This window comes from Clostridia bacterium (genome assembly GCA_026414765.1).
Classification (GTDB): Bacteria; Bacillota; Clostridia; order Acetivibrionales; family DSM-27016; genus SKW86.
In genome coordinates this window covers 1-57,671 of the sequence record JAOAIJ010000022.1, presented here as the reverse complement: position 1 = coordinate 57,671, position 57,671 = coordinate 1, and the positions used below count along the sequence as shown (strand labels likewise).

The 57,671-nt window shown below is 35.9% G+C and carries 52 protein-coding genes, 2 tRNA genes and 1 riboswitch (1 of these 55 running past the window's edge); of the genes, 44 read left to right on the top strand and 10 right to left on the bottom strand.

The genetic code is table 11. The annotated features are described in order from the left end of the window. The 9 genes from yqfD to recO all read left to right on the top strand — a co-directional run. Positions 1 to 508, top strand: partial view of a sporulation protein YqfD gene (gene yqfD / locus N3I35_09240; GenBank protein ID MCX8130268.1) — the 3' portion only. It extends 689 nt beyond the left edge of the window; 508 of the gene's 1,197 nt are visible here — the last part of the coding sequence; its start codon lies off the left edge, out of view; the stop codon is at positions 506 to 508. A gap of 69 nt (positions 509 to 577) precedes the next feature. Further along, positions 578 to 1,501, top strand: coding sequence for a PhoH family protein (locus N3I35_09235; protein MCX8130267.1), 924 nt, complete (start codon positions 578 to 580; stop codon positions 1,499 to 1,501). A 21-nt stretch (positions 1,502 to 1,522) separates the two neighbouring features. Beyond that, complete coding sequence (locus N3I35_09230; GenBank protein ID MCX8130266.1) at positions 1,523 to 3,817, top strand: HDIG domain-containing protein; 2,295 nt, start codon at positions 1,523 to 1,525, stop codon at positions 3,815 to 3,817. Further along, entirely contained in the window at positions 3,780 to 4,265 is a 486-nt protein-coding gene (ybeY, locus tag N3I35_09225; protein MCX8130265.1) for an rRNA maturation RNase YbeY, read from the top strand. The genes N3I35_09230 and ybeY overlap by 38 nt, the downstream gene beginning before the upstream one ends. 15 nt (positions 4,266 to 4,280) lie before the next feature. Next, the gene (locus tag N3I35_09220) at positions 4,281 to 4,982 is read left to right on the top strand and encodes a diacylglycerol kinase (GenBank protein MCX8130264.1); all 702 of its coding nucleotides are present in this window, start codon (positions 4,281 to 4,283) and stop codon (positions 4,980 to 4,982) included. A gap of 60 nt (positions 4,983 to 5,042) precedes the next feature. Next, a complete protein-coding gene (cdd, locus tag N3I35_09215; protein MCX8130263.1) occupies positions 5,043 to 5,444 on the top strand; it encodes a cytidine deaminase in 402 nt (133 codons plus the stop codon). A gap of 101 nt (positions 5,445 to 5,545) precedes the next feature. Further along, positions 5,546 to 6,439, top strand: a complete 894-nt coding sequence (gene era, locus N3I35_09210) for a GTPase Era (protein ID MCX8130262.1) — start codon at positions 5,546 to 5,548, stop codon at positions 6,437 to 6,439. Between the two features lie 149 nt (positions 6,440 to 6,588). After that, on the top strand, positions 6,589 to 6,732 hold the full coding sequence (locus tag N3I35_09205) for a YqzL family protein (GenBank protein ID MCX8130261.1): 144 nt from the start codon (positions 6,589 to 6,591) through the stop codon (positions 6,730 to 6,732). 65 nt (positions 6,733 to 6,797) lie between these two features. Beyond that, positions 6,798 to 7,553 (top strand): DNA repair protein RecO, encoded by a 756-nt coding sequence (gene recO / locus N3I35_09200; protein MCX8130260.1) that lies wholly within the window; start codon positions 6,798 to 6,800, stop codon positions 7,551 to 7,553. Positions 7,554 to 7,678: 125 nt separating this feature from the next. Here recO and N3I35_09195 read toward each other — a convergent pair whose 3' ends face one another. Continuing rightward, on the bottom strand, positions 7,679 to 7,834 hold the full coding sequence (locus N3I35_09195; GenBank protein MCX8130259.1) for a hypothetical protein: 156 nt from the start codon (positions 7,832 to 7,834) through the stop codon (positions 7,679 to 7,681). Between the two features lie 183 nt (positions 7,835 to 8,017). Then, complete coding sequence (locus N3I35_09190) at positions 8,018 to 11,068, bottom strand: insulinase family protein (protein ID MCX8130258.1); 3,051 nt, start codon at positions 11,066 to 11,068, stop codon at positions 8,018 to 8,020. 686 nt (positions 11,069 to 11,754) lie between these two features. Between N3I35_09190 and N3I35_09185 the strand changes: the two genes are divergently transcribed. The 11 genes from N3I35_09185 (at position 11,755) to N3I35_09135 (ending at position 24,414) form a co-directional block, all read left to right on the top strand. Then, positions 11,755 to 12,318 carry a helix-turn-helix domain-containing protein gene (locus N3I35_09185; protein ID MCX8130257.1) on the top strand — a complete coding sequence of 188 codons (564 nt, stop codon included), beginning with the start codon at positions 11,755 to 11,757 and terminating at the stop codon, positions 12,316 to 12,318. 99 nt (positions 12,319 to 12,417) lie between these two features. Then, on the top strand, positions 12,418 to 13,455 hold the full coding sequence (locus N3I35_09180; protein ID MCX8130256.1) for an alcohol dehydrogenase catalytic domain-containing protein: 1,038 nt from the start codon (positions 12,418 to 12,420) through the stop codon (positions 13,453 to 13,455). Positions 13,456 to 13,781: 326 nt separating this feature from the next. Continuing rightward, complete coding sequence (locus N3I35_09175; protein MCX8130255.1) at positions 13,782 to 15,665, top strand: alpha-amylase; 1,884 nt, start codon at positions 13,782 to 13,784, stop codon at positions 15,663 to 15,665. 24 nt (positions 15,666 to 15,689) lie between these two features. Further along, positions 15,690 to 16,838: an extracellular solute-binding protein gene (locus N3I35_09170; protein MCX8130254.1), complete on the top strand. Its 1,149-nt coding sequence runs from the start codon at positions 15,690 to 15,692 to the stop codon at positions 16,836 to 16,838. 20 nt (positions 16,839 to 16,858) lie between these two features. After that, positions 16,859 to 17,545 carry a dihydrofolate reductase family protein gene (locus N3I35_09165; GenBank protein ID MCX8130253.1) on the top strand — a complete coding sequence of 229 codons (687 nt, stop codon included), beginning with the start codon at positions 16,859 to 16,861 and terminating at the stop codon, positions 17,543 to 17,545. A gap of 50 nt (positions 17,546 to 17,595) precedes the next feature. Continuing rightward, positions 17,596 to 18,285: an HAD family hydrolase gene (locus N3I35_09160; protein ID MCX8130252.1), complete on the top strand. Its 690-nt coding sequence runs from the start codon at positions 17,596 to 17,598 to the stop codon at positions 18,283 to 18,285. 25 nt (positions 18,286 to 18,310) lie between these two features. Continuing rightward, the gene (locus N3I35_09155; GenBank protein MCX8130251.1) at positions 18,311 to 19,327 is read left to right on the top strand and encodes a GHMP kinase; all 1,017 of its coding nucleotides are present in this window, start codon (positions 18,311 to 18,313) and stop codon (positions 19,325 to 19,327) included. Between the two features lie 122 nt (positions 19,328 to 19,449). Further along, positions 19,450 to 20,904: a glycogen synthase gene (locus N3I35_09150; GenBank protein ID MCX8130250.1), complete on the top strand. Its 1,455-nt coding sequence runs from the start codon at positions 19,450 to 19,452 to the stop codon at positions 20,902 to 20,904. A gap of 37 nt (positions 20,905 to 20,941) precedes the next feature. Then, complete coding sequence (locus tag N3I35_09145) at positions 20,942 to 22,372, top strand: glycogen synthase (GenBank protein MCX8130249.1); 1,431 nt, start codon at positions 20,942 to 20,944, stop codon at positions 22,370 to 22,372. Between the two features lie 56 nt (positions 22,373 to 22,428). Continuing rightward, positions 22,429 to 23,718, top strand: a complete 1,290-nt coding sequence (locus tag N3I35_09140) for an HAD-IIIA family hydrolase (GenBank protein ID MCX8130248.1) — start codon at positions 22,429 to 22,431, stop codon at positions 23,716 to 23,718. A 51-nt stretch (positions 23,719 to 23,769) separates the two neighbouring features. After that, positions 23,770 to 24,414, top strand: coding sequence for an SIS domain-containing protein (locus N3I35_09135; GenBank protein MCX8130247.1), 645 nt, complete (start codon positions 23,770 to 23,772; stop codon positions 24,412 to 24,414). 48 nt (positions 24,415 to 24,462) lie between these two features. On the opposite strand, the gene N3I35_09130 is transcribed toward N3I35_09135, so the two are convergent. The 3 genes from N3I35_09130 to N3I35_09120 form a co-directional block, all read right to left on the bottom strand. Continuing rightward, the gene (locus tag N3I35_09130) at positions 24,463 to 26,304 is read right to left on the bottom strand and encodes an ABC transporter ATP-binding protein/permease (GenBank protein MCX8130246.1); all 1,842 of its coding nucleotides are present in this window, start codon (positions 26,302 to 26,304) and stop codon (positions 24,463 to 24,465) included. Between the two features lie 46 nt (positions 26,305 to 26,350). Beyond that, positions 26,351 to 28,150 (bottom strand): ABC transporter ATP-binding protein/permease, encoded by a 1,800-nt coding sequence (locus tag N3I35_09125; protein ID MCX8130245.1) that lies wholly within the window; start codon positions 28,148 to 28,150, stop codon positions 26,351 to 26,353. A 480-nt stretch (positions 28,151 to 28,630) separates the two neighbouring features. Continuing rightward, on the bottom strand, positions 28,631 to 29,563 hold the full coding sequence (locus N3I35_09120) for a phosphodiester glycosidase family protein (protein ID MCX8130244.1): 933 nt from the start codon (positions 29,561 to 29,563) through the stop codon (positions 28,631 to 28,633). 290 nt (positions 29,564 to 29,853) lie between these two features. Between N3I35_09120 and N3I35_09115 the strand changes: the two genes are divergently transcribed. The 3 genes from N3I35_09115 to N3I35_09105 all read left to right on the top strand — a co-directional run bounded on the left by N3I35_09115 (position 29,854) and on the right by N3I35_09105 (position 32,682). Next, complete coding sequence (locus N3I35_09115; protein ID MCX8130243.1) at positions 29,854 to 30,639, top strand: HTH domain-containing protein; 786 nt, start codon at positions 29,854 to 29,856, stop codon at positions 30,637 to 30,639. Between the two features lie 22 nt (positions 30,640 to 30,661). Beyond that, positions 30,662 to 32,053, top strand: coding sequence for an MATE family efflux transporter (locus N3I35_09110; protein ID MCX8130242.1), 1,392 nt, complete (start codon positions 30,662 to 30,664; stop codon positions 32,051 to 32,053). 356 nt (positions 32,054 to 32,409) lie between these two features. Continuing rightward, on the top strand, positions 32,410 to 32,682 hold the full coding sequence (locus N3I35_09105) for a DUF3795 domain-containing protein (GenBank protein MCX8130241.1): 273 nt from the start codon (positions 32,410 to 32,412) through the stop codon (positions 32,680 to 32,682). 188 nt (positions 32,683 to 32,870) lie between these two features. On the opposite strand, the gene N3I35_09100 is transcribed toward N3I35_09105, so the two are convergent. Next, positions 32,871 to 32,953 (bottom strand) — tRNA-Leu (locus tag N3I35_09100). 257 nt (positions 32,954 to 33,210) lie between these two features. On the opposite strand from N3I35_09100, the gene N3I35_09095 reads away from it, so the two are divergent. Then, positions 33,211 to 34,062 carry a DUF624 domain-containing protein gene (locus tag N3I35_09095; GenBank protein ID MCX8130240.1) on the top strand — a complete coding sequence of 284 codons (852 nt, stop codon included), beginning with the start codon at positions 33,211 to 33,213 and terminating at the stop codon, positions 34,060 to 34,062. Positions 34,063 to 34,124: 62 nt separating this feature from the next. On the opposite strand, the gene N3I35_09090 is transcribed toward N3I35_09095, so the two are convergent. The 3 genes from N3I35_09090 to dapA all read right to left on the bottom strand — a co-directional run bounded on the left by N3I35_09090 (position 34,125) and on the right by dapA (position 36,435). Further along, the gene (locus N3I35_09090; protein MCX8130239.1) at positions 34,125 to 34,598 is read right to left on the bottom strand and encodes an ACT domain-containing protein; all 474 of its coding nucleotides are present in this window, start codon (positions 34,596 to 34,598) and stop codon (positions 34,125 to 34,127) included. A gap of 92 nt (positions 34,599 to 34,690) precedes the next feature. Beyond that, a complete protein-coding gene (gene dapB / locus N3I35_09085; GenBank protein ID MCX8130238.1) occupies positions 34,691 to 35,449 on the bottom strand; it encodes a 4-hydroxy-tetrahydrodipicolinate reductase in 759 nt (252 codons plus the stop codon). A 107-nt stretch (positions 35,450 to 35,556) separates the two neighbouring features. Beyond that, a complete protein-coding gene (gene dapA / locus N3I35_09080) occupies positions 35,557 to 36,435 on the bottom strand; it encodes a 4-hydroxy-tetrahydrodipicolinate synthase (protein ID MCX8130237.1) in 879 nt (292 codons plus the stop codon). A gap of 120 nt (positions 36,436 to 36,555) precedes the next feature. After that, positions 36,556 to 36,733, bottom strand: a riboswitch (Lysine riboswitch). A 354-nt stretch (positions 36,734 to 37,087) separates the two neighbouring features. On the opposite strand from dapA, the gene N3I35_09075 reads away from it, so the two are divergent. The 14 genes from N3I35_09075 (at position 37,088) to N3I35_09010 (ending at position 50,626) form a co-directional block, all read left to right on the top strand. Further along, positions 37,088 to 38,755, top strand: coding sequence for a SpoIID/LytB domain-containing protein (locus N3I35_09075; GenBank protein MCX8130236.1), 1,668 nt, complete (start codon positions 37,088 to 37,090; stop codon positions 38,753 to 38,755). Between the two features lie 476 nt (positions 38,756 to 39,231). Then, positions 39,232 to 40,257, top strand: a complete 1,026-nt coding sequence (gene queA, locus N3I35_09070) for a tRNA preQ1(34) S-adenosylmethionine ribosyltransferase-isomerase QueA (protein MCX8130235.1) — start codon at positions 39,232 to 39,234, stop codon at positions 40,255 to 40,257. A 42-nt stretch (positions 40,258 to 40,299) separates the two neighbouring features. After that, positions 40,300 to 41,418, top strand: a complete 1,119-nt coding sequence (tgt, locus tag N3I35_09065; protein MCX8130234.1) for a tRNA guanosine(34) transglycosylase Tgt — start codon at positions 40,300 to 40,302, stop codon at positions 41,416 to 41,418. Positions 41,419 to 41,698: 280 nt separating this feature from the next. Beyond that, a complete protein-coding gene (gene yajC, locus N3I35_09060) occupies positions 41,699 to 41,971 on the top strand; it encodes a preprotein translocase subunit YajC (protein MCX8130233.1) in 273 nt (90 codons plus the stop codon). A gap of 254 nt (positions 41,972 to 42,225) precedes the next feature. Next, positions 42,226 to 42,669, top strand: coding sequence for a TIGR04086 family membrane protein (locus N3I35_09055; GenBank protein ID MCX8130232.1), 444 nt, complete (start codon positions 42,226 to 42,228; stop codon positions 42,667 to 42,669). Between the two features lie 121 nt (positions 42,670 to 42,790). Then, the gene (scfA, locus tag N3I35_09050) at positions 42,791 to 42,931 is read left to right on the top strand and encodes a six-cysteine ranthipeptide SCIFF (protein ID MCX8130231.1); all 141 of its coding nucleotides are present in this window, start codon (positions 42,791 to 42,793) and stop codon (positions 42,929 to 42,931) included. 132 nt (positions 42,932 to 43,063) lie between these two features. Further along, complete coding sequence (gene scfB, locus N3I35_09045; protein ID MCX8130230.1) at positions 43,064 to 44,410, top strand: thioether cross-link-forming SCIFF peptide maturase; 1,347 nt, start codon at positions 43,064 to 43,066, stop codon at positions 44,408 to 44,410. Positions 44,411 to 44,452: 42 nt separating this feature from the next. Then, positions 44,453 to 44,959: a gamma carbonic anhydrase family protein gene (locus tag N3I35_09040; GenBank protein ID MCX8130229.1), complete on the top strand. Its 507-nt coding sequence runs from the start codon at positions 44,453 to 44,455 to the stop codon at positions 44,957 to 44,959. A 127-nt stretch (positions 44,960 to 45,086) separates the two neighbouring features. Next, positions 45,087 to 45,698 carry an HD domain-containing protein gene (locus N3I35_09035; protein MCX8130228.1) on the top strand — a complete coding sequence of 204 codons (612 nt, stop codon included), beginning with the start codon at positions 45,087 to 45,089 and terminating at the stop codon, positions 45,696 to 45,698. Between the two features lie 96 nt (positions 45,699 to 45,794). Then, positions 45,795 to 47,096 (top strand): protein translocase subunit SecD, encoded by a 1,302-nt coding sequence (gene secD / locus N3I35_09030; protein ID MCX8130227.1) that lies wholly within the window; start codon positions 45,795 to 45,797, stop codon positions 47,094 to 47,096. Further along, positions 47,093 to 48,040, top strand: a complete 948-nt coding sequence (secF, locus tag N3I35_09025) for a protein translocase subunit SecF (GenBank protein MCX8130226.1) — start codon at positions 47,093 to 47,095, stop codon at positions 48,038 to 48,040. The genes secD and secF overlap by 4 nt, the downstream gene beginning before the upstream one ends. Positions 48,041 to 48,522: 482 nt before the next feature. After that, positions 48,523 to 49,362, top strand: a complete 840-nt coding sequence (gene panB / locus N3I35_09020) for a 3-methyl-2-oxobutanoate hydroxymethyltransferase (GenBank protein MCX8130225.1) — start codon at positions 48,523 to 48,525, stop codon at positions 49,360 to 49,362. 17 nt (positions 49,363 to 49,379) lie between these two features. Continuing rightward, positions 49,380 to 50,225, top strand: coding sequence for a pantoate--beta-alanine ligase (panC, locus tag N3I35_09015; GenBank protein MCX8130224.1), 846 nt, complete (start codon positions 49,380 to 49,382; stop codon positions 50,223 to 50,225). Between the two features lie 2 nt (positions 50,226 to 50,227). Further along, complete coding sequence (locus tag N3I35_09010) at positions 50,228 to 50,626, top strand: aspartate 1-decarboxylase (GenBank protein ID MCX8130223.1); 399 nt, start codon at positions 50,228 to 50,230, stop codon at positions 50,624 to 50,626. 35 nt (positions 50,627 to 50,661) lie between these two features. Here N3I35_09010 and N3I35_09005 read toward each other — a convergent pair whose 3' ends face one another. After that, a complete protein-coding gene (locus N3I35_09005) occupies positions 50,662 to 50,922 on the bottom strand; it encodes a hypothetical protein (GenBank protein MCX8130222.1) in 261 nt (86 codons plus the stop codon). A 390-nt stretch (positions 50,923 to 51,312) separates the two neighbouring features. Between N3I35_09005 and N3I35_09000 the strand changes: the two genes are divergently transcribed. The 6 genes from N3I35_09000 to N3I35_08975 all read left to right on the top strand — a co-directional run bounded on the left by N3I35_09000 (position 51,313) and on the right by N3I35_08975 (position 57,611). After that, the gene (locus N3I35_09000; GenBank protein ID MCX8130221.1) at positions 51,313 to 52,350 is read left to right on the top strand and encodes an HD-GYP domain-containing protein; all 1,038 of its coding nucleotides are present in this window, start codon (positions 51,313 to 51,315) and stop codon (positions 52,348 to 52,350) included. A 219-nt stretch (positions 52,351 to 52,569) separates the two neighbouring features. Continuing rightward, the gene (locus tag N3I35_08995; protein ID MCX8130220.1) at positions 52,570 to 52,881 is read left to right on the top strand and encodes a DUF6514 family protein; all 312 of its coding nucleotides are present in this window, start codon (positions 52,570 to 52,572) and stop codon (positions 52,879 to 52,881) included. A 655-nt stretch (positions 52,882 to 53,536) separates the two neighbouring features. Continuing rightward, a complete protein-coding gene (dnaG, locus tag N3I35_08990) occupies positions 53,537 to 55,327 on the top strand; it encodes a DNA primase (GenBank protein MCX8130219.1) in 1,791 nt (596 codons plus the stop codon). A 76-nt stretch (positions 55,328 to 55,403) separates the two neighbouring features. Continuing rightward, positions 55,404 to 56,483 (top strand): RNA polymerase sigma factor RpoD, encoded by a 1,080-nt coding sequence (rpoD, locus tag N3I35_08985; GenBank protein ID MCX8130218.1) that lies wholly within the window; start codon positions 55,404 to 55,406, stop codon positions 56,481 to 56,483. A 561-nt stretch (positions 56,484 to 57,044) separates the two neighbouring features. Next, the gene (locus N3I35_08980) at positions 57,045 to 57,260 is read left to right on the top strand and encodes a rubrerythrin (GenBank protein MCX8130217.1); all 216 of its coding nucleotides are present in this window, start codon (positions 57,045 to 57,047) and stop codon (positions 57,258 to 57,260) included. Positions 57,261 to 57,535: 275 nt separating this feature from the next. Beyond that, a tRNA-Asn gene (locus tag N3I35_08975) sits at positions 57,536 to 57,611 on the top strand. Positions 57,612 to 57,671 lie beyond the last annotated feature (60 nt).

Here is a 57,671-nt window from a genome sequence, read left to right as displayed (position 1 = left end):
TCTTATCAGTGAAAATAAAGAAGTTGCGCCCAAATATGTGCACTCAACAGGTGAGGTTCTCGCGAGGACCTGGTATGAAAGCAGAGTGCCGGTAAATATGAAGATTCAGGAGAAAGTCAGAACCGGTAAAAAAAAGGATAACTATACACTGGTTTTATTTTCAAAACCAATTAAGTTGTTCCATAAATCAAAACTTTATGAAAACTATGATAGAATAGAAATTAAGAAAAAGCTTTCTATTGGAGAAGATTTGATTTTACCATTTGGTGTGGTAGTCGACAGGTACTATGAAAATCAGCTAGTTGAGAGAGAAATAGACTTGGAAGAAGCAAAAAGAATAGCAGCAGACAAAGCCTATAAAGAAGCTGCCGATCAGATTTCCGAAGAGGCAAAGGTAGTTAAGCGTGAGCTTGATTTTATTGAAAAGGATGATGGCGGTCTGATAGCCAGTGTTGTAGTTGAATGTCTGGAAAACATAGGGATAAAAGAAAAGATAGGGGGAAACTAATTGATTAACAATTCAAATAAAGATAACCATGTGGAAAAAACGGTTGCTTTCGACCGTATAGAACATGCAATGAACCTTTTTGGAAATTTTGATGAAAATATTCACATTATTGAAAATGCTTTCGATGTAAAAGTGATTTCAAGAGATGATTCGATTAGAATAAGCGGTATAAGCGATGGCGCGGAAAAAGCAAAGATGATAATACAACGGCTTATAGAAATAGCTTCCAGGGGAGACATAATTACCAAACAAAATGTTAGTTACCTGGTTCAGCTTGCAGGTGAAGACCAACTTGAAAAAGCGGATGGTTACTTAACCGATTACATTTGCCTCACTGCAAGAGGCAGACAGATAAAATACAAAACACATGGACAAAAACTTTATGTAGATGCAATAAAAGGAAATGACATTGTATTCGGAATAGGTCCTGCAGGAACAGGAAAGACTTTTCTTGCAGTCGCTATGGCGGTAACAGCTTTTAGAAACAAAGAGATCAACAGAATAATCTTAACACGTCCTGCTGTAGAAGCAGGGGAAAAATTGGGGTTTTTACCGGGAGATCTTCAGAATAAAGTTGACCCTTATCTGAAACCGTTATATGACGCCCTTTACGAAATAATGGGAGCAGAGACCTATCAGAAATATCTGGAACGTGGTATGATAGAAGTTGCACCTCTTGCATACATGAGTGGAAGAACACTGGATGATTCATTTATAATACTTGATGAAGCGCAGAACACCACTCCTGAGCAGATGAAGATGTTTCTGACGCGTATAGGCTTTGGTTCAAAAGTGGTTGTTACAGGAGATGTAACACAGATAGACCTGCCCGGAGAAAAAAAATCAGGTTTAAAAGAAGTTAGTAAGATATTGAAAAACATTAATGGTATAGAATTTATACACTTAACAGAAAAAGATGTTGTGAGGCATGAACTGGTTCAACAGATAATAAAAGCTTATGAGGCATTTGATAAGCAAAAATTGAACAAGTAGAGAAATTTAGGGGGGCAGCTGATGTTTACTTCTAAAGATAAAAAGAATTCGGTCGCAGCATTGACTAAATCATATTTTAAAAATAAAAGTTTTCAAAGGGTAATAGCAGGAGTAATTACTATTGTCATTGCTTTTTTTATAATACAAAGTGGAGCTACCCCGGAAAGATACAATTTAAAAGTAGGCGAAATTTCTAAATATAATATTACTGCCGGCCGTGATATAGAAGACAGGATAAAAACCGTAAAAAACGCTGAATTGGCTTCAGAGGCAGTTCCTTCCGTTATGAGAGAAATAAAGGGAGCTTCAATAGAAATAAGAAACCGTGCCGGAGAATTTATAAAAATTGTTGAAAATGCTCGGGGCAGCGTAGAAGAGAGCTTGCAAGATCAGGGAATTACAAGGAGGACAAGAAACTACGAAGAATTCCTTGAAAGAGAAAGAAATGTAGCGGCAGCAGATTTGAACAAAAAAGTCAAAGAATTTGGCTTGAAGCTTTCTTTTGAACAGGTAAGTAATCTGATCCGTGTAAACAAAAGCGATATTAATAAATTCAAGGAGGCTGTTGAAGCCGTTGTAACCGATATTGTTACACAAGATATTACCAACGATAATCTTGCAGAGAAAATCCTTGAAGCACAAAACGAGCTTGAAAGTATAGAGCTAAGTCAAAATCTGAAAAACATAGGGGAAATACTTCTAAAGGAAATACTAGAACCAAACAAAACTATTGATTATGAATTGACAAAAGCTCAAAAACAAGATGCATACAATGATGTATTAGAAAACAAAAAAGTTATTATAAAGAAGAATGAAAGATTAATCAGTGTAAATGAGGTTATTACTACTGAAAAGTATGATATTCTAAAAGAGCTAAACCTTCTTGAAGAAAGTAATTTTGATTTCGCTCTTGCTGCAGGTGTACTAATAATACTCTTGCTATTAGCATTTTTACTGGTTTTATATATGAACCATTTCTGCAAAAAAATATTGTATAATAGAAGCGAACTTATACTGCTGTTTGTCATAATTATCCTTACTCTGGCTATTGCCAGAGGTGTTTATAGTTTTACTAACGGTGTATATGAACATTCTGCTCTGGCTATACCAAGCCTTATTGCTGTAATTCTGATATCTATTTTACTGGATTTGAAGCTTGCCATAATCGTTAATGTCATTTTGACTGTAGCTATTGCGCTTATGACAAAAGGTCAGTTGGATTTTCTGTACATGGCACTGATTAGTGGGACATTAGCGGCTTTTATTATCGCTAAGGCAAATCAAAGAAACAGGTTGTTCATGTCTGGAATATTTATAGCTTTATTTAATGTACTAATAATCACAGCTATAGGGATAATAAATAAATATAGCTACTCTACTGTATTAACCGATATAGCGATTGTATCAATAAACGGTGTATTGACCATTGTGCTGGCATTAGGAACTCTGCCTTTCTGGGAAAGTGTGTTTAATGTAATAACACCGCTGAAGTTACTGGAGCTGGCAAACCCAAATCAGCCATTGGTAAAGAGGTTGTTGATGGAAGCACCCGGTACTTATCATCACAGCTTGATGGTAGGAAACCTGGCTGAAGTAGCGACTGAGGCGATTGGCGGAAATGCCCTTTTGGCAAGAGTTGGTGCGTATTTTCACGATATAGGGAAGCTTAAAAGGCCAGGCTTTTTTAAGGAAAATCAGCTGTCTGAAAATCCACATGACCGGATGACAGCAAATTTAAGCACGCTTGTAATAACTTCACATACTCATGATGGGGTAGATTTGGCAAAGAAATACAAAATACCTTTGGCGGTTAGAGAGATAATCAGTCAGCATCATGGGACGACCTTGGTTGCTTATTTCTTTCATAAAGCTAAAAAAAATGAAAAGGGAGAGGAAGTAAAGCAGGAAAATTTCAGATATGAAGGACCAAAACCTGCTTCAAAGGAAGCTGCGGTTGTGATGCTTGCCGATTCGGTAGAAGCTGCAGTAAGGTCTATGATTGATAAGACAGAAGGAAAAATCGAAGGATTAGTAAGGAAAATAATAAAGGACAAGCTGGATGACGGGCAGTTGGATTTATGCAGTTTGACCTTAAAGGATCTTGATGATGTAGCAAAGAGCTTTATGAAGGTATTAAGCGGTTTTTTCCATGAAAGAGAGGAATACCCGGAAGTAAAGCTTAGGACTGTGGCAAATGAACCTGCAAAGTCTGAAGCATCTGAAGATAGCGAAGGCGAAAAGGACAGAACTCAGCAGGAAGAGAATGGGAGAGTGCTGAATGGAAATAATAATAGAGAACCTGCAGGAAAAGCATGAGATTGCTGACAGAACATATGAAATAATTAAGAATGCTGTAGCAATGAGCCTTGATGCTGAAGGTTTTAGAATACCTTCGGAAGTCAGCATAATGCTGGTTGATGATAACAGGATAAGAGAGATAAATGCAGAACAAAGAAATATAGACAAATCAACAGATGTATTATCCTTTCCTATGGTAAACATGACGGAGGGTAGGATAATATCCCATGAAGGGGATTTTGATCTGGATGAAAATCTCCTGTTGCTTGGTGATATAGTGATTTCTATTGATACCACTATACGGCAAGCTGAAGAATACGGGCATTCTTTCGAAAGAGAACTGGCTTTTCTTGTAACTCATGGTATTTTCCACTTATTGGGGTATGACCACGAAGACAACGGACAGGAGCAGAGGATGATATCCAAACAAGAAAGTGTTTTGGGAATTATGAACTTGAAAAGATGAGGGTAAAATTCTCCAATGAAGAACAAAAACCTGATTGATAGCTTCAATAACGCTATTAATGGCATTATTTACGCCATTAAAAATGAACGCAATATAAAAATCCATATAATAGCAGCCGTGGGCATAATAATACTCAGTCTCTTTTATAAGCTGAGCAGGGTAGATTTTCTGGTAGTTTGCCTTACCATAGGTTTTGTTATTGTATGTGAGCTGTTTAACACTGCAATGGAAGCTGTAGTCGATATCATAGTTGATGTTTATCATCCTAAAGCAAAGGTAGTAAAAGATGTTGCCGCAGGAGCTGTATTGGTATCGGCTTTCGTTTCTTTAATAGTAGCTTACTTTATATTTTTTGACAAAGTATCCACAGATTTGGAAATCGGTCTGGTCAGAGTAGGACAATCACCTATTCACTTGACTGTAATTGCTTTAATTATTACGATAATATCCGTTTTAGTCATAAAGGCTTATTTTGGTAAAGGCAGTCCTCTGAAAGGCGGAATGCCGAGTGGACATTCTGCAATATCCTTTTCTTTAACGACTGCGATAGCTTTACTGACTAAGGATGCAAAAATAACGGTTTTGTGTCTGATAATATCATTACTGGTGGTACAAAGCAGACTTGAATCAAAGATACATAGTATTTTGGAAGTTATTGCAGGAGCATTGCTTGGTACATTGGTAACTTTGTTATTGTTTCAGTTATTCTATAGATGATAATATTATAGATAAGCCAACACAAAATACACCAGAATCATAATATTTCAGGAGGTTTTTATGGGACAGAAAACGGATTACAGCAAACTGATAGAAATGGCAGTAAAGACAAAAGAGAAAGCATATGCACCATACTCCGGCTTCAGGGTAGGAGCTGCATTGGTTACTGAAAACGGCAGCATATATACGGGAGTAAATATTGAAAACGCAACCTATGGTGCAACATGTTGTGCTGAGCGCACAGCAGTTTATAAAGCTGTTTCAGAGGGGAATACTACTGTTAAGGCGATTGCTGTGGCCAGTGACAGTGAAGAATTGGTGTATCCATGCGGCATATGCAGACAGGTACTTGCAGAGTTTGGTTCTGATGATATGGAAATTATATGTACCAGTATTAATGGCAGCTATAGGATATACAGACTGGATGAGCTGCTGCCCCAGGCCTTCAGAAAGATCAGGTAAGGCTGTTTGACAAGCAATACATCTCTCTTTTGAAGATAAAAATAAATAGGAATGGTTCTATTCTTCATAAAGAGGGGGAGTTTGTAAATGTTTAAGGAGGAATTATGTTTAAATCAGGTTTCGTGACAATTATAGGAAGGCCAAATGTGGGAAAATCTACACTGATGAACAAACTGGCAGGCGAAAAAATTGCGATTATTTCGGACAAACCTCAAACTACAAGGAATTCAATAAAAACAGTTATAACCGATGAGAATACACAGATTGTTTTTATTGATACTCCGGGAATACATAAACCCAAAACAAAACTTGGACAATACATGGTGAATACGGCTCAGAATACATTGAGTGAAGTAGATGCAGTATTTTTTTTGGTTGAAGCTACTGATACTACTCCAGGTTCAGGGGACGAATATATCATTGAGCAGTTAAAGAGCCTAAAAACGCCGGTTTTTCTAATTATAAATAAAATTGATCTGATAAAGAAAGAACAACTGCTGGAGGTAATCACAAACTATAGTAAGCTGATGGAATTTAAAGAAATAATACCTGTATCGGCGATAAACAACGAGGGTACAGAAATTATACTAAAGCAAATAAGAAAAATGTTACCCGAAGGTCCAAAGTATTTTCCGGACGACATGCTGACTGATCAGCCGGAAAAGGCTATAGTGGCAGAAATTATCAGGGAGAAAATACTGCATCTTATCAAAGATGAAGTTCCACATGGTGTAGGTGTAGAGGTGATTTCTTTTAAGGAAAGGGAAGAAAAGCAACTGGTAGCTATTCAGGCAAATATCTATTGTGAAAAAGACACACATAAAGGAATATTGATAGGCAAGGAAGGAAAAATGTTAAAGAAAATCGGAAGTTTGGCGAGGGTAGAGAGTGAAAAGCTTCTAGGCTCAAAAGTGTTTCTGGAACTATGGGTAAAAGTAAAAACTGATTGGAGAAATAATTCAAATATGCTGAAAACTCTTGGTTACGAAAAATAAATGTATATTTTTCGATTCGAAAAACTGTAACAACAACAGACAAATCAAACAATAAGCGGTTTCCTTAAATAAAAATTTACAAGTATACAAAACCTAATTTAGAGTAACCTAATAATGTGGTTACAAAGGATAAAAGGGGGACTAAAAAAATGCTTAGAGAATTTGTCTGGAAAACATTCGAAAACACTGGAAGTCTTGATGCTTATGTATTTTTTAAGGAAATTGAAGAGAAAAACCGGATAAAACAGGACAGCAGTATTGCCGAAGAGGAAGCGGCTAGTGTTTCCAATTAGAGTTTTATCCAAATAAAAAATAATGTCTATTATTTTTATCTGGGTAGGAATAAAAGGATTGTATTATGGGGTATGTAAAGACAAAGGGTATAATTCTAAAAGAAATCAATACCGGTGAGGCTGACAAGATAGTAACTATCTTTTCGAGAAGTCATGGAAAACTTACAGGCAGTGCCAAAGGTGCAAGAAGGCCAAAAAATAAATTTGCAGCTGCTACGCAATTTTTATGTTATTGCGATTTTGTACTTTATAAGGGAAAAGATATGTATTCTATAAGCAGTGCAGATATCATAGAGCCCTTCTATGAGATAAGAAATGATGTTTTCAAGCTTACTTATTCAGCTCATATGGTAGACCTTGTAAACGATGTGATTCAAGAAAATCAGCCTGCAGCTAAAGTGCTGCAGCTTTTTTTGAATACACTTCATATGCTTGCGAAGACTGGGAAATCACCTGAACTTTTAATAAGGATTTTTGAAATAAGATTTATGTCAATAATCGGATATGCCCCATACGTCAAAGAGTGTATGGAGTGTAACGAATGCAACGCAGATTTAAAATATTTTTTCAGCTTTAGGAAGTGCGGTACTATATGCGGCGGATGTAGAACAAAAGATTCTAATGCAGTAGAATTGTCTCAGGGAGCTTTAAGGGCGCTAAGGCACATAGTTCATACCAGATTTGAAGATTTGTACAGCTTCGATTTAGCTCCTCATATCCTAGATGAGTTAGGAAGAATATCTAAAAGGTATATAAAAGATAGACTGGAACGTGAGTATAAAAAGCTTGATTTCATAAAAGAGCTGGAAAATCCCATATGAATGAAGGTTTGTACAATAGGGGTACATCCTCATAGGGTGCAGCAATGAGTCCGCACCCTATGAGGATGTACCCCTATCTATTAATCTGTTTAGTTTTTTATGTGACAAGCAGGTAAATAAAATAGTCATGTTTTCTTGCAGCATGGATACTCATCATTCTGTTCTTCGAAGTCAACCGGAAGTGAAAGATTTGCATATTCACATATGAATGTTTCGACATTGGTGGATTCGTTTTTGTGCGGATAAGTTATTAGGTAATTACAATACCTGCAGTGTAACATGCTAATACCTCCTTGCATTAGGAACAATACGTTAATGTATTTATTATAATACATTATATTCAGAAATGCAAGATGAGTGTCTTGGAAATGCAAAAATCTATAAGGAAGTAAGGACTAAGCTATAATAAGAATTAAGAGGCTGACAGTAATAAATATCAGCCTCTTAAGAAATAACACGATAAATTATTTTCCAATAGAATCCAATCTGGTAAATAAATCTTTATTTTCTTCTATTTTTTCTTTAGAGCCTTCCACATAATATACATCCTGTTTCACGACTTTATCCAGCATTTCCGCATAACCCCTAATATCTTCAGCTTTTGTATCAAGTACTTCATTCATCCAAGTAAGCATGTCGGATGCTGTAAGTCCTGAGAGGTACAAGTTGTCGCAAATCGAGCCTTCATATAGAGGCCCCATACTTTTTATTTTCAGGAATTCACTAATAGTTCCGATAACAAAATTCTCCATTTCATCTTCAGTCGGATTAAACTCTTTTAAGAACTTAACAGCTCCCTTGAATGCCTCAAGTGTCTCACTTAAGTTCGGATCCCGTATTGACATTATAGACATTAAGCCGTTTGGAGAAAAGTCAATATTAAAACCGTAAGCACCGCCGGAAGTGCGGATGCTCTTCCATAAATATTCCATATTAAGGATTTTTTGCAGAACAAGCATTTTCCCACTATATTTATAATTTTCCTTTGAAAAATCGCCGCCCTGTATCACTGTTTGTACTTTTACAGGTAGGGGAAGAGCCAGATTTTTGTCGGGAACATCAAATTTGTATGTTTGAACAGATAATTCTTCTGAATTTACTTTCGAAATAATTTTTTCCAGGTTACTCTTAAAAGCAGTATACCCGGAGGCATCTCCACTATGGCTCGCTATAAGGCCATTTTTGTTAAATACTGAAGAATAGGTTTCCTGAAGGTTTTTTACTATTTCATCCGAATTTTTGTCAAAATTCTTTTCAATATCCCTTAGAAATGTATAGTACCCGGGTCCCATAAGATTCTCTATATAACGCCCGGCTTCAGAAAAGTAAGCTTGAAGCTTAAGTGATGAGTACATTCCGCTTCCCGAGGCGTACATCTGCTGCATATACATTTTGTTTTGCTGAATAATCTGTTTGATTTTCGCCTTATTGGTAAAGACAGTGTTATTTATTATTTCTTCAGTTAATTCCAGTGATTTTGAAACATTATTATTAAGAGTCAGTAAGGAAACAGCCATTACTGGCTTATACAAATCAGGATTTTTCGAATTTGTTGCTACAGAAGCACCAAAGTATATTCCGCTGCTATAAAGGTTTACTATGTTACTCAGGTCTTCCTGCTTATATTTCTTTGTATCAAGATTACCAAGGAGGGATGCAAGCAGATTCATATAGTGCAATTTGTCCTGTGGTACTCTTGAAGTATCAAAATACATATTGATTGATGAAACTCCGTTTAGGGGTACTGTATGTGAAAGTACCTCAACACCGGAAAGCTTTTCAGTATTTACAGTCAGGTCAGGTAATTCAGGTTTTATGTCTTTTACAGACAGTCTGGGTATTTTAGCCAGAGCCTCTGCAGAATCGGGCTTATCCTGCCATGCTTTAAAATTCTCGGTTCCTTTTATTAGAGCTGATATAGCTTTAGCATCAAGCTTTTTCTTATAATTTTCCAATTTTTCGGAACGTGTTTTTTCATTTTTTTCTTCCATTCCGGCTGAGGGCTTAAGTATGACTAATGAGCTGTGAGTATTTGAAAGCAAATATTTGTTAATAAGATTTTCAAAATACTTTTTATCCGCAAGTTTTCTGATTTTTGCCTCAGAATCGGAATTATTCATATATATAGTAGGGTCTGTGTCATGAACCCATTGCTTCATAATATTGATATTTATGGATAGCCCCTTCATTGATGATATTTTTTGAATACGTTTGCTAAGATCATATTGAGCGAATGTTTGATTGATCAAATCCTTTGAAAAACCTGTTTTGACTACTTTATTAAGGGTGTCAGTTATTACTTTTTTAAAGGTTGTCTTGGAAGATTCATCGGAATTTTCTGCAATAAATGACAAAACAGGCTGTAAAGAATCATTGCTAAATGAGTAAGTAATGTTATCGGCTATACCGCTATCCTGCAAGGCTTTCTTCAAAGGCGAACTTTCTGAACCCATAAGGAGATAGCTCAAGTAATCCATGCCTGTCATTAGCTCTTTGTCTGTTATTGTACCTGTAACAAAGTTAAGTGCCAGGTAGGTTTTTCTATCTAAGCTTTCATTACTTGGAACAGGATAGAACGCTACTTTCTCTACTGCCTTCTTGAAGGCCTTTTGTGATTTTATTGAACTATCAGTAGTTACTTTCGAGAATTTACTCAAGTAGTTTTTGTCAATAAATTCAAGATATTTACCTATATCAAGATTTCCATAAAGGTAAATATAACTGTTTGAAGGAGTATAGTATTTCTTGTGTACAGCTTTTAGCTTATCCCATGTAAGTGTAGGAATAGCTTCAGGGTTTCCGCCGGCATCCCATTTGTAGGATGATTCTGACAATAATGACTTTGTAATTTCCTTGTCCAGAACATATTTTGAATTAGAGTAATTTCCCTTCATTTCGTTATATACAATACCGTTTATTGAAAGTTTTGAATCCTTGGAATCAAGGGTATACCTCCATGCTTCCTGATTAAATATATTTTGTTCAGTATGCAGATTTGGATAAAATACTGCATCCAGATATACTCCCATAAGGTTTTTAAGATCTGTTTCATTTACGCTGGAGACAGGATAGATAGTAAAATCTGATGAAGTCATTGCATTTATAAATGTGCCAAGAGAACGTTTCAGCATTTCCGCGAATGGAGATTTTGACGGATAATTTTTTGAACCGTTTAGAACAGAATGTTCTATAATATGATTTACGCCTGTATCGTCAGTAGTAGGTGTACGGAAGCTGATAGAAAAAGATCTTTCATTATCATTGTTTTTTACAAACATTAATCTGGCTCCGGTTTTTACATGGCTGAACATCATAACGGTAGAGTTTAAATCAGGCATACTTTTTGATGAAATCAGTTTAAAACCGGAATAGACCTTTGAAATCTGGTATTCTGCAGCAGGAATAGTATTGACTGAAGCAGCATAGACGGAATTATAAGGTAGGGCTAGTGATACAGCCAGAAATACTACTACTATAAAAAGTGCAGATATTTTCCTTAATAAAATTTTTTTCATGGTAGTCTCTCCTTTTAGTCATATTTTTTGCTTACAAGATTAATTTTATCTTGTATTATTTAAGGTAACTTTTCCTTATCCTTAAGTTATCCTTAATATTTGATATTCATTTTCACACAAATGTATATATATGTCAAAACGCGTTACTACATGCTATTTCTTTTGGACTCTATTTCAATTCGAATTACTTCATTTTTTATCAAATTAAGTTATAATTAATATTTTTCAAATAAAAATAGAATAACTTTAACTAAAAGTGTAAGTGAACATTTGTGTACATAAACCGAACTTGGTTAATACAATAAAAAAACTAACAGAAAGTTAACAAAAATTTCTTGACAGTGTTAATACAAATGTTGTAAAATTCAACATTATGTAACAGGTATGTTATTATATTAACATAATGTATATATCAGGCTATGAAACTGCTAATAAAAATAACAAATTAATATACATAAACGTAATGTTTATTATCTTTAGTTATTTATATTATTAGCAAATTCAAAATTGAATACAGCTTATACTAATTTTTAGAATGTAGAAAACTAATTACCAAAAACTATTAATCTATATTATTCTTTGCAAAATATGCCCAAAAACATCTGCAATTGAAAGGGGTTTCAGGAGGTGGATGATAAAAAGTACTAGTTGCAGTAATGGATAAAATAACCGAAAGGCCTGATATCATGAGAAAAAAACTTAATATTAATGAAAATCATATGCCTTATGAAGAACTCAAGGCTGTTTATAATAAGTGTACAGATGCAAAAATAAAGATTAAGCTTCTTGCCATCTTGCAAACATGGGATGGACAAACAAGTCTTCAGGTAGCGGCAAATCTTCATAAATCTGATGCTACAGTAAGACTTTGGATACATAGGTATAATGAAAACAGTGTGCATGGGCTTTACAGTAAAACACACAGCAATAGAAAAAGTTATTTATCGCCGGATCAAAAGCAGATATTGCAGGAAATATTAATCCATTCACCAAGAGAATGCGGTTTAGACCGTGATATCTGGAGTATGAGACTATTAGCGCAATGGATCAGGGAAAATTTCAGAATAGAGTACCATCCGGGAAGCCTGTATAAGCTGGTATATTCGATGGGATATACAAAGCAAAGCCTAAAACATAAGAGAAACGATCTAGATATAAAGCTTCAAAAAAAGTATGAAAAAGAAAACAATGGAATATTTGATACAAATGAGCCGGATACAGTTTTTTATAAAGAGGTTAAGCCAGCTTAATAATGAATTTAGAGAAGTATACAGTCTTAATAACATATAGCCTGAACTGTTACATATATGTAACTTTTGATAATTGATGTTTTGAAGGGAGGCGATATAATGAAAGCCTTAATATGGTCAGAAAACAAACTTAGAAAAACTGAGGTAGCAGAACCGGAAATAAAAACTCCAAACCAGGTAAAGATTAAAATACACCTTACAGGAATATGTGGAACAGATCTTGCTTTAATTGCAGGAAAAGAACAGGAAGCACCTGAAGTCATAAGAGGGCATGAAGCTGTAGGTACAGTAACCGGAGTCGGAGAAAAAGTCGGAGATATAAAAGTTGGAGACAGAGTTGTCATAGATCCTAATCAATACTGCGGCAATTGCTATTATTGCAGGAGAGGTGCAACCAATCTGTGTAATGGCGGCCGTACTGGAGGGTTTGACATCGCCGGGCTGAATATACATGGAACTTTTGCTGAATATTTTGTCTGTGAAGATAAATATGTTTATAGAATACCCGACAATATGAGCTGGGAGACGGCTTTGATGATTGAGCCTCTAGCTTGTGTACTGCATAATCTGATGAAAGCAGAAATAAGTGTTGATGATTCTGTCCTTGTACTTGGATCAGGACCAATGGGAATGCTGTGCCAGATGGCATCAAAAAAACTGTCCCGATTGACAGCTGCAACGGAAAAAAGTGAGTTTAGACTTAAATATGCAAAAACTATATCAGACTATGCTTTCAGTCCGGAAATGCTAAGTGTTGAAACAGTTTATAAAATTAATTCTGGTCGTAAATTTGATCTGGTTATAGATGCAATCGGTAATCAGCTTGAATTTGCTGAAGAATATATAGAACGCGGGGGTAGGATTGTACTCTTGGGGATTAATCCGAATTACAAATTTACCTTTTCACCTGCAAAATATTTATCAAACGGAATAAAAATTTTGGGGCTGGGCGAATATAATCAGCTGTTTGAGACAACAATCCAATTTGCTTCGACATTGCCTGATCTGAATAAACTGGTAACGAGAAAATACCCGCTGGAAGAATATAAAGAAGCTATAAATGAACTTCTTGGATATGACTTGGATACCAGATGTGCAGTAAGTTGTGAGACCATAAAAACCGCTCTTATGTTATAAGTCAGAGAAAGAAAATAAAATTTTTTAAAAACAAATGCAAGCGGTTGCATATTTAATGTTTAGTATTATTCTTGGGATTGAAATATTAATTAGTATAAGCCCTTTAAAAAAGAAAAATAGTTAATTAACCAAATTAAAATCCATTATTAGTATAAGCTGATTCTTTTATAAACTTTGCTACAATCTTAGTAGTCATGCAGTCTTAAAGGTTATTCATAAAACCATAATAACCGAAGTGTCTACATGAAATATTTTAAAGGGGAAGTGAAAAAAGTTTGATTAACAAAACAAAAAATTTAAATAATGTATATTTGTATTTAGAGGAAATGCAATCGGTTGCACATAAATCGTTTTGGATACCTTCCATATGGAATACTATAGGATATAAAGATGTTCTGGATCAAAAGAATGGAGAAATATCTGTAAATCCCTATGCATTTATTAAAGCGTGTATTGACTATATACTTGATGGGGAGAAGTCCGGCTTATTTCATGAAAATAATGATTTAAGCAAAAGCGTCATTTACAATTCACTTGTAAGATATTCAACTGCATGGGATTATAATGACGATGGCAAAATTGAATCAGGTACTTTCTTAAGAACAATTATTCTTTTACCTATGCTAAAGAATTATGGAGTAGATATTCTTTATGTCCTGCCTGTCACAAAATACAGTACGCTGAATCAAAAAGGCGATATAGGATCTCCATATGCGATACAAAACTACTTTGAACTGGATCCGAACCTGCATGATGATTTGCTTGACGGGATGGTAGATTTCGATATTAAGAGAGAATTTGCTGCTTTGATAGAGGCATGTCACCTTATGGGCATTAAGGTAGTGCACGACTTTATACCAAGGGTAACAGCGAGAAACAGTGATTTGATAGAAAAGCATCCGGATTGGGTATATTGGATAAAAATTGAGCATATAGAAGGATTTAAGCCACCAGAAATACCGGAATTAGGCTTTTTTGAAGAATGTACTCCTGAGAAAATTGATATTATATATAACTCCTGTGAGACAGCAGTACACCTTGAGAAATTTTCGCATTCTCCCGATAAGCTGAATCCCGAATTGTGGGAAAGAATAAAGCAGATGTCCAGGGAAACCGGAGAGGATTTACTTACATTAGTAGAACTTGAAATGAAAATAACTACTTCGCCTGCACACTCGGACTGGATAAATGACGTACAGCCAATATGGACAGATACAACATTCCTGCGTCTTTTTATGGATGTGACACCTTCGGTGCAAAAGTATCTTAAAGCTGATCAGGCTCCTTACATTATGTTTGATACCATTAAAGGCAATATTTTTCCTGCAGGTATACCAAATCAGGGTTTGTGGGATATTTTTGAAGAAGTACTTCGACATGATATGGAAGTTTACGGACTCGACGGTTTCAGAGTTGATATAGGGCACACGCTCCCGGTTCCTCTGCTTCAGCATTTGTTTAATGTAGTCAAAAAAATAAAACCTGATGCAATCCTTATCAGTGAGGATTTGTTCAATTCAAACCATAAGAAGGCAAAAAGCAGCGGATACAACATAATGCTTGGTAGCGGTTGGAACATTATGTCCAAAATCAGTAAGAAAACACTTGTAGATTACTTAAAAGAGCTGCCGTCATTGGAAATCAATATTTTCGCATGTGCAGAGACAGCAGATACTCCAAGGATTACAAGCAGAAACGGGGGTATTAATCTAGCAAGGATGATGGGGGTGTTCAATTACTTCCTTCCAAATGCTGTTCCCTACATAACAACAGGCTTTGAGGTAAATGAAAAGCAGCCTTTAAATTGTGGATTGGCAGATAATACAAACGGTGCTGAGATACCTAGAGCATTTTTTAACAAGATAAAAATAGACTGGACAAATCAGTATGCAGAAGATATGAATTTATTATTAAGACGTTTGTATTCGATAAGAAAAGAATACCTTGGCCTGATAAAGCCGGATAACTTTACTATACCGGAAACACCAGAAGATATAATTATTTATGCATATGTACAAAAACAAAAAATGCTTGTTTGCTGTTTTAACTTAAACATGGACAATGAGATTAATGTCAATCTGGAAAAGGTATTTTCTGGTATAAAAGAACTAAGAATCCTTGCCGACACTCATTTAAACAGTATTGACAAAAAATTAACAGACTGTATAGTTTTAAAGCCTGGACAGGCAATCGTTGCAGTTAAGTATTAGCAAATAATGGAAGGGAGAACGAAGATGTCAGTACAAAGAAATGAAAAAGAAATTGTCATATGGCATGAGTTTGATGGTCCGGGAGATCTGTCAAAAAATGTACTTGAAGAAATCTGCAATGATTTTTCAAATAAATATGGAGTAAGTATAAAACCGGAAGTTATGAGTCTTAAGGAAATGGTAGAGAGGATTGACAGCATATATATAACAGGCGAAGGGCCTCATATGGCTTTTGTACCGTCGGATTTGTCACTGCTCGGTAAAAATGCTTTATGCTCTGATGTTCCTGGTAAGCTTTATAAGGGGATAATTCCGGAAAAAATGCTTCAAACAATGAACATGAACGGCAGACAGTTTGGGCTTCCCGTTCTTGGGGGTAATCATCTTATAATGTATTACAATAAGGATATATTAGGCAAAGCCCCTGAAAGTTGGGAAGAGCTGGAGGAGATATCCGGTGAACTGTTATCAGAAGGGTTTATACCTGCATCTACAGATGTAAACCAATCCTACTGGTTACTGCCGATACTATCTGCTTGTGGTACCTGGCCTGTTGTTGATAATGATTCGGAAAAACTTGACTATTCCAAAGTGAAAACTGCATTTTCATATATAGATTATTTAATGAGTAAAGGAGTAATATCAAGTTTTAACGCTTCATATGAAATGCTGGACAAGTTTCATTCCGGTGATATTGCAGCAATAGTCAACGGTGAATGGGTGTATGACTTTATCAGTGGAAACCTGGGCGAAAAGCTCGGAGTATGTGCGATACCTTCGATAAAAGGAATGAACTCCACTCCCGTCACATCTTCAATAGGCCTGATGTTCCCAAACAATTCTCTGGAATCTGATTTAAGGGATTATCTGCTAGAGTTTGCGAGCCTGATGATCAGTGAGGAATGTCAGATAAGATGGGCTAACGGTGTAAATAGAATACCGCTTGTCCCCTCAGCTCTGGATAAGGTTGAAAAGACAAGCACTTACAACAGAAAGGTTGTATTGGAGCAAATGAAAGCGGGTTATCCACTTGTGCCCGGAAATAAAACAGCAAACACATGGAATGTCTTGGAATTTGGTATAGATCTCTACTGGAACAAAAGAGTGGAATTGGATGAGGTCATAGTTCAAATGGAGGAAAGAGCGAAAAATCTGAACAAAAAATATAATTAACTATAATGGAGTGAAAAATTATGAAAACTACTATATTCAGTCAGATTTCTATTGATGGAAAGTTGACTTTAGGAGCAGGAAATTCAAGTAAAGATCTTTTTAAATTATTCAGTAATGAAGATTTGGAATTTATACATAAATTCAGAGGAAAAGTGGATGGAATTATGGTAGGAAGAAAAACAATTATTACAGATAATCCATTTCTGACAAACCGTTATGAAGAAAACAGAAATCCGGTAAGGATCATTCCGACATCTACAATGGATATTCCTCCAGATTCCAATGTTTTAGTGGATAAGGGCAGGACCATAGTAGCAACTACAGAAAAGGGCTTTGATAAGGAAAAGGCTGACCTGATTACCGGAATGGGCAAGCAATATATAGTTTGCGGCAAAGAAAAGCTAGACTTTAAAGAATTGTTCAGATGCCTTGAAGAACAACATAACATAAAAAGTGTTATGGTTGAAGGAGGAGGGCAACTGAATTGGAGCATTGTCGCAAATGATCTGGCTGATGAGATTATTCTCATGCAGCTTCCCATTATTATCGGCGGAACATCAAACATTACTCTTGTTGATGGCATTGGATACAGAGACATGTCTTCGACAAAAAAGTATAGGATTATCGATATACAACCGCGTGAGAATTATACCCTGTTGAGGTTTGCAAGAAATGCATACACAATGCATGACAGGCCTGTTGCATAAAAACTGCCACAGGAAATCAAGCTAATTTATTAAGGAGAGATGAAGGTAAAATGAGAGATTTACTAAAAGCAGTTATTTTTGATATGGATGGAGTAATAATAGACAGTGAACCCATTTATTTCGAAATAGAAAGAAAATCATTCGGCAAGTTTGGTCTAATTATACCTGAAGCAGAACATCACTCCTTTGTCGGTATAACTCTGGAAGAAATGTGGCATAGAATAAAGAGCAACTACGGCTTGCCGCATACTGTTGAAGAACTCCTTGTATTTCATAAAAACCAGGTGATCAAACAGATGAGTATTCAAGAAAGCCTGAGACCTATAGACGGTGTTTTGGATCTTATCAGAGAATTGAGAGAAAAAGGAATAAAAACTGCAATTGCTTCATCTTCTCCTGTAAAGCTAATAGATATCATTCTGAATAAGTTGGATATAAAAGGGTACTTTGATTTGGTTGTCAGTGGTGAAGAAGTTGAAAAAGGAAAGCCGGAACCGGATATCTTTTTAAAGGCGGCCCGGATTTTGAGTATAAAACCGTCCAATTGTGTGGTAATAGAAGATTCGCGTAACGGAATTATTGCTTCACTGGAAGCAGGAATGCCATGTATCGGCTTTAAAAATCCTAATTCCGGCAATCAGGACTTATCAAAGGCTGACAAAACAATATCACACTTTTCTGAAATAGACGTAAATATATTGAATGTTATTTTGGAAAAAAGATTTTCTGAAAGCAGTTAATATATACAGGAGGTATAAAAAAGATATGATTATAAGTCAAACACCTCTAAGAGTGAGTTTTTTCGGTGGAGGTACGGATATAAGGGATTATTATGGAGTAAACGGTGGAGTAGTTTTCAGCGCCACCATTGATAAATATATTTATATTATTGTTAAGTCCAGATATGACAACAAGGTTGTTGCACATTATTCAAAAAGGGAAGAAGTAGACCACATAGATGAAATCCAGCATGAAATAATACGGGAGGCACTAAGAATTGCAGAGATAGACTGTGGTATAGAAATTACGTGCATAGCAGATATCCCTTCAAAAGGAAGTGGCCTTGGATCATCAAGTTCATTTACAGTAGGTCTCTTGAATTCGCTGTTCACTTTTAAAGGAGATTTTAAAAGCCCCAGGGAACTTGCAGAGCTTGCATGCAAAATAGAAATAGATCAGCTAAATGAACCAATAGGGAAGCAAGATCAGTATGCAGCTGCATTTGGCGGTTTCAGAAAATATCTTTTCAATAAGGATAGCAGCGTAGATATAGAAAGTATCAACATTTCGAACAGTGGCTATAAACTACTGAATTCATACACAATGATGTTCTATACAGGAATTGCCAGAAAGGCTTCTTCAGTGCTTTCTGACCAGAAGAAGAATATCGGAAACAATTTTGATGCTTTGGACACATTAAAAAAAATGGCTATGACATGTGAAAAGGAATTCTTAAACATGAATATAAAGAAAATAGGTGAAATGCTTGATACAAGCTGGGATGAGAAAAAGAAACTTTCCAACAAAATTTATAATAGTGAAATTAACATGATGTATGAAACTGCTAAAAAAGCAGGAATCTATGGTGGTAAACTTCTGGGAGCGGGGGGAGGAGGATATTTCCTTTTCTTATGTCCTCCCGGAAACAGGCAGAAAGTTAGAGAAGCTTTAAAAGAATACAAGGAATTGCCGGTTTCATTTGATAAATATGGAAGCAGAATTATACTTAATGTCAATGATAATTGCGGCTTTGTAGACTATAAAAAGGTAATCAGTGCGTAAGAATTATTTAGTTTCCAGTTGTGACTACCTGGTAAGATTTATAGATAGTATAGCTATATAGAATTAATTTGCCAGGTACGTCATGCTGATTTTTATGAGTTGACAGAAAAAGGGGTGTAAAAATGAATAAAGCAGTTCTCGTTGCCGTTTCTCATCTGTACCCTTTGAGTGATATTACTTCCAGTGCGATAAACATGGAATTTGTCAAGAACATCTCACGGAAAGGCGTTGATATTAGAGTTATAATGCCTGCAAACAGTAATATCCTTCAGAAATATTCAAATAACATGGATACAGTTGCAGTTATGAAAATAAAAATGAATGATAAAGAAGTTGTGTATAAAATCAAAAGCCTGCTGTTTGATTCGATAACGATATATTTTATAGATGCACCAGATTATTTTGACAGGAAAAGATTATATGATTATGCCGATGATGCCGAACGGTTTGCATTCTTCAGCAGAGCTGTACCCGAAGCAATTCCTTTTCTCGGATTTAAGCCGGACATAATTCATTGTCAGGATTGGACAACTGCATTTATTCCATATCTGTTGAAAGTTAAATACAATTCTTCAGATATATATCGTAATACAAAAACTGTATTGACATTTAATGACTTGGGAAATCAAGGAGTCTTTGACAAGGACAACTGCGTGTTTCTAGATATGAACTGGCAGACTTTGGTTCAATACGGAATTGATTATTATGACCAGATAAATTTCTTAAAAGCCGGATTGATTTATTCAGATACTGTAACAACTGTCAGTCCACGCTATGCTTCCGAGATAGAATCGGAATTTTTCGGGAGGACTCTTGAAGATGTTATAAAAAGCCGGCAAGGCAAGATATATGGTATTTTAAACGGTATTGACCTTAAAGAATATGATCCTGCATCGGATGATAGATTATCTGTTAATTATGGTATTGAAAATATTGCTGCCAAACGGGAAAACAAAAAAGCTGTCCAGAAAGAATTGGGCTTTAATGTCGACGAAGGTATACCATTGCTCTTCCTGAACTCAAAGCTGAAGGACGAAAAGGGAGGAGAAATTATCAGGTATACTCTGGAGGATATTATTAAAGGCAATACCCAGGTAGTAATGATGCTTCCGCAGGAAGAAGGGCGTAAGGATGATGAGGAGCTGATCTATGAAGAATTTTTCCGGTCATTAACCGGGGACTATGAAAAAAACTTTTCTATTTTACCTTATGATAAGGATATTGCATGTAAAGTTTTTGCAGCTGCGGATATCTTAATGATGCCTTCTATATGTGAGCCATGGGGGGAAAAAGCAATGATTGCAATGAGATACGGGACAATCCCTGTAGTACGCCAGACAGGCGGACTTTCAAATATGGTTGCGGATTATGATGAAAAAACAGGGAAGGGTACCGGCTTTTCTTACAGGTTTTCTGCTATCAAGATATTTCTCCATACAGTAAGAAGAGCTTTAAAGGTATATGGGCGGAAGGATGAATGGGAAAAAATCGTTAAGAATTGCATGCAGCTGGATTTCGGAATTGGAGGACAGGCAGAGAAATATATCGATCTGTATGGGAAATTGGATTGTAAATAGCTGTAGAAGTAAACATTGAAATTTCTGGAGGTACACAATGAATAAATCAATATTATTTGTAACAACCCAGCTATATCCGTTTACAAATGGATCGATGGGGGTTTTTAACTACTCACTTCCGAAGGGACTAAGAAATCAAGGGTGGGATGTGAGAGTCATAGTTCCCAGATTTAATAAACCTGTCAGGCCTTATCCCGAAGAAATAACTAATGAGGCAGCAAATGAGATTAAAATGGGAAATAAATTCTATCAGTACAGCATTGAAGCTTCTATGTATGAGGATATACCTGTATATTTCCTGAACCAGCCTCATTACTTCGGAAGGGATAGTTTATACGGATATCCGGATGAAGCTGAACGCTTTATATTTATGTGTAAGGCTATAGTTGAAGCATTGCCGTCACTGGAATTTAAACCAGATATAATCCATTGCCAGGATTGGCATACTGCGTTTATTCCCATGCTGCTTAAATCAAAGTGCAATGACCATCCATTGTATGAAAAAATAAAGACTATATTAACAATACATAACCTTGGTTACCAGGGAGTGTTTGATGGTGAAAATTGTAAGTTTTTGGATATGGATCAGGAAACATTTCTTAGGCGCGGTATAGATTATTATGAACAGGTAAGCTTCATGAAGGCAGGTATATTACATACTGACGTTATTACGACAGTAAGTCCTACATATGCAAAAGAGATAGCTACTGAAGAGGGCGGAGCAACGCTTCATGAAGAGATATGCAAGCGTCAACAGGATTTATACGGTGTTTTGTGCGGACTGGATATGAAGATTAATAATCCAGCCACAGATACAAGGCTTTTTGCCAATTATAGTCTGGAAGACCCGAAAGGAAAACATACTAACAAAAGGGAATTGCAAAAGCTGCTGAATCTGCCCGTGAGAGAAGATGTACCCGTTATTTCCCTTTTCTCCAGGCTTATACCTGAAAAGGGACTTGATCTTGTAAGAAATGCTATGGATGATTTGATGAAAAGCGATATCCAGTTTGTTATTGTTTCAGATGGGCATGAGATTTATGAGGAATACTGCAGGAAGGCTCAACAAAAGTATCCTGATAAGTTTTCCTTCACTCTTTACAATGATGATCTTGCTTACAAGGCTTATGCGGGTGCAGATATGTTCCTTATGCCATCAAGGTTTGAACCATGCGGAATAGGTCAGTTAATAGCACTGAGATATGGGACTGTGCCTATAGTAAGAAAAACAGGAGGGTTAAGCGACAGCATACAGGATTATGATGAAGAAACAGGAGTGGGAAACGGCTTTACTTTCAGATATTACAATGCAAAGGTGATGCTGTATACCATACGCAAGGCTATAAAGCTATATCATCGCAAAGAAGAGTGGAATAAGATTGTTAAGAATGGAATGGCTCAGGACCATGGTTGGGACAAGTATGTAGGGCAATATATAGATGTATATAAAGAGACTTTGAAGAAGTAAAAACTATAGAATTGAAAATTTGTTAAGCACTGGGCAGTTACAGGAGGTGGTAGATAATGAAAGCGGTCATTTTAGCCGGAGGCAAGGGGACAAGACTTGGCAGTCTTACGGAGGAAATCCCCAAGCCTCTGATAAATATATGCGGTAAACCTGTATTGGAATACCAGGTTGAGAACTACAAACGTGCAGGCATCACTGAAATAATACTTGTCATAGGTCACTTGGGGCATAAAATAAAGGAATATTTTGGAGACGGAAAAGGGTTTGGGGTGAACATTACCTACTATGAGGAACAACAGCCGCTTGGTACAGCAGGAGCATTGTATTATTTAAAGGATGTACTTACAGATGACTTTGTTCTTTCTTATGGAGATGTGATATTTGATATTGACTTTGAAAGGTTTATCAGTTTTCACAGGAAAATGGGGTGTCTGGCATCCCTTGCAGTTCATCCCAATGACCATCCTTACGACAGTGATGTGATAAAAATGACTGCCGCAGGCATGGTAGAAGGAATAATCGGTAAAAGTGAAAAAAGAGATTTTTATTACAACAACTGTATAAATGCCGGAGTTTTTGTTTTTAGCAGGGGAATACTGGACTATGTCCAGGAAAACATGGCCCAGGACCTTGAAAAAAATATTATAGCAAGAGCAATAGAAGGGAGAATTTGTGGATATAAGACCAGCGAGTATATAAAAGATATGGGAACTCCCGAGAGATATAAGCTTGTGCAGGAACATGTTAAGAAAGGTGTTGCTGCAAAAAGGAATCTGGCAGGAAAGCAAAAGGCTGTTTTTCTCGACAGAGATGGTACCATTAATAAATATGTAGGATTATTATCAGAGCCTGAGCAGTTGAAAATATATGATGATGTTTATCCTGCACTTAATATGCTTAACAGTTCTGAATATTTAAGTATTGTTGTAACCAATCAGCCGGTTGTGGCAAGAAACATGTGTACTGTTGAGGGGTTGGAAAACATACATAAAAAACTTGAGACGAATCTGGGAGAGCACAGGGTATATGTAGATGATATTCTTTATTGTCCACATCATCCTGATAAAGGATATCCCGGGGAAAATAAGGACTATAAGATTGTGTGTACTTGCAGAAAACCGGCTATAGGAATGATAGAGAAAGCAGCATTAAGATACAATATCGATCTTTCAGAATCATATCTGATAGGAGATACAACTGTTGATATAAAGACAGGGAAAAATGCAGGCTTGAAGACCATACTACTATCAAGAGGTGAGGGTGGAAAGGATAAGAAGTTTGATGTTGTACCGGAAGCGTATGCGGAAAATCTGCTGGAAGCTGTAAAAAAAATAATTAATACATGAAACAACCATACATATTAAAAATCATAATTATATATATAAGGAGTTGCTAAAATGAATTTTATAAATGAAATAGAAGCATATTTTGATGAGTTGAAGGACATATTACAAAAATTGGATAGAAATAGTATTAATTTTATTATTAACAAACTAATAGAAGTATATGCAAAAGGCGGTATGATTTATATTTTCGGAAATGGCGGAAGTGCATCTACAGCTTCACACTTTGTAAATGATTTTAATAAAGGAGTAAGCGGAAATCTGTCAAAAAGATTTAAATTTATATGCCTAAATGATAATGTATCCACGATGATGGCTGTTGCAAATGATATCAGCTATGACAGCATATTCAAGTTTCAGTTGGAAAACTATCTGACTCCCAGGGACTTGGTTTTCGGAATCTCCGGAAGCGGAAATTCTGAAAACGTAGTGCAGGCTATAGAATACGCCAATTCGGTAGGTGCAGATACTGTAGCTTTACTGGGCTTTAACGGGGGTAAGCTGAAGGAAAGCACCAAACACCATATACTGGTTCCGGTTAATGATATGCAGAAGGTAGAGGATATTCACATGATTCTTGACCATCTTATGATGAAAATAATTAAAGAATTCCTTGAAAGATGCAATACATCTCAGGATGAAGCTGCAGCTTATAAAGAATGTTCGTGTGAAATGCCTGTCAGTACAACACCCCAATAATTTTACTTAATAATAAAAATACAGAGGCGGGTTTCCGCCTCTGTATTTTTATCCTGCTTTTTCATCACTGAAAACACTGTTTTCCTGTTCCTCTATGAACTGGTTGGTATACAGCTTGTAGTAATAACCTTTCCTGCGCAGAAGATCTTTGTGTGTCCCGTCTTCAATAATATTGCCTTTTTCAATTACCAGAATTCTGTCAGCTGACTTTACTGTTGAGAGCCTGTGGGCAATAATAAAGCTTGTGCGGCCCTTTAATATGTTTTGAATGGCATCTTTTATAAGGTGTTCTGTCTCTGTATCAACAGAAGAAGTAGCCTCATCAAGAACAAATATTTTCGGGTTTGCAAGTATTGCACGGGCAAAAGAAATCAACTGTTTTTGGCCTGTAGACAGCTTACTTCCTCTCTCTCCTACATCGGTATCATAGCCATTTTCCAGACGGGTGATGAAATCATGTGCGTTTACGAGTTTTGCAGCATTCATAATTTCATCCATTGACGCATCGGTTCTTGTATAAGCAATATTTTCGCGGACGGTACCACTAAAAAGATGTGGCTCCTGTAATACGTAACCGAGATTGGAGTATAGCCATAAAAGAGGCTTCTCCCTATAATCAATTCCATCTATAAGAATACTGCCGCCTGTAGGTTCATAAAACCGGCAGGCGAGGTTAACTATAGTAGTTTTGCCTGAACCTGTTTCACCGACAATTGCTATTGTTTCGCCTGGCTTAACACTGAGATTGAATTTTTCGAGTATTTTTTCTTCTTTGTTATAGGAAAAGCATACATCCCTAAACTCTATTTCACCTTTCAATTCAGGCCATTTTTGCATTTCAGGGTTTTTGTAGTTTCCATATTTACTGATAACTTTATCCGAATCCTTTATATCAACTTCTGTTTCAATAAGTGTCATTATGCGCTCGGCTGAAGCTTGAGCATATTGTATTTCACTGAAAATTCTTGCAAATTGTTTTACAGGCTCAAAAAATTGTGTCGCATATGAAAGAAAAGCTACTAATGTTCCGTAAGATATTGAACCGAAGGCTGCTACGTCATTACCGCCCCGCCAGATGATTGCGGCTGTTCCTATGCTTCCAAGCAGTATTACCAATGGAGTGTAAAAAGAAGACATAACTGCAGACCTGACGGAGTACTTTCTCATTTCTAAAGTTAACTCTTTGAATTCATTTAAGCTCTCTTTTTCCCTTACCAGTGTTTTAATTGTTTTGGCTCCCATAATTCCTTCATTAAAAGAGCTTGTTATATGTGAGTTCACTTTTCGCACTTTTCTATAATTCTTAAGGATCAGTCGTTGAAAAACCAGACTTACTATGATAAGGGCAGGTATGGTTGCCAATACCAGAAGAGCCAGTTTCAAGTTTAGGATCAGCATGAGTACAGCCATAAGAAACATAAGAGTCATTGCCCATGACATGTCTACAAGATTCCATGATAATGTAGTACCCAGTCTTTTTACATCCGAGGTCATTCTTGCCATAAGCCATCCTACCGGGGTTTTGTCATAGTAGGAAAGGGGAAGCCGCTGTAATTTTTCAAAACCGGCTTTTCTTATATCATATGGAATTCCTGTTTCAATATGCCCAGCTACCTTGATCATAAATTTTACATTCACGGCCTGGGCTGTAATCAAGACAAACAATAAAATACAAAACGGTAAAAATCCTTTAAAAGAACCAGGAATGACAAATTTATCAATAGCCAGCTTGTTCAGAATAGGAAATATGGCATCCACTCCTGCTATTAGGATCATTTGTATTATCAGTATTACAAAATGTTTCTTATATGGTACGACAAATTTCATTAATTTTTTCCAAAGACTTAGGTCAAGCTGCTTTTTATACTCTTGTTCTTCCAGAAATTCCATACATTACACCTCCAATTAGTAAGTTTCCAAATAATAACAGTGGTTTTTATACTATGTTTTCAAGTTCATTTTCCAGGGAACTTTGAAGCTCCCATACTCTCCTATATAAGCCATTCTTTGCAATAAGCTCGTTATGCGTGCCTTTTTGCTTAATTTGGCCATTTTCCAGCACCAGGATGATATCAGCTTCTGCCAGCGTGGTGATACGGTGTGAAATGATAATGGTGGTGGTGTGGCGGCTTCTTTTTTTCAGTGCTTTTCGTATAAATGCATCTGTTTCCATATCCACGGCGCTTAAGGAATCATCAAAGATAAGGATCGGTACATCGCGTATTACAGCTCTGGCTATGGCGATTCTTTGTCTCTGTCCTCCTGATAAGGTTACACCTCTTTCACCGACAATGGTATCATAACCGTTGTCAAAGTGTTGTATTGCCTCATGTATAGCTGCGATAGAGGAGGAGGTATGAATTTCATCATCAGTTGCATTTGTTTTTCCAAATCTTATGTTTTCTTTAATTGATTTTGAAAAAAGAAACGGTTCCTGTAATACTATTCCGACATTTTTTCTAAGCCATTTTCTGTCGATATTGCTCAATTCGGTTCCATCTATTTTTATTGAACCTTTCTTATAGTCATATAGCCTTGTTAACAGATGCACTATGGAGCTTTTACCTGAACCGGTAGCACCCAGTACCGCAACAGTCTGACCTCTCTGGATTTTGAAAGACAGATCTTTGAGTATGAGGTTTTTTTCATCATAGCCAAAAGATAAACCGGTAAACTCAATATCACCTTTTATTTCGGGTCTTAAATCACTTTCGAGGGTTTCTTCCTCAGGATGATCGAGTATTTCCTGTATCCTGTTCAATGACACAAAAGTCTGACCCATAAAGGCTAAAACCTGACCTAACTGTCTTACAGGCCATATCAGCATACCGGCATAACTGATAAAAGCTACGAGTGTCCCCAGTGTAATTCTTCCGGTATTTGTCCAGTATACACCCGAAATAATGACTACCAGGAGCTGTGTAAGGCAAAGAAAATCTGTAGATGACCAGAAATTTGACATAAGGTATAGTATCTTCTTTATGTAATCTCTATATTCCACATTTTTTTCATCAAATTTGTCAGTTTCAAAATTTTGTGCTCCAAAAGCCTTTACTACTCTGACGCCTGTCAGGGATTCCTGAAGCGTAGATGTCATTCTGCCTTCAGACTCATCTGTAAGCTTGAATACTTTTTTCATACTTCTGAAAAATATTACAGTTGCAAGAAGTATAAAAGGAACAAGCACTATAGATACCAGAGAATATAAAGGATCAATGGAAAGCATAAAAACAAACACCAGGCTGAATGACGTCACAGACTGACCGATTTCCACAAACTGCGAGGAAATAAAATTCTGAACGGTTTCAACATCAGATGTACAACGTTGTATCAAATCCCCGGCATGATTTTTCACATGGAAATCGTAAGGAAGATGCATAATATGGTTATAAAGTTTTTCTCTCAGCATTTTTCCTGAATTCTCTGATGACATTGCAGCCAAACGCCCTTTCAGGAAGAGAAAAAATCCGTGAAGTGCTGTAAGCAGTACGATTACTGCTCCACAAATCCAAAGGTGTCTGACCAAATAACTCTTACCTCCGGAGAAATCAACAATAGCCCTGGCCCATGCGGGGAGGTCTATTGGTTCAGTACCGATAACCGAGTCAATAATAAATCTTATTACAACAGGTATTGTTGTAGAAAACAGGGAAGAAAGACATATGGACAGTACTGCCGCGAAATATATCAGTCTGTTGCCCTTTAAAAAGTTTAGAAGTTGTTTGAAATTCCTCATATTCCGACCTCCTTAAATGTAACAAATGCTGAAACTAAATAGCAACGAAGCTAAAGTATCATCAGAAGTAAAATTATAGTTTTTGGAACCAGCCTGAGACATTAAATGATGTGCTAAGTATAAAAGACAACAAAAAAGCCACAGGCTTTACAACCTGTGGCACTATCAGCGAAAGTATGTTTGAGTTTCCTATACTGCTAGAAAGCGTTAATAACAGGTCGCAATGAAATATTTACATGATTGATTTTAACATTGACAAAATTAAAATATACAATTCTCATCATAGCGACCTCCTTTTAATTAATTTATTAAACAGTATGGAAGATTTTTATTCCACGTTTGTTAGTATAATCCATACTTATGTGATTTGTAAACGTTTTTTTAAAATTGTAATTTATTTGTAACAAATAGGACAAATATTTTTATAGTAAAGATTTTCAGCACTGTTTACATGTAAACAGTGCTGAAAAACAGCTAATGTTATTTATTATAAATACAGAATGCAGAACCATAGTAAGTATAGTTGCTTCCATTAGTTGTTACTTTACCAGCTGTGGCGCCATTAGTATATCCTGAGGCTACTCTCATTTGCGAAGCGTCAGAACCGTCAAGGTTTACGGCATAATCGCATTCCAAATCTACCATTAGTTGTGCTCCGACTTTGAAATTCATGCCATTACCGGTGCTATCTACTACTACCAAAATAAAGGATCCATCTTTCTTATGTCCTATAAATGTTCTTGTATTTGCGGAAGTTCCATGGTCTACTGCTGTATTATAATTGTTATGGTAATTAGGATTGCTTAAGTTATTCCAGTCCGCTATTCTAAGTCCACCATCGTATTCATCATATACAGCTGTGCTTTCAAATACCGATTTTGAATCATATACCAAACAATTAGTTGAGGGCATCATAAACTTAATATACGGTAGTGCTGTTGATAAGGCACTTGTATTTGAAAACCATCTGACAGTTGCTGTGTCGTTGTTTTTTACAACAAAACAAGGGTAATATTGTGAATGTAGGCCTGTAACATCAGATGCACTGTTTAACTTTTTACCATCCTGATAAAGTACGCCATTAACATAACCTAATCCATAAAAAGAAGTTCCAGAGGAACCATAGCTTTGCATAACATTACCATTTACTTTTGCAACTGTTGTATAAGATGATGACGGGTTAATAGATGACAAATAACTCTTGTAGCCATTCTGTAAAAGTACTGGAGTAGCAAATTGGGTTGATGGATTTGATTTGAAAATTTTGACGTCATATGTTTTACCTTCATTAGTATAAACTCTATTATTCAAATAGTTATAAATAGTTTGATCAAAAGAGCCATAAGCAAAAACGCCAACACTAGAGACTACCAACAATGATATTACCAATAATATCGAAAAAAACTTTTTCATAAGATTTACCTCCGTTATTTTAAATTTTATGTTTATCTTAAACAGTCTTCATATATCTAGAATTATGAACTGTTAAGAACGGGTTATATTGAACTGAGTCATGGAATTTTTTAGCATTTCAATATGGATTTTAAATGGTTTGGGATAAAATAGTATGAATTATAACTGAAATATAGCTGAAAAAGAACTGATTTTTTACTGATAATATGATTATCGTATTGACAAAGAAGAGATAGTAATATAATATATAGTTAGTAGTACACAATGTACTACTAAGAAAGGGGGCTATTATGGAAGACTTGATTGAAGAGCTGATGGGCTTGAATTTTTCCAGGACTGAAGCTGCGGTATATATTACTCTTGTAAGCCAGGGTAGAGCTAACGGCTACAAAATTGCTAAGATACTAAACCTTTCCAGATCTACTGTATATGCTGCTCTTGATAATCTAAACCAAAGAGGCTGTATTTACCTTGTCCCAGGAGAATCAAGCGAATATGAGCCTAAAGATCCGGAAACTCTGATAGAACAGCTAAAAAGGGATTTTGTAAAAACGGCAGATAAAGTCAGAGAAAAAATTAAGAGTATGGATAAAAAGCCTGTAGAAAACAGATTCCTGAATATTGAAGGTTATGACAAAATAATTACAAAGACTAAAGAACTTATTGAAGATGCAGAAGCAGAAATATATATAAACACAGAATTTGATCTTGAGTTATTTAAGAAGGAAATTCTGGACGCAGATGCCAGAGGGGTAAGAACAATAGTTTTCAGCTTTACGGAACTTGATACAAAAGGTTTGCCTGTAGAAGTTTATTCACATGGGAATAGTTATGAAAAATGTGGAGATGAAAGACTTATGCTTGTTGTTGATAATAAAAAATCACTTATTTCCAGCAATGAGCAAAGAAGTGATTATATTGGAATATTTACTGAAAACAGGCTTCTTACGCGGATTGTCTCAGAACATATCCATCATGATGTATATATGCTGCGACTAAAAAACAGGGGAAAGGGTGAAATAGTAGATAAAGATATATTACTAAACACGATAGTGGAAAGAGAAAGTGATGTTTAATTTGTAATAAAGGAGAATCAAGATGATGGGGTTAATAAGTAAAAACGGACAAAGACTGGACAAAGTACAAAACAGTGAAATGAATAAGCATATATTGAAGATTTCCATACCTATCGCTCTTCAAAGTATAATAATGATGACCCTTAATATGACCGATCAGATAATGGTAGGCCAGCTTGGTGAATCATCAATTGCTGCCGTTGGTATAAGCAACAGGGTAATAACCATACTTACAGTTATATTGAGTGGTTTGGCTTCAGGAATAGGAATATACACAGCACAGTTCTGGGGTAAAAAAGATAAGGAAAAGATAGGACAATTGCTAGGCCTTGGTTTATCGGTAGGCGGCGTATTAACGGTAGTTTTCGTACTGGCTGCAATACTTGCTCCCAAAGCATGTGTAGGTATATTTACTACCGATCCAGAAGTAATATCTAATGGAGTCAAGTTTTTGAGGATAGTTGCTTACAGTTATATACCTACTACACTGACAATTGTATATTCATCAATATTAAGATCTACGGCGCATGTCAAGATCCCGATGGCGGCAAGTATGGCAGCAGTGGTATGTAATGTTATTTTGAATTATGTTTTCATATTCGGTAAATTCGGTTTCCCGGAGCTTGGCATAGAAGGAGCAGCTGTTGCAACAACAATTTCGCGTATCATCGAGTTAATAATAATTATTTCTTCAATATACATATTAAAACTGCCTGGGGCAGTTTCTATCAAAAATATGCGCGGGATGTCAAAATCCCTGGTAAACAGTTTCGTAAAAACCACATACCCGATATTACTTACAGAAATGTTATGGGTTTTTGGAGAAACAATGTATAACCTTATATATGGAAGAATAGGAACTAGTGAATACACAGCTATGGCTATTACTTTTCCAATCCAGGGATTGGCAGTAGGAGTACTCTCGGGCCTTTCATGCGCAGCCGGAGTAATTATAGGGAATGCTATAGGAGCAAACGAAGAGGATAAAGCAATTGTTTATGCAAAAAAGATTGTAAAGCTCGGTATTACATTTGCTGCCGTATCAGGTGCTATAGTGATTTTGATTTCAAGGTTTTACATAAAAGTTTATAATATCTCTTCAGAAGCGGAAGTATATGCTCAATACTTGCTTATAGTATTCTCATTCTTCTTATGGGTTAAGGTATCGAACATGATTATAGCGGGAGGTATACTTTCAAGTGGAGGAGACAGCAAATATGTGTTTGCAATGGAATCAACTGCCACATGGATAGTTGGAGTCCCATCAGGACTGATAGCTGCATTTGTTTTAGACCTGCCGGTACACTGGGTTTATCTGCTGCTTTCACTGGAAGAGGTGGTCAGACTTGTGTTCGGATTAAGAAGGATGTTCTCTGGAAAATGGGTAAACAATCTTGTAAGTCAAATTAATTAACTTAATTCATATAGTAATGTTTCCCTCTTGTAACGAAGTTAATTTATTATAAGAAAGTTAGCTTCAATTTTATGAATTACCCTCAAGAATTAGCTTGAGGGCTTTTTTTATCATTAGAAAGAAACACCAGGGGGTGATGGAGGAATTTTCATAGCTGATGGCTATAAGCTTGATAAAAGTGCGTGGACAGCTTGCAAACTCCAAAGAATAGTATGGTTGAACCGCAGGAGTCGGTGCTCTCATTGATTTGGTTGATGAAATAAAAGGACAAGGCAAAAAAATTATTATGAATTATGAACATGACATATAGGTGTCTTGTTTAGTGTGATAGAATAAAGCAAAAAAGGTGGTTTACTATGGTGGAATCAAGATGTGGTCTATTATGCAGTGAATGCTCTTATAAGGAACCATGTAATTGTGGCGGTTGTGTGGAAACAAACGGACATCCTTTTCATGGGGAGTGTCCTGTAGCTGTATGTTGTCAGAACAAAGGTCACAGTCATTGCGGTCAGTGTGCAGAAATGCCATGCAAGCAGCTTTACGAATACTCCTATCACGAGGAGCATGGCGATAATGGGGCAAGGATTGAAATGTGCAAAAAGTGGGCGAAAGAAGGAGTGCAATACTAAACCAAGCCAGGGTTTAGAACTGAGGAAGCCAGGAAAAGATATTTGTTATATTTGATGGTGCATTGGGGATTTTGCCATGCACCATTTAAGTTTTATTGATAATTATCATAATCCTGCCACCAGTAATTTTCCATATACATCACTTCCTAGGCAAAAAAAAAGAATCTTCCTTTTCGAAAGATTCTATTTGGTGCGAAGAGTGGGACTTGAACCCACACGGTCTCCCACACGCCCCTCAAACGTGCGCGTCTGCCAGTTCCGCCATCCTCGCGTATTCAATTTGTGTTCAATCAGCAAAATCAATTATACTAGCATCTGGTCATTGTGTCAATACTTTTTAGTATAAAAAATTCGGAAACTTCTTATGGTAATAAATTGTATTGAATAAAGGAGAAGTAATTGGTAAAATGGACATAGCATACAGCACATGCAGTAATGAATTGTTGATAGTAATTAATGTGTTAGTTACTAAACATGCTTGCTGCTATTCAGCAAAGTTTTTACTATACTATAAAGGGGAAAGATAAAATGGCAGGTTTTTTTGGACTTTTTGATTACACAAAACATGGGCCTGGCGTTCCAAAGGATGGGCCACCAAAACCAAGGATAAAAGTGTTTTTCGAAATTTTAGGGCGGAAATTCTGGAATTTAATGAGATTGAATCTTCTCTTTTGCTTGTTTAATATTCCGGCTATAATTACAATGATTTACATAGTTAACAGTTTCTATTTTAGAAAGATGTTGTCAGACAGTATTTTTATCGACTTTGTGCTGAAGTTTGCCTTTGGCTCAATTTTCTTATGTATTCCATTAATAACAATAGGGCCGGCACAAGCTGGGTTTACTTATGTGCTCAGAAACTATGCCCGCGAAGAGCATGCTTTTATTTGGTGGGATTTTAAAGAAAATACATTGAAGAATATGAAACAGGGGTTAATAGTGTCAATAATTGATCTGTTTATTATACTGGTTATCGGTCTGGACATAAATATATACATTACAATGGGAAAGGACAATGGCAACATATTCTTTACACTTGCCAGCGGCTTTTTAATCTTAGCGTTCATAACCTATATAATGATGCATATGTATATTTACCCAATGATGGTTACATTTAAGTTGAGTATTAAGCAGATATATAAGAATGCTTTGATATTTGCATTGATCGGCTTTCTGCCTAATCTGGGTATTTTGGTGATATGTGCTTTAATTCTGGGTATTACGTTCCTTATATATCCTCCAATAGGTATTATACTGTTTCCATTAATCACAATGAGTTTAATTGGACTTATTACAAATTTCTTTGTATACCCTAAGTTGAAAAAGTATATGATTGATAAAGCTGAAAATACAGGTAAAAATGCAGTAGTTCAGGAATGAAAAGCTTTAATAGTTAGCCTTGATACATTTAAACATAAAAGAAACCGCTTAAGCGGTTTCTTTTATGTTATGTCATATTTGTTTTTTATTGCCTCAATAGCTCTGTCTACATCTTTTTCATAAATAAGATATGATATATCAACTTCAGAGGTAGTAACCAGCTTTATCTCAATTCCGTTTGAAGCAAGAATTGTAAAAAGTGCTGCTGCTACTCCGGGTAAATTTTTCATTGATTCTCCATATACTGACAGCTTGGTATTGTCTGAGTCTACTTCGATATTAAGATTGGGAACTACTTTTTTAAAGCTATTTAAAATGCTTAAAGTTTTTACCAGGTCATCGGCTGAAATACTGAAGGAAATATTTATTACTCCTCTATAGGGAGGAGCCTGGCTAATCATATCGATACTTATTTTTTGCTCGGCTATAGAGTTGAAAATATCTGAAATAATCTTCAGGTTGTTTGGAAGATTATCTACAGTAACCAAAGCTACATTATATGTAACAGAAATATCAGTTACAGGATTTTTAGACATATTAACCATCATTCCTTTCAATTCAAAAAATATCTCAGATGCTTTGACAGACTAGGCTTAAGCTGCTGGACGAACTAATTCTGTATTCTTCTTTAATCTTTGCCTATAAGGCTGGCCATATCGTATATTCCCGGTTTTTTATCAAACAGGAACTTTGCCGCTCTCAGAGCTCCTACTGCAAAAATTTCCTTAGACGTAGCCGTATGGTTGATTTCTATTATTTCATCATTGCCGGCGAATATCACAGAGTGATCTCCTACTATTGTTCCACCCCGAACTGCATGTATTCCTATTTCAGTTTTACTTCTCTTTTTCCTACGGGAATGCCTGTCGTACATATACTCATGCTTTTGTTCCAGAACAGTGTTGATTGCATCTGCTATTGCAAGAGCAGTGCCACTTGGAGCATCTACTTTCTGATTATGATGTTTTTCTATTATTTCTATATCAAAATTACTTTCCAGAATTCTTGCCGCCTTTTTTACAAGATCTATAAGCAAGTTTACTCCCAGTGACATGTTGGCGGAAAAGAATACTGGAATCTGTTTGGAAGCAGATTCAAGCATTTTTATATTGCTTTGAGAAAGACCTGTTGTTGCCATGACTAAAGGTATTTTTTTTGATAAGGCAAATTCCAGGAGACTTTCAAAGGCTGCGGGGTTAGAAAAATCTATGATTACATCTACATTTACATCACAACTGCTTATATTAGTGAATACTGGATATGGATTACTGATAGTATTACTAATATCATATCCTGCCGCTATCTTGAGTTCATTATCTTCTGAGGCCAGCCTGGTAATAACCTGACCCATCTTTCCATTGCATCCGCTCATTAATACATTTATCATTTGATATTCACTTCCTTCTTTTAGTTTAATGTGTTTGTTTAGTATTTAGGTAAAAAGTGTAATTTATATACATATTCGAAACACTAAACTTTTAGCTGCAAACAGGACTAGATAAGTCCGTAGTTTTTCAATTCTGCTTTCAGTATTTCAAGGTTTTTCTCACTCATATCCACCAGAGGCATACGGTATTTTCCAACATTCATTCCCATTAGATTCATAGCGGTCTTAACCGGAACAGGACTGACTTCAATAAATAATGCTTTTATCAGATCTAGGGTCTTGAGCTGGAGTTTCCGGCTGCCTTCAATATCACCGCTAAGATATTTTACTACCATATCATGTGTATCCTTCGGTATAATATTTGCCATGACCGAAATTACTCCCTTTCCTCCCATGGACAGGAAGGGTACGACAGCACCATCTTCACCTGAATATATGGCGAAGTTGTCACCGCACAGATTAATAATATCTCCTACCTGAGAAAAATTGCATTCTTTTATAGCAACAATATTTTCTATTTCTGACAGTGCCTTTATCGTTTCGGGACTTATATTCAGATTTGTTCTTGAAGGAACATTATATAATATTGCAGGTATTTTTATACTGTTTGCTATAACTTTAAAATGCTCATACAAACCCTTTTGTGTAGTTTTATTATAGTAAGGTGTTACAGTAAGAATAGCATCCGAACCGACTTCTTCTGCATATTTGCTGAGTTCAATAGCATGACGGGTATCGTTGCTGCCTGTACCGGCAATTACAGGGATTCTTTTATTCACCTTGTCTACTGCAAACTTTATAGCTGATTTATGCTCTTCGTCCGGCATGGTTGAAGCTTCACCTGTAGTTCCGCATATTACGATTGCATCAGTACCTTCCTTGATCTGAAACTCTATAAGTTCTTCAAGTTTGCTAAAATCAATGCCATCATCGGTAAAAGGAGTGACAACAGCTACACAAGAACCTGTAAAGATAGGTTTTCTCATTTTAAACATCCTCTCATTTTGATATAGTTATTTTTCCATATGATAAATAAATAAACTAAAAAAACTGTTGGTATGAAGTACCAACAGTTCAATACAAAACTGACATAATGCTTTGTAAAATGAACAGATAGCGCTCCATCAAGGTATTTGATGACAGTTATACAGCTATTTACTGTAGAACCAGGGGATATATTTATGGGAATATATCCCCTTCGGCGTCTTTCCCTTTTCATATGCTTCGCTAAATCCCATCATTTTCTGCACATGTACTTTTGAAAAACGCACCTCTATCGTATTACTATTATATTTATCAAACTATAAAAAAGTTCTCTTAATTTCATATGGAATTATATGTTTTTATAATAATAACACTTCGGGTAATATGTGTCAAATATTTTGTTTATAAATGAAAATTGTACGCCGATCGTGGGCTTGAGTCGGTTTATGGAGGACAGGTTTATCGATACATTAATGCTGGAAAGGTTGATTCAGGATAGTGCCTAGAACATATGTTACAAAAATATTAAAAAAGAAAAAAACGAAAGGAAAGCATAGTATTTCGTCGAAATATTATATAAGGTGTCATATTAACAAACGAAAACAGATTATTTAGAGTCACTATTTATTTTACATATGATAAACGGAGGTCAAAATGATCAGGTACGTAAAGATAGCATTAGCACTGGTTCTGGTTGTAATAATCATGCTTTCTGGCATGGGCCTATACGCCGCTACCATAACAATACCTGAAAAGGTAAGGGTAGGACTCTTTTACGAGGGCACAGCATTAAGCAGTTTTATTGTCAGTGCTGAAGGGGGACTTCAGATTGGATACTACAAGGACAATAATTTCAATGTTATATATGATCAGCAAGTCAATGAGGAGCTGGCAATCAGAAAAGACAGCTACTATCTGAACAATTCCGGTAAGCTGACAGAGTATAACCCTGCTTCTTCAACAACTTCTGCAGGTGAAAAAATAGGGCCTTTTCATATTCAGGCAGGTGGTGTATACCCGGATTATATTTCTGCAAGTCAACAGGTAGAAATACTTAAACAGGCAGGAATTACTGCATATCCGGTATTTATTGATGCATGGCAGGTATGGACAGGCTTTTACCCGGATCAGATATCTGCTCAGACTGGAATAGCAGCTGTTGAAACAGTAACCGGTACTGGAACATGCAGTGTGGTTCAGCCGGATAACTACAGGGTCGTTATAGAATCAAAATCAGGAAATGTATTGATGGTTTTTGCAAATTCGGTGAATAAGTTACAATTGCATCCGAAAGCAGGTACATCAGGAGAAATATTTAGGGTGAACGGATTAAGATACAGAGGGGATCTGGAGATAAGAAGACTTTCAGGTAGTGATATGACACTTATAAATATTGTACCTTTTGAACAATATGTATATGGGGTAGTACCTGAAGAAATAGAATCATATTCACCGTCAGAGGCACTAAAAGCTCAAGCTGTGGTAGCAAGGACATATGCATTGACACGTATTGGGGGGCATAGTAAATGGAATTTTGATTTATGTCCAAAAACACACTGTCAGATGTATGGGGATCAGAGCGAGGGGAAAGGCGGATATGACGCAGAGAAAGCTGCTGCAAATAAAGCTGTGGATGAAACAAAAGGCAAGATAGTAAAATATAACGGAAGGCCCGCGACTACTGTGTTTTTTGCTTCAAGCGGAGGATGGACAGAAGACGTAGAAAATGTATGGGGTACGGAATACCCTTATTTAAAAAGTGTAGAGGATAAATATGAACCTGATACATCTTCACATTATTACTGGACAAAGACTATAACTGCAGCAAAAATTGCAGAAACTACTAAAAAATCAAAGAGCAGGGATGTTGGGGATGTTACAGGCATAAGCATAAACAAGCTTACTGCTGCTAAAAGGATACTTGAGCTTGAAGTAAAAGGAACAAAAGATAATTATACTTACCCTAGGGAGACATTTAGAACCGCTTTTGGGCTAAGCAGCAATATGTATACTATGACTTCCGATGCAGATGTCACTGTAAAAGCCCTGAATAACACTAAAAGGACAATACAGGCTGGAAACAGGAAGGTAATGACTGCAAATGGAGTTAAGGCTACAGCAGTAAAAGGGAACATTCTTATTATAGGCAAAGATGGCGTCAAAAAAACCGTTCAGGCTGTTCCTGTTAACTACACTTTTACAGGAAAGGGTTGGGGACATGGTGTGGGAATGAGTCAGGAGGGTGCAAAGGGAATGGCTAAGGCAGGTTTCACATATGAGCAGATACTTAAGTATTACTATAAAGATGTAACTGTAGAGTGAAAGTTGCTTATAAAAAAATCAGCTATCTCATATGAGATAGCTGATTTTTTATACTGAATTATTTTATTATAGTAGTAAATGCTTTTGTTTTACGGATACTGGAGAAGGCATCTTCCTTTTTAGCTTTTGCTGCGAAGCTTTTATCCAGTTCTACTGCTTTCTTCAAGCTTAATGTATAAATAATAGTCTTTTAGATCTTTTTCCAGGAGTTTGATATAAAGTTCTTAAGCCTCTTTATATGAGCAATTACTTCTCAGAGAATATGCTTTTCCCTCAAGTGCGCTGGTGTTTGCAGAGTCAAGCTCAATTGCCTTATCGAATGCTTCGATAGCCTCATTGTAATTTGAAATGTTGTTTAGTTCATAGTTTCCTGAAATAAATTGAAATTTACATTGCTGATGCCTTGTAAAAAAATGATATTTAATGTATTATTTAAACGAATATAAAGGTATTGAAGCTCTAAAGGTGTATAAATTATGAATGTAAATGAGTTTAATTATGATTTACCGGAAGAATTGATAGCTCAGGAGCCTATCAAAGACAGAAAAATGTCAAGGCTAATGGTCATGGATAGATATTCGGGACAGATAGAACACAGATTTTTTAAAGACATAACCGGGTATATGAAAAAAGGGGATTGCCTTGTATTAAATGATACCAGGGTAATTCCTGCAAGACTTCTTGGTGAAAAGGAAGGCTCGGGAGGGAAAATTGAGTTTGTCCTTTTAAAAAAAGTAAACGGAGATATTTGGGAAGTAATCCTTAAGCCTGGGAGGAGAGCAAAACCCGGCAGTAGGTTTGTATTCGGAAACGGACTTCTTAAAGCTGAAATAATTGACATTGTTGATGAAGGAAATAGATTGGCGAGATTCGAATATGACGGTGTTTTTGAACAGATCTTGGACATGGTTGGCATAATGCCATTACCTCCATATATAACAAAGCGACTTGAGGATACAGAACGTTATCAGACCGTGTACTCCAAATACAAGGGTTCTGCAGCAGCACCTACTGCAGGTCTGCATTTTACCACGGAACTTCTCGAAGATCTTGAGAACAGGGGAATAAGTATTGCATATGTAACTCTTCATGTGGGTTTAGGTACTTTCAGGCCTGTAAAGGTTGAAAATGTTTTGGAGCATAAAATGCATTCCGAATTTTTTAATATAAACGAAGAAGCATGCATGAAAATAAATAAGGCAAAAGAAAATGGGAAAAGGGTAATAGCTGTAGGGACGACAAGCTGCCGTGTCCTTGAAACGGCAGGTACGGAAGAAGGAAATCTGTATCCTAAAAGCGGATGGACAGATATTTTTATTTACCCCGGCTATAAATTCAAGATAATTGACGGCATGATAACCAATTTTCATCTGCCGGAATCAACTCTGATAATGCTTGTAAGTGCATTTGCAGGAAAAGAAAATGTATTAAATGCCTATAACTTGGCAATAAAAGAGAAGTACAGGTTTTTTAGTTTCGGAGATGCAATGCTGATAAGATAAATAGAAGGATATTAATCACAACTTAACAAGAAAGGAAAAAATATGTCTGCCGTAAGATACGAATTAATCAAAACATGCAAGCAAACAGGTGCCAGACTTGGCCGTGTACATACTCCTCACGGATATTTCGATACTCCTGCATTTATGCCTGTAGGTACTCAGGCTTCTGTAAAAGGCATGTCTCCTGATGAACTGGAAAATATTGAAGCTCAAATAATACTAAGCAATACATATCATTTATATATGCGTCCCGGTAGTGATATAGTGAAGGATGCAGGAGGACTTCATGGGTTTATGAATTGGGACAGGCCGATTTTGACTGACAGTGGGGGTTTTCAGGTATTCAGCCTTGGAGGATTAAGAAGTATTAAAGAAGAAGGGGTTACATTCAAATCTCACATAGATGGTTCAAAACACTTTATTTCCCCGGAAAAAGCTATAGAAATTGAAAATGACCTTGGTGCCGATATAATTATGGCATTTGATGAATGCATACCGTATCCGTGTGAATATAATTATGCAAAGAAATCTCTTGAAAGGACTACCCGGTGGGCAAAAAGATGTAAGGATGCTCATAAAAATACTGAAAAACAGGCTTTGTTCGGAATTGTACAGGGTGGAACATATAAGGATTTGAGAGTTCAAAGTGCAAACGAACTGCTTGAATTGGATTTTCCGGGATATGCTATTGGAGGACTCAGTGTAGGCGAACCTGCAGAAGAAATGTATGAGATGCTGGATGTGACTGTCCCGCTGTTGCCCAAAGACAGACCAAGATACCTTATGGGAGTCGGGAGTCCTGATTATCTTGTAGAAGGCGCTATACGAGGTATAGATATGTTTGATTGTGTCCTTCCGACAAGAATAGGAAGAAATGGAACTGTAATGACAAGCAGGGGAAGATTGATAGTGAGAGATGCAAAATATGCAAGAGATTACTCTCAAATGGATCCGGAATGTGACTGTTATGCATGCAGAAACTTTTCAAGAGCCTATATAAGGCATTTGATAAAAGCTAATGAAGTATTGGGAATAAGGCTTACTACCTGGCATAACCTGAGGTTCCTTCTGAATCTTATGAAAAAGGTCAGACAGGCAATAGCTGATGACAGGCTTGCAGACTTCAGAAATGAATTTTTTAGTGCATTCGGTTATAAATAATGGTAATATAGTGTCTAAATTAACTTGTTGATATGAGTTAACTTAACGTGTTGCGAAAGATAAATTTTATTCCTTGAACTGGTGCTGTGAGTATAAGACACTGCTAAATTCAGCTCGGGGCAAATCAGACTCACTCCGTTCAGACATTGATTTGCCGTATCCTAGCTTGGATATATAGTCTTTATAACCTCTTTGCATATGTTCCATACATAAAATTTTAGTATTATCGCAACGAGTTAATTTAATATAGGAATAAGAAAATATATGAAGGAGGTTTTTTATGGAACAACTAATTACTTTTCTGCCACTTGTACTGATGTTTGGTATAATGTATGTGATTCTTATTCTTCCACAGAGAAGAAGAGAAAAGAAAACCAGGGAAATGCTTGATGCCCTTAAGGTAGGGGAAAACATCACTACTATAGGAGGTATCATGGGAAAGGTAATAAACATTAAAGATGATGAGATAACAATCGAGTCAGGTATTGAAAAAACTAAGATAAAAGTAAAAAGATGGGCAATCAAGGAAGTAGAAAAATTGGTTGAAGCTTAATAAAAGGATAAAGTGCTTTGTAAGAATAAATACTTACAGAGCTTTTATTTTTATAGGCCTTGTATATGAATGCGGTAAAAATCATGTGAAGCCTTGAATCATTTAGTTCTAACTTAATTACACTCCAAATAGACTTATACTATAGCATGAAGCGATAAGATTTCAAATACCGATAAAATCATACTTCATTCAACACTATGGAGTCAGGAAATCTATATCGTGTATAAATTGTAGTTAACATGGGGGTGTTGTTTATGGATAAGCAGGCAAATCAGGGACTGACTAATTCTATAAAAAACAGAATGGATATGATGTCAATAATTAAGGGTTTAGTTATTGCCTATGCTTTTACTTTGCCTACTTTTTTCTTGTTTTCTTTGATATTGTCTTATACCGATTTCCCGGATAAGTATATTACAACCGTAGTAATCATAATTACAGTAATGAGTATACTGATAGCCGGTATGGTTTCCAGCAGGAATGTGGGAAGCAAAGGCTGGTTGAATGGTGCAATTGTCGGCTTTATATATGTATTAGTATTATACTTTCTGAGCAGTATTATCTTAAGAGATATAAGCATTAACAGGAGTGTGATATCAATGACTGCTATCGGAATTCTGGCCGGGTCTATAGGCGGCATAGTCGGGATAAATATAAAAGCAAATTCACGTGTCAGAAGTAGGGGTGGAAGACGTTGAAGCGGTGTAAATTATAATAAATTTGACAAAAATTCTTTTCAATTAAGTTGCTATATGCTATAATTTGTTATGCTATAAAACTATAATTCATATTCTGCAAAAATGTATGGGAGGAAGAACAATGAAACATATTAAGACAATAAATGGAACAACATTAAAAGACAGTATGCACAACAGCGGATGCGGAGAATGTCAAACTTCATGCCAGTCTGCATGCAAAACATCATGTACTGTAGCAAATCAGAGCTGTGAAAAGAAATAATGATTTAAGCTATAAATATTACAAATGTACATAATTAAAGTGGAAAGTGAATGTAATTATTACTCACTTTCCACTTTTTTAGCGATGAAGATCTGAAACACTTCATTAATAATATAGTGTTGGGGGATTAGAATGATACATAAATTCAAAATGTATGGAACAAACATTGTTGCTGATGTAAATAGCGGAGCTGTACATATATTTGACGACATTTCTTATGATGTTCTTGATTATTACAAGCAATATAACTTCGAAGAAATTGTTGACATACTTTCTGAAAAGTATAACAGTCTTCAGATAAAAGAAGCATTGTCTGAAATAAATGAGCTGGTAAAAGAAGGACAGCTATATTCATCAGATGAGTACAAGGACATACTGCCTTTGGTAAACAAAAAAGCAGTAGTAAAAGCTTTGTGTTTGCATGTATCACATGACTGTAACCTCAGATGCAAATACTGTTTTGCATCCACAGGAGATTTTGGGGGTCAGAGAACGGTTATGAGCCCTGAAACAGGTAAAAAAGCAATTGATTTGCTTATCAGAAAATCAGGCAACAGAAGAAATCTGGAGATAGATTTTTTTGGCGGAGAGCCATTAATGAACTTTGAAACCGTAAAAGAAATAGTTACATATGCAAGAAGTAAAGAGCAGGAATATAGCAAAAATTTCAGATTTACAATAACAACTAATGCACTGTTATTAAATGAAGAAAATAAGAAGTATATAAATGAAAACATGGGAAATGTTGTCTTGAGCCTTGATGGACGGGAAAAAACCAATGATAATATGCGATACAGAGTAGACGGCTCAGGTTCGTACAGTACTATTTTACCAAAGATAAAGGATATGGCCGAGTCAAGAAACCAGGATAATTACTACGTGAGAGGAACATTTACGAGGGAAAACCTTGATTTTTCCAGCGATGTTCTTCACCTTGCAGATGAAGGCTTTAAACAAGTGTCGGTTGAGCCGGTGGTTGCAGCAAAGGATTCGGGATTTGACCTTAGGGAAGAGGATTTGCCTTTACTATTCAACGAATATGAAAAACTGGCTAAGGAATATGTAGATAGGGAAAAGCAGGGCAAAGGCTTTAACTTTTTTCATTTTATGATCGACTTAAGCCAGGGACCATGTGTTACAAAAAGACTTAGTGGCTGTGGATCGGGTCATGAATATATAGCCATCACTCCTGAAGGTGATGTATATCCATGTCATCAGTTTGTAGGGATGGATGATTTTAAAATGGGTAATGTCAATGAGGGAATTATTGATATCAAAATCCAGGATAGATTCAAAAAATCAAACATTTATACAAAGGAAGAATGCAAAGAATGCTGGGCGAAATTTTACTGCAGCGGAGGATGTGCGGCCAATGCATACCAGTTCAATAACGATATCGATATACCCTATAAGGTAGGCTGCGAGCTTGAGAAAAAAAGGGTGGAATGCGCCCTGTGGATTAAAGCACAGGAGCTATAGCAGAAATTTCTGTGCTTATTTATTAGTGAGCAAGGAGTAGTTATGATATATAATTATAAAGAACATTCCCCAAAGATTCATGATACATGTTTTATAGCACCTGGCAGCTTTGTTATCGGACAAGTAGTTATAGGGAAATACTCAAGTGTATGGTATAACACGGTTATAAGGGGAGATACCGCAGCCATCAGTATTGGTGAGAATACAAATATCCAGGATAATAGTACTCTTCACTGCATAAAGAATACCTGTATAAAAATCGGGGATAATGTTACGATAGGCCATGGCTCTGTTCTCCATAGTTGCGTTATCGGCAATGAAAGCTTGATAGGTATAGGAGCAATTATATTGGACAAAGCAAGGGTGGGAAATAATTGCCTGATAAGTGCAGGTGCTGTTGTCACACCCAGGATGGAAATTCCTGACTGCTCTTTGGTTATGGGAAGCCCGGCAAGAGTGAAACGCACGCTCACAGAGGAAGAGATCAAAAAAATAAAAAACAGTTCGGAGGAATATGTAAGACTGGCTGATGAGTATAAGAACCCGTAATATTTTTCTATAAAAATCTTTTTACTGCTAACAATATTGTAATAAGCAAAAAAAGAATTTGAGAGGAAGAATTGCAGATTTGATTAGTTTAAAAGAAGTAAGTGAAAACGATGAAGTCAAAGCATTTATGGAAATAGCTGAAAAACAGCTTGAAATTAAGGGATATACAGAGCACTCCTTCCGCCATGTAGGTCTTGTATCAAAGAATGCAGGAAATATAATGAGAGATCTGGGATTCGATGAAAGAGAAACAGAACTTGCCAGAATAGCAGGATATCTGCATGACATAGGCAATGCTATCAACAGGACTGACCATGCTCATTCAGGTGCTATAATGGCTTATAACATCCTGATCAAAATGGGTATGGAGTACAAGGAAGCAGCAGAAATCATGCTTGCAATAGGAAACCATGATGAAAATACCGGAATGGCTGTAAGCAATATTTCAGCTGCACTGGTGCTTGCAGACAAGTCTGATGTACACAGAAGCAGGGTCAGAAACAATGATATTTCGACTTTCGATATACATGACAGAGTCAACTATGCTGTTGAGAGCTCGCGTATATATGTCGATAAGGCTAACGATACGGCCATTCTGGAGTTGGAGATTGATACGAAGATTTGTCCTGTAATGGACTATTTTGAAATATTTCTTACAAGAATGACAATGAGTAGAAGAGCGGCAGCATTTTTAAATCTGAATTTTCAATTAGTCATTAATGGCAACCGTTTGCTATAAAAGGCTTAATATAACATCTGATTAGTATTGACTCGTCCTATCTATAGTTATATAATATCGTCATGCGGACAAGAAAAAAAAGGGGGAATTTTACAAATGAGAGGCAGCAACGGGGTTAAATTCTTTCTGGTTATTCTAATAATCGGACTCTTAACCTATGCAGTAGGCTTTGGTGTGCCTGCTTTAGGAATTGAAGATGTAAATAACTTAAGGTTTGGTACCGATATAAGAGGTGGTATCTCCACTACATTATATCCTGATCTTAAGGAAGGTGTGAAACCTACTGAAAAGGAACTTGCGTCAGCAAGGACAGTTATTGAAAAAAGACTTGATGCACAAGGTATTTATGATAGAAACATAACAACAGAAAATGAAAATGGAAGAATAATAGTTGAAATTCCATATAAACCAGGAGAAAAGGATTTTAATCCACAAAAAGCTGTGGATCAGATAGGAAAAACTGCTCTGTTGACTTTTCAAGAGGTTGACGAAAGTTTAGTAGATGAAAAGGGAAACTATAAACCGACAAAAAAGATTGTTATTGAAGGTAAGCATGTAAATGATGCCGGTGTCGGTACAGACCCTCAGACAGGACAGGTAGTAGTAACACTTGATTTGAACGGTGAAGGCAGGACTAGATTTGCAGAAGCTACGGGCAGACTCTTAAATCAACGTATAGGTATATTCATGGATGATACGCTTATAGTTGCTCCGCAGGTCAGTGCTCATATTACCGATGGTAAAGCGATAATCAACGGGCAGCGCGATGCTAAGGAAGCAGGGGAGTTAGCCGCAACAATAAGAGCAGGTTCACTTCCGTTCAGGTTGATAGCCAAAGATTTGAACTCAATAACACCTACGCTTGGAGAAGGTGCTCTTAAGGTAACTGTGACAGCTGGTATTTTTGCATTTATATTGATTGCATTCTTTATGTTGATATATTACAGATTACCTGGATTATTTGCAAATATTGCACTTTTTGGTCTTGTGATATTCCAGCTTCTGGTTCTCTCCCTACTGGATTATTCTATAACACTGCCCGGTATCGCTGGTATCATACTCTCGATAGGTATGGGCGTAGATGCAAATGTTATTATCTTTGAAAGAATAAGAGAAGAGTTAAGGAACGGTAAAACATTAAGAGCATCCATAGATGTGGGATTCAAAAGAGCTTTTTCTGCTATTCTTGATTCAAATGTAACAACTATGATTTCAGCAGCAGTTTTATACTGGCTTGGCACCGGACCGATAAAAGGTTTTGCTGTAACTCTGTTCCTCGGAGTTTTATTAAGCTTCGTGACAGCCATAACTGCTTCAAGAATCATGCTGAAGACAGCAGCTAACTTCGATATTACTAAGCACCGTTGGCTATATGGTGTGAAGGAGGTGCAGAAATGATAGATTTTTACAGTAAGAGGAAATACTTCTTTGTCTTTTCAATATTGTTGATGCTTTCTGGTTTGGCCGGTATTCTGATTAATGGATTACAGCTTGATATACAGTTCCAGGGCGGAACCTTATTGCAAATAGAAATGAGCGATGAAAAATATGAAACTGCAGATATTGAGACAACTTTAGGGAAAGCAATAGGTAAAAAATTCACTGCACAAAAAATGCAGACATATAACCCTGACGATGCTAAGAAGAAGATAAATATGTTACAATTAAGGCTTTCAAAAGAGGATACATTGACCGGGGAACAGATGAACCAGGTTGTTGATATTCTTAAGAAGGATTATAAGGTAAAGCAGGATGCGCAAATGCAGATACAGAGCGTAGCTCCGTTTATTGGAGAGGAAATGCTGAGAAAAGGTGTACTAGCTGCAGTAATAGCATCAATTCTGATAGTAATATATGTATGGTGGAGATTCAGTGTTATATCAGGATTGTCGGCAGCGGTGTTTGCCAACCTGGCTTTATTGCATGACGGATTGGTTATGTTCGCGGTTTATACGATATTCAAACTACCTCTGAATGAATCTTTCCTCGCTGCGGTATTGACGATACTAGGATTTTCAATAAATGACACTATAGTAATATACGATAGGATAAGAGAGAACACAAAGATGCTGAGAAAATTGCCATATTCACAGTTGGTTAATACCAGTGTGACCCAGACTATGGCAAGATCAATTAATACTACAGTAACAGTAATGATATCAGTTGTTACACTGTATATATTTGCATCCATTAACAACATCCAGTCAGTTAAGGAATTCAGTTTTCCATTAATTGTCGGTCTCTTAAGCGGTACTTATTCGACAATATTTATAGCAAGTCCTTTATGGGCTATGTGGCAAGAGGCTAAAGTTAAGAAAAGGGCGGCTGGAAAAGCTGCTTAATGAAAAGGGCGGACTAGAATCCGCCCTTTTTGTATGTCTACAGTTAATGTAATTATCCCCGAAAGACTGACTTTGTAAGTTTATATTAATACAATCTGTAATTTTAATGTAATATACTAAATGGGGATAAAGTCTTGAATAAAAAAAAGTATTGTGGTAATATTATCTAAACGGTGGTATCAAAACGGACTGGAAATTTCCATAGCCAAAGAACCATACGTAATGTATTTTAAGTTTTAGTTTAATCTATAGCATCTGCTTTGATCCGAAAAAAAGTCGATCGGGAAAATCTGATTACTTAAAATGGACAGGGACAGGAAGCCTAATAATAAACATATTATTTATTTGAAATGATAAAGTTGCGCAGTATTTCTCATGTTTCTTATACATAATAGGCCAATCCTGTAATGGGTTGGTCTATTTTTATTTTCGAAGGGAACAGGCTTTGTAAGTGAAATAATACATGAAACGGAGGCAGGAAGATGAATAAGTTTACAGTAGCTGACTTCAATAAATCTAAAAAGAACGGAAAGAAGATAACGATGCTTACTGCATATGATTATCCTACCGCTAAAATTCTGGATGAATCGGGAATAGACACAATACTGGTTGGAGATTCTCTTGGAATGGTTGTATTAGGCTATGAGGATACAGTAAGAGTTACAATGGATGACATGCTGCACCACATAAAAGCAGTAACCAGAGGAGCAACCAGGGCAATGGTTGTAGGAGATATGCCGTTTTTATCCTATCATACTGGAAAGTATGAAAGTGTAAAAAATGCAGGAAGGCTTATGAGTGAAGGCGGATGCAGAGCTGTAAAGCTTGAGGGTGGAATAGAGGTAATTGAAGATATAAAAAGTATAATAAGTGCAGGTATACCGGTTATGGGACATTTAGGTTATACGCCGCAATCGGTGAATATTTTCGGCGGACACAAGGCACAGGGAAAAACATATGAAACTGCACAGAAGATTTATAGGGATGCACTTGAGCTTCAATCAGCCGGAGTTTTTGCTATTGTACTGGAATGTGTACCATACAGAGTAGCAGAATTCATCAGCAATAGGCTTGAAATACCGACAATCAGTATTGGCTCGGGAGCCGGATGTGATGGGCAGGTTCTTGTTACACCGGATATCTTGGGTATGTTCAGGGATTTTACTCCAAAGCATACAAAGAAATATGCAGATATGGGTGCAGCTCTGATAGAGGCAGTTAAGTCCTATATAAATGAAGTTGAGAGTGGTGTTTTCCCAACAGAAAAGAACTCTTTTATTGTAGATGATGAAGTTATAAAACGTTTGGAAAAAGAATGCTGATTTAGGAGAGTATATATATGAGGATTATTGAAACAATAAACGACTTGAAGGCTATAGTCAGAACCCGGAAAAAGGAGGGTAAATCTATTGGACTTGTTCCAACCATGGGATACCTGCATGAAGGGCATACATCTTTGATTAAAGCATCAAAGCATGACAATGACTTTACTGTCTTAAGTATTTATGTTAATCCTACTCAATTTGGAGTAAATGAGGATTTCAGCAAATACCCGAGGGATATGGACAGGGATTCTAAAATAGCGGAAGAAGCCGGTGTAGATGTGATATTTGCTCCTTCAGACAAGGAGATGTATCCTGAGGATTATAAGAGCTATGTAACAGTTGAGGGGATTACCGAAAAGTTATGTGGCAAATCCAGGCCCGGGCATTTCAAGGGCGTTACTACAGTTGTTGCAAAGCTTTTTAATATAGTAGAACCGGATAACGCATACTTTGGACAGAAGGATGCCCAACAGGTAATTGTCGTTAAGAAAATGGTTAAAGATTTAAACATGAATTTGAAAATAGTTATCTGCCCGATTATAAGGGAACAGGATGGACTGGCTATGAGTTCCAGGAATGTATATCTGGGAAAAGAAGAGCGTAAAGCTGCTTTAGTATTATCACGGTCATTGGTTGAGGTCGAAGGAATCATTAAGGATGGGGAAAGAAGCGGAGAAAAGGTTATAGAGTACTTAAAGAGCAGAATAATGTCTGAAAAGATTGCAAATGTAGATTATATAAGCGTAGTTGATGCTGAAAGTCTTGAAGAGGTAAATACAATTAAGAAAAAGACACTGATAGCACTAGCAGTGAAGTTTGGCAATACAAGGCTGATCGATAATGTAATTGTGGAGGTATAGGAATGTTCATAAACCTGATGAAGTCAAAGATACATCGTGCAAGAGTCACTGAAGCAAATCTTAATTATGTTGGCAGCATAACTATAGATGAAAATCTAATGGATGCTGCAGATATTATGAAAAATGAAAAAGTGCAGATAGTTAACAACAATAATGGAAACAGGTTTGAAACATACGTAATACCTGGAGAACGCGGTAGCGGAATGATTTGTCTGAATGGTGCCGCTGCCAGGTTGGTACACCCGGGGGATGTTATCATAATCATATCTTATGGATTGTTTGATAGAAAAGAAGCTAGTGAATTTGTACCCAGGATAATTTTCGTAAACGATAAAAACACAATTGTTGATATAAAAAATGCTGAAGAGCATGGACAGATAATCAATTATGATCATAACTAATGAAAAATAAGCCAGCCTCTATGTAAAGGCCGGCTTTATTTTTTATTGAATACATAGTCTATCAGAAGTCCACCTACTATCACTTCAGCAAGAATAATAAAACTGTTTTTTATTACGGATGTAGCTATAAACTCATAATATGAGTCATAACTAAAATGTACCCTGTTTAGAAAAATCATTACCGTTCCAAGTGTCAGCAATAACAAACAAAGCTGTGTACCGCGCTTGATTACTGTTTTTGTGAAAGAATTAAGCCTGTAAAACTCAGTAAATATTTTTTGAATACCTTTGTTCATACATCTAAGCCCCCTTTCGGATAATAATATAGTTATGCTGTTGGAATAACTACTATATGTTAACATAATGTTGATATACCATCAATGTAAAAAGTTTACCATACGAACTCGCCTAGTATTGAAATTGATTCACTTTTTCCCGGGTTGGTCTAACATTTTTAAAATCTTCTGCGAATATGCCATGTTAATAAGATGCTAAACCAGTATTGTTAATCACGTAAAGGAAATAATAGGTAAATAATAGAAATAATAAAAATTATAGTATATTTTTATTTTTGTTTTTAAACATATGTGCTATAATTTTTTTAAACAAATCTACAAAATGCCTCAAAAAAATGATAAACCAATATTTATTCGATTTAATCATTTTAAAAAGCCAAGGGTGAAGAAATGAGAAAAGTATTTGTGAGTGTAATAGACTGCTATCCGGGTATGAAAATGGCTGAGACCATATTTAATGAGTATGGAGCTGTGATTGTTGCTGAAAATACTATACTTGATGCACACCTGATAAAAAAACTCGATAATCTGGGTTTTTTGAAAGTTAAAATATATGAACAATCTGCTGATATTCTATTGACTGGCGATGCAGAGCTTTTCAAAGCACAGTACAATGAGAATATAGACATAGCAAAATCAATATTGCACGATATTTCTATAGGGAAAAACATTAATATAGAGGCGGTAAACAATGTATCAGAATCAACTATAATAAGAATAAATGAAAACAGGGACATAGTGGGTTGCATAAATGAGATAAGGGGTGTGGATGAATATACATATACGCACAGTGTAAATGTTTCTTTATTATGCATGCTGATAGGAAAATGGCTTAAGCTTGACATAGATAAGATAAAGCTGCTTATTCAAGCAGGACTTTTACATGACCTGGGTAAAAGTAAAATATCTCCGGAAATAATAAACAAACCAGGTCCGCTGACAACTGAAGAATTTGCTGAAATGAAGAAGCACACCACCCTTGGATACCGGTTATTAGAAAGTACTAATAAATTTAGTAAAGATATATGTTTGGGAGTTTTGATGCATCATGAGAGAGAAGATGGCACGGGTTACCCCATGGGAGTAAAAGGATCACAAATACATGAATTTGCTAAAATAATAGCAGTAGCCGACATATATGATGCTATGACTTCAAACAGAGCGTATAGGGGGAAGGAATCACCTTTTGAGGTTCTTGAGCTTATGGAAAAAAACACTTTTGGAATATTGGATATGCGTGTAATAAGTGTTTTCCTGAATAACATAGCAGCTTACTATATAGGTGATTTTGTGGTTTTAAATACCGGAGAGACAGGAGAAATCATATACATAAATCCTAGATACATATCGAAGCCATTAGTAAAATGCGGAAGCAAATATATAGACTTAAGTGTTGACAGCAGAATCAAAATTCTCGAATTAAAATGAATTATTATATATTATTTTAAGTTAATTACTTGTAAAATGTTTTTTTGTTTTAGTACAAAAATCGACAAATGGATATATCAAAAAACATATATAATCAAAATATTTATAGAGATTTGTCGAAATACGGAAAACATAAGCTATTTCCCGCGAAACTTTTTAATAGCCAGCTTAAAAGCAATATTATATAATTGAGTTGAAAAAAGTTAGGGGGGAATTCAGATGGTAAATAGACTGATAGAAAAAAGAATTGAGTTAATACCGGATGAACACATAATCGGTTTCAAATCTCCTATGAAATTAGAATATTATTTGATAGAAAGTAAACTTGATGATATGGACGAGCTATCCGGAAAAAAAGTATATGGAATAGAAATAATTAAAAAAGTTGATGGAATGAAGGATGAAGTGAAGGCAGTAAAAAATCTATCCTGCAATATCGAAAAGACTAAAGACCTTTTTGAAAAAATGGTTAAGAATTTCGTTACTCCGATAGGATTACCTTTTATTCTTGATGATATGATAGGAACTTAGCATAAATCCCGGTAGGGTCAAAATTTTGATCACCCCGGGTTTTTTATTGTCCAAAAAGCGGGTACGTATAGTTCCTGTAATCTATGCCACAATAGACTTTTAGGTATAATCCGAAATTCCATGGGCAGCAAAATAATAAATTCTTTTGTAAGTACCGGTCTGAAATAAAAAAGTATCTTAAAACTAAAATATTGAGTTCACTACTTCTATTGTTTACCAAACTCAGGTATATTCAATCAATTCGAAGTCAGTTATATTTCCTGTTTACGTATAAAACTGTAAAAAACATGCAAGACTATTACTGGATTTTATATACAGGTATAGGTTTTAAGGATGTAAGCTGATTTTGAATATCTTAATTTTGCATGAATCAAAATAGCTATTCAAAAATAAAATAATTTTTATTTTAAGAAGGGAAAATAATATTTTATGTAGAATATAAATTTCGTTCAGTTTATGTTTTGCTCCAAATGTGAATCAGGTTTTGTTCTCATCTCATAAGGAACGAGATGAGATTTTGTTTTGAGTGCTTTAAAATTTTAATTTTATTTAATAAAAAAGAAGGATTATTAACAAATATGTCGAACAAATATTAAATGAAATTACGAAAGCATAAAAATATACAATAAAGGAAATATGTATCTAAGGATATGAAATGTATAATTATCCCGAAGAAATTATTGAAGAAGTCAGGTTAAATAATGATATAGTTGATGTTGTATCGGAGTACGTCCGGTTGGAGAGGAAAGGCAAAGACTTTTTTGGGCTGTGCCCTTTTCATAAGGAAAAGACTCCTTCATTCAGTGTTGTTTCCACAAAACAGATATTTTACTGTTTTGGGTGTGGAAAAGGTGGAAATGTAATAAATTTTGTAATGAATGCAGAAAATTTGGATTTTATAGAGGCGGTTAAGCATCTAGCCGACAGGGCGCATATACAACTTCCTGAAGGTGAAAGCAGTGAAGAAATAGAGAGAGCCAGAATAAAGCAGGAGATTTTGAAAATAAATACTGAAGCTGCACGTTTTTTTTTCAATAATCTAAATAACTCTGCCGGAGAAAATGCGCGTCAGTATCTAAAAAGAAGAAAAATAAGTGAACACACTATAAGAAGGTTTGGATTAGGGTATTCTCTGGAAGATTGGGATTCACTATATAAGTATTTGGTAGAAAAAGGATTTGATATTTCCCAAATTAAGCAAAGTGGTTTAATACTATCAAATAAAAACGGTGGCTATTGTGATAGATTCAGGGGGAGAGTAATTTTCCCCATATTTGATATTAGGGGCAATGTAATAGGTTTCGGCGGTAGGGTGTTGGATTCATCACTGCCAAAGTATATGAATTCCCCTGAAACGCTTGTATATAATAAAGGTAGAAACCTGTATGCATTAAATATTGCAAAAAATTCAGGTGAAAAAAGATTAGTTATTGTAGAAGGCTATATGGATGTTATATCACTTCATCAGAGTGGAATAATAAATTCTGTAGCTTCTCTGGGTACTGCTCTTACAGAAAGTCAGGGAAGAATACTTAAAAAGTATGCAGAAGAAGTAATTATTTCATATGATGCAGATACGGCAGGACAGGCTGCTACACTCAGGGGATTGGAATTGTTGAGTGATATCGGCTGCAATGTAAAAGTGCTGATAATTCCTCAGGGTAAGGATCCTGATGAATTTATCAGCAAAAATGGTCCGGAAGAATTCAAGAAGCTGATAGACAAAGCATTGTCACTTGTAGAATATAAAATTAGGATTTTGAAAAATCAAATAAATACTGAAAGTATTGAAGGGACAATTACATTTTTAAATAAGGTAGCAGAACTTTTATCAAAGGTTGATAACCTGGTTGAAAGAGAAATGTATTTAAAAAAGATTTCTAAGGATTATAACGTTTCCGAAGAGTCGCTAAGGGCTGAGATATATAAAAGAGTAAAACCCAAGACAAGCTTCAGGCAAACTGCTGCAATTCAAAGTAACTTTAAGGTTAATAAGGACAAAGGCAGTGAAATAGGCGTTGATAATAAAATTGACAAAGATGAAAAAATGATTTTAGCACTTTTATGTATTGATAACAGTATTTACAGCTTAGTTAAAGATTCGATTTCCATTAATGATTTTAGTCAAGGAAATAACAAAAGTTTAGCAGAAATTGTGTTTGAAAGATTGGGGAATAATAAAACAATAGTTGCAGCAGAGCTACTTAATGCACAAGTAAATATTGACTCAAATGAATATGCTAAAGTAATAAATGAAGTAAACAGTATTGATGATACTCGAAAAGCTATAGCAGAAAAAATAAGAAGCTTTAAACTGTTAAAAATAGAAAAAAGACAGAAGGAAATACTTGAAGCCCTGAAGAATGAAGAGAGACTAGAAAAAGGAGATGTTGAGAAATTAAAAGCGGAGTTAAATTCGCTTCTTATGAAGCGGAAAATGATATGAATACCAATCCTGTCATTGCAAAAAAATACATCAATAAATCAGCTACTAAAGTACTACGAGAAAGGAGGGGGAACAGATGAAGCCAATTAATGAAAACAGAAAAGCAATATTGAAAGAACTGGTTGAAAAAGGAAAGTCAAAGGGCATGCTGACATATAAGGAAATAATGGATGCCTTTGAAGATATAGAACTGGAACCGGATCAGATAGAAAAAATATATGAAACTGTTGAAAATATGGGTATTGACGTAGTAGGTGATATTGAGGCCGAAATGGAAGATATTCAGCTTACTGAGGAAGACCTTAATATTACTATCCCTGAAGGCATAAGCATAGATGATCCTGTTAGGATGTATCTTAAAGAAATAGGGAAAGTACCCCTTTTATCTGCAGATGAAGAAATAGATCTGGCTCAAAGAATGGAAAAAGGAGATGCTGAAGCTAAAAGAAGATTAGCTGAAGCAAATCTTAGACTTGTTGTGAGTATAGCAAAGAGATATGTGGGTAGAGGTATGCTGTTCCTTGATTTGATTCAGGAAGGTAATTTAGGTCTTATCAAGGCTGTAGAAAAATTCGATTACAGAAAAGGGTACAAGTTTAGTACTTATGCTACTTGGTGGATAAGACAAGCTATAACCAGAGCTATCGCTGATCAGGCAAGGACAATAAGAATACCTGTCCATATGGTTGAAACAATAAATAAGTTAATAAGGGTATCAAGACAGTTACTACAGGAATTGGGAAGAGAACCGCAACCGGAAGAAATAGCAAAAGAAATGAATATGTCTGTGGACAGAGTACGTGAAATCATGAAAATTTCGCAAGAGCCTGTCTCTTTAGAAACTCCGATAGGTGAGGAGGAAGATAGTCATCTTGGAGACTTCATACCGGATGATGATGCGCCTGCACCTGCTGAAGCGGCTGCATTCACACTGCTGAAGGAACAGCTTATTGATGTTTTGGATACGCTTACAGCCAGAGAGGAAAAGGTATTGAGATTAAGGTTCGGATTGGATGATGGAAGAGCGAGAACCTTAGAGGAAGTTGGTAAGGAATTTAATGTAACTAGGGAAAGAATTCGTCAGATAGAAGCAAAAGCATTAAGAAAACTAAGACATCCAAGCAGAAGTAAAAAACTAAAGGATTACTTAGATTAAAACTCGAATAATATCGAGTTTTTTTTATTGTCTGAACTAAGAGTTCAACTATTTCGCCATATTTCTATTCGTTGAAACGCTTCATAGTATATTTTTTCAGCATAAATAAAAGATAACCCTAGCAGAAAAAGACAAAAGCAAAACGTGCGCCAGATATATTGCACTTTTTTGAACAAAAAAATTCCCGTACATTTGTTAGCGGAATGTAACGGGACTTAGGGGAGTACTCTAATCTAAAACTAGATTACATATTACATGTATATATACAGGTAATACTAATATACTCATATTTATAATACATAAAATGTCGAATAAAATCAATATACTGCGCATAAAAATTATTCGACAAAAGTTGTTAAATACTAAAAAAAGTGATTTTTTATGTATAGCTAAATTATGACACGGATAAAAAGTCCGTGAGAAGAAAAAATAACTTCATATCTTGATAAAAAAGCTTATAAAGATATGAACAAACTGATAAAAAGAAGTACTTTATAGCCATGAAAACTGTGTATCAATTACTTGCCGGAAAAAGGAGTGTTAACTATGGAACATGATGAAATGAATAGAAATGAAGTTGAATATACTACTTATGATAGACTTCTTAGAGCGTGGGAAAATTCAATGGAGCTTGTTAGAGATTTTGAAATGTATTCAAAAAGAATTGAAGATACTGAGATAAAAGAAATATTCAAAAAGTTTGCAGAAGATGAAGGAAAGCATGCAACAAAATTCAGAGAATTACTGCTTGTATATAGAGATAAAAGGGTTCAGTAAATCCTTCATTATGTAATTCGACACTGAGAAAAACCGAGATATACGGATATTATAAACGTAAATATTAGTAATATGAAGATAATTTGATGAAAATAGTCTAATAGACAAATTCTGATATTGACCAAGTACTGTCTCATCAGTATAATATTATATGTGTCTAGGCTAAGTCAACAGGCGAAAGGCAGTAAGCGGCGGTCTTATAGTCTATGCTTACATACAGTGTAGATCAGGATCACATAATTAATAGCCTGTGATTTAAAACCTGGAAGTTATATTCCTCAATAGCTCAGTCGGTAGAGCATGCGGCTGTTAACCGCAGGGTCGTAGGTTCGAGTCCTACTTGAGGAGCCATTTGGGCCTTTAGCTCAGTTGGTTAGAGCAACCGGCTCATAACCGGTTGGTCCGGGGTTC

Bases quoted from the DNA above. Each gene is read 5' to 3' on its own strand.
- N3I35_09235 (MCX8130267.1), top strand. From the start codon at position 578: ATGAACCTTTTTGGAAATTTTGATGAAAATATTCACATTATTGAAAAT.
- N3I35_09230 (MCX8130266.1), top strand. From the start codon at position 1,523: ATGTTTACTTCTAAAGATAAAAAGAATTCGGTCGCAGCATTGACTAAA.
- ybeY (MCX8130265.1), top strand. From the start codon at position 3,780: ATGGAAATAATAATAGAGAACCTGCAGGAAAAGCATGAGATTGCTGAC.
- N3I35_09220 (MCX8130264.1), top strand. From the start codon at position 4,281: ATGAAGAACAAAAACCTGATTGATAGCTTCAATAACGCTATTAATGGC.
- cdd (MCX8130263.1), top strand. From the start codon at position 5,043: ATGGGACAGAAAACGGATTACAGCAAACTGATAGAAATGGCAGTAAAG.
- N3I35_09205 (MCX8130261.1), top strand. From the start codon at position 6,589: ATGCTTAGAGAATTTGTCTGGAAAACATTCGAAAACACTGGAAGTCTT.
- recO (MCX8130260.1), top strand. From the start codon at position 6,798: ATGGGGTATGTAAAGACAAAGGGTATAATTCTAAAAGAAATCAATACC.
- N3I35_09195 (MCX8130259.1), bottom strand. From the start codon at position 7,834: ATGTTACACTGCAGGTATTGTAATTACCTAATAACTTATCCGCACAAA.
- N3I35_09190 (MCX8130258.1), bottom strand. From the start codon at position 11,068: ATGAAAAAAATTTTATTAAGGAAAATATCTGCACTTTTTATAGTAGTA.
- N3I35_09185 (MCX8130257.1), top strand. From the start codon at position 11,755: ATGAGAAAAAAACTTAATATTAATGAAAATCATATGCCTTATGAAGAA.
- N3I35_09180 (MCX8130256.1), top strand. From the start codon at position 12,418: ATGAAAGCCTTAATATGGTCAGAAAACAAACTTAGAAAAACTGAGGTA.
- N3I35_09175 (MCX8130255.1), top strand. From the start codon at position 13,782: ATGCAATCGGTTGCACATAAATCGTTTTGGATACCTTCCATATGGAAT.
- N3I35_09170 (MCX8130254.1), top strand. From the start codon at position 15,690: ATGTCAGTACAAAGAAATGAAAAAGAAATTGTCATATGGCATGAGTTT.
- N3I35_09165 (MCX8130253.1), top strand. From the start codon at position 16,859: ATGAAAACTACTATATTCAGTCAGATTTCTATTGATGGAAAGTTGACT.
- N3I35_09160 (MCX8130252.1), top strand. From the start codon at position 17,596: ATGAGAGATTTACTAAAAGCAGTTATTTTTGATATGGATGGAGTAATA.
- N3I35_09155 (MCX8130251.1), top strand. From the start codon at position 18,311: ATGATTATAAGTCAAACACCTCTAAGAGTGAGTTTTTTCGGTGGAGGT.
- N3I35_09150 (MCX8130250.1), top strand. From the start codon at position 19,450: ATGAATAAAGCAGTTCTCGTTGCCGTTTCTCATCTGTACCCTTTGAGT.
- N3I35_09145 (MCX8130249.1), top strand. From the start codon at position 20,942: ATGAATAAATCAATATTATTTGTAACAACCCAGCTATATCCGTTTACA.
- N3I35_09140 (MCX8130248.1), top strand. From the start codon at position 22,429: ATGAAAGCGGTCATTTTAGCCGGAGGCAAGGGGACAAGACTTGGCAGT.
- N3I35_09135 (MCX8130247.1), top strand. From the start codon at position 23,770: ATGAATTTTATAAATGAAATAGAAGCATATTTTGATGAGTTGAAGGAC.
- N3I35_09130 (MCX8130246.1), bottom strand. From the start codon at position 26,304: ATGGAATTTCTGGAAGAACAAGAGTATAAAAAGCAGCTTGACCTAAGT.
- N3I35_09125 (MCX8130245.1), bottom strand. From the start codon at position 28,150: ATGAGGAATTTCAAACAACTTCTAAACTTTTTAAAGGGCAACAGACTG.
- N3I35_09120 (MCX8130244.1), bottom strand. From the start codon at position 29,563: ATGAAAAAGTTTTTTTCGATATTATTGGTAATATCATTGTTGGTAGTC.
- N3I35_09115 (MCX8130243.1), top strand. From the start codon at position 29,854: ATGGAAGACTTGATTGAAGAGCTGATGGGCTTGAATTTTTCCAGGACT.
- N3I35_09110 (MCX8130242.1), top strand. From the start codon at position 30,662: ATGATGGGGTTAATAAGTAAAAACGGACAAAGACTGGACAAAGTACAA.
- N3I35_09105 (MCX8130241.1), top strand. From the start codon at position 32,410: ATGGTGGAATCAAGATGTGGTCTATTATGCAGTGAATGCTCTTATAAG.
- N3I35_09095 (MCX8130240.1), top strand. From the start codon at position 33,211: ATGGCAGGTTTTTTTGGACTTTTTGATTACACAAAACATGGGCCTGGC.
- N3I35_09090 (MCX8130239.1), bottom strand. From the start codon at position 34,598: ATGTCTAAAAATCCTGTAACTGATATTTCTGTTACATATAATGTAGCT.
- dapB (MCX8130238.1), bottom strand. From the start codon at position 35,449: ATGATAAATGTATTAATGAGCGGATGCAATGGAAAGATGGGTCAGGTT.
- dapA (MCX8130237.1), bottom strand. From the start codon at position 36,435: ATGAGAAAACCTATCTTTACAGGTTCTTGTGTAGCTGTTGTCACTCCT.
- N3I35_09075 (MCX8130236.1), top strand. From the start codon at position 37,088: ATGATCAGGTACGTAAAGATAGCATTAGCACTGGTTCTGGTTGTAATA.
- queA (MCX8130235.1), top strand. From the start codon at position 39,232: ATGAATGTAAATGAGTTTAATTATGATTTACCGGAAGAATTGATAGCT.
- tgt (MCX8130234.1), top strand. From the start codon at position 40,300: ATGTCTGCCGTAAGATACGAATTAATCAAAACATGCAAGCAAACAGGT.
- yajC (MCX8130233.1), top strand. From the start codon at position 41,699: ATGGAACAACTAATTACTTTTCTGCCACTTGTACTGATGTTTGGTATA.
- N3I35_09055 (MCX8130232.1), top strand. From the start codon at position 42,226: ATGGATAAGCAGGCAAATCAGGGACTGACTAATTCTATAAAAAACAGA.
- scfA (MCX8130231.1), top strand. From the start codon at position 42,791: ATGAAACATATTAAGACAATAAATGGAACAACATTAAAAGACAGTATG.
- scfB (MCX8130230.1), top strand. From the start codon at position 43,064: ATGATACATAAATTCAAAATGTATGGAACAAACATTGTTGCTGATGTA.
- N3I35_09040 (MCX8130229.1), top strand. From the start codon at position 44,453: ATGATATATAATTATAAAGAACATTCCCCAAAGATTCATGATACATGT.
- N3I35_09035 (MCX8130228.1), top strand. From the start codon at position 45,087: ATGGAAATAGCTGAAAAACAGCTTGAAATTAAGGGATATACAGAGCAC.
- secD (MCX8130227.1), top strand. From the start codon at position 45,795: ATGAGAGGCAGCAACGGGGTTAAATTCTTTCTGGTTATTCTAATAATC.
- secF (MCX8130226.1), top strand. From the start codon at position 47,093: ATGATAGATTTTTACAGTAAGAGGAAATACTTCTTTGTCTTTTCAATA.
- panB (MCX8130225.1), top strand. From the start codon at position 48,523: ATGAATAAGTTTACAGTAGCTGACTTCAATAAATCTAAAAAGAACGGA.
- panC (MCX8130224.1), top strand. From the start codon at position 49,380: ATGAGGATTATTGAAACAATAAACGACTTGAAGGCTATAGTCAGAACC.
- N3I35_09010 (MCX8130223.1), top strand. From the start codon at position 50,228: ATGTTCATAAACCTGATGAAGTCAAAGATACATCGTGCAAGAGTCACT.
- N3I35_09005 (MCX8130222.1), bottom strand. From the start codon at position 50,922: ATGAACAAAGGTATTCAAAAAATATTTACTGAGTTTTACAGGCTTAAT.
- N3I35_09000 (MCX8130221.1), top strand. From the start codon at position 51,313: ATGAGAAAAGTATTTGTGAGTGTAATAGACTGCTATCCGGGTATGAAA.
- N3I35_08995 (MCX8130220.1), top strand. From the start codon at position 52,570: ATGGTAAATAGACTGATAGAAAAAAGAATTGAGTTAATACCGGATGAA.
- dnaG (MCX8130219.1), top strand. From the start codon at position 53,537: ATGTATAATTATCCCGAAGAAATTATTGAAGAAGTCAGGTTAAATAAT.
- rpoD (MCX8130218.1), top strand. From the start codon at position 55,404: ATGAAGCCAATTAATGAAAACAGAAAAGCAATATTGAAAGAACTGGTT.
- N3I35_08980 (MCX8130217.1), top strand. From the start codon at position 57,045: ATGAATAGAAATGAAGTTGAATATACTACTTATGATAGACTTCTTAGA.